The sequence below is a fragment of the Salinisphaera sp. S4-8 genome (assembly GCF_040361235.1).
GTDB lineage: Bacteria > Pseudomonadota > Gammaproteobacteria > Nevskiales > Salinisphaeraceae > Salinisphaera.
In genome coordinates, this window is record NZ_APNF01000018.1 from 1 (window position 1) to 49,207 (window position 49,207).

General features: G+C 62.8%; 44 protein-coding genes. 26 read left to right on the forward strand and 18 right to left on the reverse strand.

The window, feature by feature from the left end; all coding sequences use genetic code 11:
• Positions 1-232 precede the first annotated feature (232 nt).
• The 4 genes from S4A8_RS17970 to ku (S4A8_RS17985) form a co-directional block, all read right to left on the reverse strand.
• The gene (locus S4A8_RS17970) at positions 233-1,144 is read right to left on the reverse strand and encodes an alpha/beta hydrolase (RefSeq protein ID WP_353221193.1); all 912 of its coding nucleotides are present in this window, start codon (positions 1,142-1,144) and stop codon (positions 233-235) included.
• A 172-nt stretch (positions 1,145-1,316) separates the two neighbouring features.
• The gene (locus tag S4A8_RS17975; protein WP_353221194.1) at positions 1,317-2,750 is read right to left on the reverse strand and encodes a sodium/glutamate symporter; all 1,434 of its coding nucleotides are present in this window, start codon (positions 2,748-2,750) and stop codon (positions 1,317-1,319) included.
• A gap of 241 nt (positions 2,751-2,991) precedes the next feature.
• Positions 2,992-4,065 carry a non-homologous end joining protein Ku gene (gene ku / locus S4A8_RS17980; RefSeq protein ID WP_353221195.1) on the reverse strand — a complete coding sequence of 358 codons (1,074 nt, stop codon included), beginning with the start codon at positions 4,063-4,065 and terminating at the stop codon, positions 2,992-2,994.
• Positions 4,058-4,834, reverse strand: a complete 777-nt coding sequence (ku, locus tag S4A8_RS17985; RefSeq protein ID WP_353221196.1) for a non-homologous end joining protein Ku — start codon at positions 4,832-4,834, stop codon at positions 4,058-4,060. The genes ku (S4A8_RS17980) and ku (S4A8_RS17985) overlap by 8 nt, the downstream gene beginning before the upstream one ends.
• Positions 4,835-5,162: 328 nt before the next feature.
• Here ku (S4A8_RS17985) and S4A8_RS17990 point away from each other — a divergent pair, with 328 nt between their 5' ends.
• Positions 5,163-5,840, forward strand: coding sequence for a hypothetical protein (locus tag S4A8_RS17990; protein ID WP_152522776.1), 678 nt, complete (start codon positions 5,163-5,165; stop codon positions 5,838-5,840).
• Positions 5,841-5,915: 75 nt separating this feature from the next.
• Here the strand turns inward: S4A8_RS17990 and S4A8_RS17995 are convergent, their stop codons facing one another.
• From S4A8_RS17995 to ybaK, 4 genes are all read right to left on the reverse strand, one after another.
• A complete protein-coding gene (locus tag S4A8_RS17995; RefSeq protein ID WP_006912674.1) occupies positions 5,916-6,302 on the reverse strand; it encodes a type II toxin-antitoxin system VapC family toxin in 387 nt (128 codons plus the stop codon).
• Positions 6,299-6,544, reverse strand: coding sequence for a type II toxin-antitoxin system Phd/YefM family antitoxin (locus S4A8_RS18000; RefSeq protein ID WP_006912673.1), 246 nt, complete (start codon positions 6,542-6,544; stop codon positions 6,299-6,301). Before S4A8_RS18000 ends, S4A8_RS17995 begins: the two co-directional genes overlap by 4 nt.
• A 301-nt stretch (positions 6,545-6,845) precedes the next feature.
• Positions 6,846-9,386: a DNA ligase D gene (gene ligD, locus S4A8_RS18005; protein ID WP_353221197.1), complete on the reverse strand. Its 2,541-nt coding sequence runs from the start codon at positions 9,384-9,386 to the stop codon at positions 6,846-6,848.
• Between the two features lie 105 nt (positions 9,387-9,491).
• On the reverse strand, positions 9,492-9,965 hold the full coding sequence (ybaK, locus tag S4A8_RS18010) for a Cys-tRNA(Pro) deacylase (RefSeq protein WP_353221198.1): 474 nt from the start codon (positions 9,963-9,965) through the stop codon (positions 9,492-9,494).
• Positions 9,966-10,020: 55 nt separating this feature from the next.
• Here ybaK and S4A8_RS18015 point away from each other — a divergent pair, with 55 nt between their 5' ends.
• Both S4A8_RS18015 and S4A8_RS18020 read left to right on the forward strand, forming a co-directional pair.
• Positions 10,021-10,332 (forward strand): nucleotidyltransferase family protein, encoded by a 312-nt coding sequence (locus tag S4A8_RS18015; protein ID WP_353221199.1) that lies wholly within the window; start codon positions 10,021-10,023, stop codon positions 10,330-10,332.
• Positions 10,316-10,663, forward strand: a complete 348-nt coding sequence (locus S4A8_RS18020) for a HepT-like ribonuclease domain-containing protein (RefSeq protein ID WP_353221200.1) — start codon at positions 10,316-10,318, stop codon at positions 10,661-10,663. Before S4A8_RS18015 ends, S4A8_RS18020 begins: the two co-directional genes overlap by 17 nt.
• Before the next feature lie 55 nt (positions 10,664-10,718).
• On the opposite strand, the gene moaA is transcribed toward S4A8_RS18020, so the two are convergent.
• A complete protein-coding gene (moaA, locus tag S4A8_RS18025; protein WP_353221201.1) occupies positions 10,719-11,777 on the reverse strand; it encodes a GTP 3',8-cyclase MoaA in 1,059 nt (352 codons plus the stop codon).
• A gap of 256 nt (positions 11,778-12,033) precedes the next feature.
• On the opposite strand from moaA, the gene S4A8_RS18030 reads away from it, so the two are divergent.
• From S4A8_RS18030 to S4A8_RS18045, 4 genes are all read left to right on the forward strand, one after another.
• Positions 12,034-13,425 (forward strand): cytochrome ubiquinol oxidase subunit I, encoded by a 1,392-nt coding sequence (locus tag S4A8_RS18030; protein WP_353221202.1) that lies wholly within the window; start codon positions 12,034-12,036, stop codon positions 13,423-13,425.
• Positions 13,422-14,432, forward strand: coding sequence for a cytochrome d ubiquinol oxidase subunit II (gene cydB, locus S4A8_RS18035; protein WP_353221203.1), 1,011 nt, complete (start codon positions 13,422-13,424; stop codon positions 14,430-14,432). Before S4A8_RS18030 ends, cydB begins: the two co-directional genes overlap by 4 nt.
• A gap of 188 nt (positions 14,433-14,620) precedes the next feature.
• Entirely contained in the window at positions 14,621-16,048 is a 1,428-nt protein-coding gene (locus S4A8_RS18040) for a DUF2868 domain-containing protein (RefSeq protein ID WP_353221204.1), read from the forward strand.
• A gap of 1 nt (position 16,049) precedes the next feature.
• Positions 16,050-17,531: a DUF3482 domain-containing protein gene (locus tag S4A8_RS18045; protein ID WP_353175301.1), complete on the forward strand. Its 1,482-nt coding sequence runs from the start codon at positions 16,050-16,052 to the stop codon at positions 17,529-17,531.
• On the opposite strand, the gene S4A8_RS18050 is transcribed toward S4A8_RS18045, so the two are convergent.
• The 3 genes from S4A8_RS18050 to S4A8_RS18060 all read right to left on the reverse strand — a co-directional run bounded on the left by S4A8_RS18050 (position 17,528) and on the right by S4A8_RS18060 (position 20,021).
• Complete coding sequence (locus S4A8_RS18050; RefSeq protein ID WP_353221205.1) at positions 17,528-18,241, reverse strand: DsbA family protein; 714 nt, start codon at positions 18,239-18,241, stop codon at positions 17,528-17,530. The genes S4A8_RS18045 and S4A8_RS18050 overlap by 4 nt on opposite strands.
• Before the next feature lie 194 nt (positions 18,242-18,435).
• Complete coding sequence (locus tag S4A8_RS18055) at positions 18,436-19,023, reverse strand: PRC-barrel domain-containing protein (protein ID WP_353175297.1); 588 nt, start codon at positions 19,021-19,023, stop codon at positions 18,436-18,438.
• A gap of 77 nt (positions 19,024-19,100) precedes the next feature.
• Positions 19,101-20,021 carry a LysR substrate-binding domain-containing protein gene (locus S4A8_RS18060; protein WP_353221206.1) on the reverse strand — a complete coding sequence of 307 codons (921 nt, stop codon included), beginning with the start codon at positions 20,019-20,021 and terminating at the stop codon, positions 19,101-19,103.
• A gap of 173 nt (positions 20,022-20,194) precedes the next feature.
• On the opposite strand from S4A8_RS18060, the gene S4A8_RS18065 reads away from it, so the two are divergent.
• From S4A8_RS18065 to cyoD, 5 genes are all read left to right on the forward strand, one after another.
• Positions 20,195-21,175, forward strand: a complete 981-nt coding sequence (locus S4A8_RS18065) for a YeiH family protein (RefSeq protein WP_353221207.1) — start codon at positions 20,195-20,197, stop codon at positions 21,173-21,175.
• Positions 21,176-21,402: 227 nt separating this feature from the next.
• The gene (cyoA, locus tag S4A8_RS18070) at positions 21,403-22,335 is read left to right on the forward strand and encodes a ubiquinol oxidase subunit II (RefSeq protein WP_353221208.1); all 933 of its coding nucleotides are present in this window, start codon (positions 21,403-21,405) and stop codon (positions 22,333-22,335) included.
• Positions 22,336-22,356: 21 nt separating this feature from the next.
• Positions 22,357-24,432 (forward strand): cbb3-type cytochrome c oxidase subunit I, encoded by a 2,076-nt coding sequence (locus S4A8_RS18075; RefSeq protein WP_353221209.1) that lies wholly within the window; start codon positions 22,357-22,359, stop codon positions 24,430-24,432.
• A 34-nt stretch (positions 24,433-24,466) separates the two neighbouring features.
• Positions 24,467-25,081 carry a cytochrome o ubiquinol oxidase subunit III gene (cyoC, locus tag S4A8_RS18080; protein ID WP_353221210.1) on the forward strand — a complete coding sequence of 205 codons (615 nt, stop codon included), beginning with the start codon at positions 24,467-24,469 and terminating at the stop codon, positions 25,079-25,081.
• Positions 25,081-25,419 carry a cytochrome o ubiquinol oxidase subunit IV gene (gene cyoD, locus S4A8_RS18085; RefSeq protein WP_353175288.1) on the forward strand — a complete coding sequence of 113 codons (339 nt, stop codon included), beginning with the start codon at positions 25,081-25,083 and terminating at the stop codon, positions 25,417-25,419. The genes cyoC and cyoD overlap by 1 nt, the downstream gene beginning before the upstream one ends.
• Before the next feature lie 92 nt (positions 25,420-25,511).
• On the opposite strand, the gene S4A8_RS18090 is transcribed toward cyoD, so the two are convergent.
• Positions 25,512-25,916: a hypothetical protein gene (locus S4A8_RS18090; protein WP_353221211.1), complete on the reverse strand. Its 405-nt coding sequence runs from the start codon at positions 25,914-25,916 to the stop codon at positions 25,512-25,514.
• Between the two features lie 179 nt (positions 25,917-26,095).
• Between S4A8_RS18090 and crcB the strand changes: the two genes are divergently transcribed.
• Positions 26,096-26,491, forward strand: a complete 396-nt coding sequence (gene crcB, locus S4A8_RS18095) for a fluoride efflux transporter CrcB (RefSeq protein ID WP_502950757.1) — start codon at positions 26,096-26,098, stop codon at positions 26,489-26,491.
• A 16-nt stretch (positions 26,492-26,507) separates the two neighbouring features.
• Entirely contained in the window at positions 26,508-26,825 is a 318-nt protein-coding gene (locus S4A8_RS18100; RefSeq protein ID WP_353221212.1) for a DUF190 domain-containing protein, read from the forward strand.
• 59 nt (positions 26,826-26,884) lie between these two features.
• On the opposite strand, the gene S4A8_RS18105 is transcribed toward S4A8_RS18100, so the two are convergent.
• Together S4A8_RS18105 and S4A8_RS18110 are read right to left on the reverse strand one after the other, a co-directional pair.
• Positions 26,885-27,559 carry an HAD-IA family hydrolase gene (locus S4A8_RS18105; RefSeq protein ID WP_353175283.1) on the reverse strand — a complete coding sequence of 225 codons (675 nt, stop codon included), beginning with the start codon at positions 27,557-27,559 and terminating at the stop codon, positions 26,885-26,887.
• Positions 27,560-27,676: 117 nt separating this feature from the next.
• Positions 27,677-28,777, reverse strand: coding sequence for a permease (locus S4A8_RS18110; protein ID WP_353221213.1), 1,101 nt, complete (start codon positions 28,775-28,777; stop codon positions 27,677-27,679).
• A 151-nt stretch (positions 28,778-28,928) separates the two neighbouring features.
• Here S4A8_RS18110 and S4A8_RS18115 point away from each other — a divergent pair, with 151 nt between their 5' ends.
• The 7 genes from S4A8_RS18115 to S4A8_RS18145 all read left to right on the forward strand — a co-directional run bounded on the left by S4A8_RS18115 (position 28,929) and on the right by S4A8_RS18145 (position 39,317).
• Positions 28,929-29,414, forward strand: a complete 486-nt coding sequence (locus S4A8_RS18115; protein ID WP_353221214.1) for a GbsR/MarR family transcriptional regulator — start codon at positions 28,929-28,931, stop codon at positions 29,412-29,414.
• Complete coding sequence (locus tag S4A8_RS18120; RefSeq protein ID WP_353221215.1) at positions 29,411-30,568, forward strand: efflux RND transporter periplasmic adaptor subunit; 1,158 nt, start codon at positions 29,411-29,413, stop codon at positions 30,566-30,568. Before S4A8_RS18115 ends, S4A8_RS18120 begins: the two co-directional genes overlap by 4 nt.
• Positions 30,565-33,690 carry an efflux RND transporter permease subunit gene (locus S4A8_RS18125; protein WP_353221216.1) on the forward strand — a complete coding sequence of 1,042 codons (3,126 nt, stop codon included), beginning with the start codon at positions 30,565-30,567 and terminating at the stop codon, positions 33,688-33,690. Before S4A8_RS18120 ends, S4A8_RS18125 begins: the two co-directional genes overlap by 4 nt.
• Entirely contained in the window at positions 33,687-35,114 is a 1,428-nt protein-coding gene (locus tag S4A8_RS18130) for a TolC family outer membrane protein (protein ID WP_353221217.1), read from the forward strand. Before S4A8_RS18125 ends, S4A8_RS18130 begins: the two co-directional genes overlap by 4 nt.
• Positions 35,115-35,316: 202 nt before the next feature.
• A complete protein-coding gene (locus tag S4A8_RS18135) occupies positions 35,317-36,585 on the forward strand; it encodes a DUF445 domain-containing protein (protein ID WP_353221218.1) in 1,269 nt (422 codons plus the stop codon).
• A 55-nt stretch (positions 36,586-36,640) separates the two neighbouring features.
• Positions 36,641-37,381, forward strand: a complete 741-nt coding sequence (locus S4A8_RS18140) for an Abi-alpha family protein (RefSeq protein ID WP_353175271.1) — start codon at positions 36,641-36,643, stop codon at positions 37,379-37,381.
• Positions 37,382-37,484: 103 nt separating this feature from the next.
• A complete protein-coding gene (locus tag S4A8_RS18145; RefSeq protein ID WP_353221219.1) occupies positions 37,485-39,317 on the forward strand; it encodes a long-chain-acyl-CoA synthetase in 1,833 nt (610 codons plus the stop codon).
• Between the two features lie 620 nt (positions 39,318-39,937).
• On the opposite strand, the gene S4A8_RS18150 is transcribed toward S4A8_RS18145, so the two are convergent.
• Complete coding sequence (locus tag S4A8_RS18150) at positions 39,938-40,648, reverse strand: TetR/AcrR family transcriptional regulator (RefSeq protein WP_353221220.1); 711 nt, start codon at positions 40,646-40,648, stop codon at positions 39,938-39,940.
• A 143-nt stretch (positions 40,649-40,791) separates the two neighbouring features.
• Here S4A8_RS18150 and S4A8_RS18155 point away from each other — a divergent pair, with 143 nt between their 5' ends.
• From S4A8_RS18155 to S4A8_RS18170, 4 genes are read left to right on the forward strand one after another with little or no spacing between them, the layout of a single operon-like run.
• Complete coding sequence (locus tag S4A8_RS18155; protein ID WP_353221221.1) at positions 40,792-43,290, forward strand: acyl-CoA dehydrogenase; 2,499 nt, start codon at positions 40,792-40,794, stop codon at positions 43,288-43,290.
• Positions 43,287-44,546, forward strand: a complete 1,260-nt coding sequence (locus S4A8_RS18160; RefSeq protein WP_353221222.1) for a serine hydrolase domain-containing protein — start codon at positions 43,287-43,289, stop codon at positions 44,544-44,546. Before S4A8_RS18155 ends, S4A8_RS18160 begins: the two co-directional genes overlap by 4 nt.
• A 6-nt stretch (positions 44,547-44,552) precedes the next feature.
• Entirely contained in the window at positions 44,553-45,854 is a 1,302-nt protein-coding gene (locus S4A8_RS18165) for an esterase/lipase family protein (RefSeq protein WP_353221223.1), read from the forward strand.
• A 24-nt stretch (positions 45,855-45,878) separates the two neighbouring features.
• Positions 45,879-46,157: an acyl-CoA-binding protein gene (locus S4A8_RS18170; RefSeq protein ID WP_353175263.1), complete on the forward strand. Its 279-nt coding sequence runs from the start codon at positions 45,879-45,881 to the stop codon at positions 46,155-46,157.
• On the opposite strand, the gene S4A8_RS18175 is transcribed toward S4A8_RS18170, so the two are convergent.
• Positions 46,154-47,272, reverse strand: coding sequence for a hypothetical protein (locus tag S4A8_RS18175; protein ID WP_353221224.1), 1,119 nt, complete (start codon positions 47,270-47,272; stop codon positions 46,154-46,156). The genes S4A8_RS18170 and S4A8_RS18175 overlap by 4 nt on opposite strands.
• The gene (locus S4A8_RS18180; RefSeq protein WP_353175260.1) at positions 47,269-47,484 is read right to left on the reverse strand and encodes a hypothetical protein; all 216 of its coding nucleotides are present in this window, start codon (positions 47,482-47,484) and stop codon (positions 47,269-47,271) included. The genes S4A8_RS18175 and S4A8_RS18180 overlap by 4 nt, the downstream gene beginning before the upstream one ends.
• A gap of 294 nt (positions 47,485-47,778) precedes the next feature.
• On the opposite strand from S4A8_RS18180, the gene S4A8_RS18185 reads away from it, so the two are divergent.
• On the forward strand, positions 47,779-49,143 hold the full coding sequence (locus S4A8_RS18185) for a 3-oxoacyl-ACP reductase (RefSeq protein WP_353221225.1): 1,365 nt from the start codon (positions 47,779-47,781) through the stop codon (positions 49,141-49,143).
• Positions 49,144-49,207 lie beyond the last annotated feature (64 nt).

A 49,207-nucleotide genomic window follows, 5' to 3' on the forward strand; every position in this document is an offset into this window, starting at 1 on the left:
CCCGGCACCCAAGGATGTGCCAACACCGAGGCCGAATATACGGACGCCGCCTGCTCTGTTGATTATCGTGGTTGCTTACCGGAGCGGATCCATATATGGCTTAGGCCGAAGGCCGTAAGCCAACATGGAACGACCTCTCCTGCCGGCTTGGTGCGTCGGCCGGATCAGCCCTGCATGCTGGGTTCTTTGTTGGATTACGCTTCGCTAATCCACCCGCGCAACGCGATAGTTCTCATGTGGTTGCGGTGTCGTTTGTCGAAACCAGCGCCCGCAGGAACTCGAGTTGCAGGCCGATATTGGTGTCGTACCACGGCTGAAGGTAGGGATCGAAGTGGTTGGCGTCGATCGTTTTCACGCTCACCTGATCGGATGCCTGGGATTCGACCTTGCGGCGGTCGAAGGGGGCGACCGTGTCTCGTGTCGCGCCGATGATCAGCGTGGGGATACGGATGGATTTCAGGTACTTGAACGGGCGGTAGAAGCCCATTGTCGCCAGCGAGGCGGCGGAAACGCGATTGTCGTATTCCTCGTCGAGATGTGAGGCGACCCATGCATCGATCCGCGAGGCCCCGTCGCGATCCATCGAGGCATACTCGCCCTTCGGGGCGATCGCCGGGATGTAATGAGTGCGTCCGGGCCTGGCCAGGTCGCGGGCCATATCCCATCCGAAGCGCAGCATGCGTGTGAACGGCACGGCGGTCACTGCGCGTATGCCATCGAGCATGGGCACCTGTGCGATGGCGCCGCAGAGCTCCGGATGCCTGGACGCGATCTTGACCACATGCCCGCCGCCAAATGAGGTGCCCCAGAGCACGATTCGGTTTTCATCGACCTGGTCGAGGGTGCGGGCATGCGCGATCGCGTGCTCGACCACCTGCTCGCGTTTCCAGGGATTGATGGTGTGGCGGGGCGTGCCTTCGCTGTCGCCCCAGCCGGGGTAATCGAAGGTCAGCACCGCGAACCCGGCCGCGTTGAATGCCTCGATGAAATGCGTGACGAGAAGCAGCTGGGTGCCGCCCCAGCCGTGCACCATCACGATCGTGGGGAGGGGTTGGTGATCGCTTTCTTCGGGCAAGTGCAGCGTGGCGGCACAGGTGGTGCCTTGGCTTTCGAACGACACGTTCTGCCTGCCTTGCGAAACCATGCCGGCCTCCCTCGTCGCCTTTTGTCTCGGCTTCGGCGCGACCTGCGCCTAATGGAAAATCATTATTTTCCAAAAATGCGTCGGGCGTCCAGTCCGGATTAGCCGAGCACAGGCGACCACGCCACTACGCGTCGCAGCGCAGTAGCGTGGTCTTGGCAGGTGGGGTGGGGCGCTAGGTTTGTTCCTGCTTCAAGCGCCCGAAGTAGAGCAGGCCGGAGCCGATACCGAGCACCACCAGGGCGAGCATGACGCCGAACAGCGGCCAGGGGCCGAAGTTGTAGATGATGGGCAGGGCCAGGCCGGTGACCAGGCCGCCCCCAAAGAACGGCTCGAATACCATCTGCTTGTAGCCGAAGGCTTCATAGGCCGGGGTGCGGTTATCCGGGTCGGCGATCTTCATGAGGATCAGGCCGGTGGCGGTCACGCCCATGGACTGGCCGATATCGCCGATGCCGCGTTCGAACCAGTATTTGGGAATGATGCGCGGCGCCAGCCACAGGAACATGCCGACGTTCCAGGCGATGCCGGCCAGGCCAAGCAGCACGAAAGCGGCCCAGTGATCGGCGATCACGGTCAGCGACAGGCTGGCGATCGCCGCGGCGATGAGCAGATCCAGCGCAAAGCCCTGGATACGGACCATCAGGTCGCGATCGAGCAGGTTGTGCTTGTCGAAACGGGAGAGCACCTGTTGCACGACCAGCCCGCCTATCATTGCCAGCGGAAACAACGGCACCGCGCTAAGCAGTTCGATGCCGTTTTCGCCGCTGCCCCAGGTCATGCGTTCGACCCAGCTCATGGCCTCGAGAATACCCAGGCCCACCAGAATGGCCATGGCGATGAAGCTGAAATGCAGGGTCAGCGGTTCGATCGACTCCGAGCGCACGGTCATGTTGCCGGCCGGCACGGGGCGTTCGTCGTGGGCGACCAGGCCGCGGCGCTGATGATGCGGGATGTTGTCGACGCTCTTATCCAGTACCGCGCTCTTGCCGGTACGCACGCCCCAGTTGATCAGGATGATGCCGAACACGATGCCCGAGATCACGCCCACGGTGGCCATGCCCACGGCCAGGTCCGCGCCATCGGCAAAGCCGAGTTCGCCGAAGGTGCCCTGCAGGCCGGCGGCCGTGCCGTGTCCGCCCTCGAAGCCGATTTCGATCAGCGCGCCGGCCATCACCGGTACGCCAAAAAACGGCGCCAGAATGAGCACGGCGATGAGGATGCCGATCACATACTGACCGGCGCCGAGCGTCACCCCGAACGCCAGCTGGGGGCCAGCCAGACCCCACACGCGCTTGAAGTTGGGCAACGGCACGCCCAGTAGCAGGGTGGCGAAGACCACATTGATCAACAAGCCGGGCAGGTCGCTCCAGATGGACAGCATCGATTCGGGAATCGCGCCCTGGGCGAGCGGCGCTTCTTCGCCGCCGACCGCGCGCACGATCGCGCCGAGCACGCCGGGGCCGAGCAACAGCCCGATACCGCCGGCCAGAATCGAGGCCGGCAAAAACAGTTTCTGGGCCGGCGCCCAGTGCATGCGAACCCATTTGCCGGCATAGAGCAGCACGGCGAGTATAAGTAGCGAAAAGCCAATCTGGTCGGCAGACATGACAGCCCCCTGGCGGTTGTATTCTGATTCTTGCGAAGTGCGCGGTTCCCGACGGCACATCGCTTGCCGTTGCCATGGCGACCTGTCGTCGCCATACCCCCGGTTCCTACACTAGTCGGATTCGCTCGGGCAGGGAAACGCAGTTTTCGTGCCGTCACGGCATGACTCTGCACAAACGCTTGTGCTGTGCCGATAGATCAAGCGCAAGTTTATGATTATAAAAACCAAGCCTCGGCGCTATTTACGAGCCAGCCTCGATCGCGGCGGCCAGTTCGTCCTTGCTCATGCGGCTGCGGCCCTTGATATCCAAGGCCTGCGCGCGATCATAGAGCTCGGCGCGCGTCATATCGGTGCTTTCATCGACACGGCCGGCCTGTTCGCCCTGCGCCCGGTTGTCTTTCGAGCGCTTGTTGTGCCCCGCCGCCCGACTGCTTTTTTTCGGTGACTTGCCAGCGGATGACGCATCGTTTTTCTGTTCCAGGCTGCGCTTGAGCACAGCCATGAGATCGACCGGCTCTTCGTCGCTGTCGGCATCCTCGATATCGTCGTCTTCGGCCTCGTGGATCACGTCCTCGTCGGCTTCGAGCTTGTCGTCCACGCGCTCGCGAATACGTTCGGAGCGCACATCGGTGAGTGCTGCGCGATCCAGGGTCTTGCGACCGTTCGCCTCGATAGACTTGACCATCTTCTTCGTGAGGTCGTCGTCCGCATCGATCGATTCCGGCAGGCCGATATCGGCCGGGGTGCGCAGCTCCTCGGCAAACCGCAGGATCTCGGCCCGCAGAATGCCCTGGTGCGACAAAATCGCGAGCAGATATTCCTTGCCGCGGATCACGCAGGTGGCAATGCCCGCACGCTCGCTGTCTTCCATGCTCTGAGCCAGCAGTCGGTAGGGCTTGATCGCGCCCTGGTTCGGCGCCAGGAAGTAGGCGCGCTGAAAGAACATCGGGTCGATCTGGTCCACCGGCACGAAACGGCGCAGGTCGATCTCCTGCGATTTCTCCGGGGCAATAGCGTCGAGCTCGTCGTTTTCCACCACCACGAACTGGTCTTTCTCGACCTCGTAGCCGCGTACGATCTCGTCGGATTCGAGTGCGACTTCTTCGGCGGGGCAGAAATAGCGCTTGGCCAGCGGCTCGCCGTCGTGATCAACCATGCGCAGCTTCACGCGCTTGGAACGCGTGGCCACGTACAGACTCACCGGCAGGCTCACCAGCCCGAAGGTGATCGTGCCGGACCAGAACGGCCGCGGGCCATGGTGCTCGGCCTCGTGGTAGTCCTTATCGTCGTCCTTGTCTTCCTTGTTTTTAGGCACTCTTGCGCTCGCGCTTCAGGCTGGCTTCCAGGGCCTCGGCCACGTTGTCCGAGGGCTCGCGCTGTTTGATCGGCGTCAGCTTGACGCTCTCGCCGCGGCGTTTGGTCTCGATGAGGTCGAGAATGCGCTCGCGGTGGCTGTTCTCGTAGTCCGCCGGGTCGAAATCCTCGGCCAGCATGTCGATGAGCTGGGCCGCCATGTCCTGTTCCTTGTCATCGAGCTTGCGCCCGCTCGGCGCCTTCAGCTCGTCGATGGACACGACCTCGCCGTCATGGCGCAATGACACCATCACCGGGTAGCCGTGGTACAGCCGCAGTGCGCCTACATAGGTCTTCTTGCGCATCACCCAGCGCGCCACGCCTTCGCGGCAGGTCTGTTCGAGCGCTTTGATGAGCGCGCCGTAGCTCGCCTCGTCCCCGTCCGGGCCGAGATAGTAGGGGCGCAAATACCAGCGATGGTCGATCACCCCGGCCGGCAGAAAATGCAGGATATCGATCTCGCGTGACGCCTCCGGCTCGATCGCGTCGAAGTCCTCCTCGTCGAGGACCACCCAGTCATGGTCCTCGGTCACGTACGCATACTGCGCCTCGGACTGGGCGACCACATCATCCGTTTCCGGGTTGACCATCGCCTGCTTGACCGGCACCTGGTCCTTCTCGTGCAGCAGCCGAAAATGAACGCTCTTGTCGGCCACCGCCGCATAGAACTTCACCGGCACGCGCATGCCGCCGAAATGAATCGCACCTTTCCACATCGCTCGGGCGGTCATGGGCTCGTCTCGCTGTTGGCCGGGAAGGCTTTCAACTGACTATGACGGAAAACCGGGGAAGACACAGTCCGCAAATGAACGCAGATGGACGCGAATTTATTTGAGACTAGGTTGGGGTGCTGAAGGGACGTTGTGGGGGAGGGGGCGGTGGCGCCCATGAGATGCAGAACTCGCGTTTGTTGGGCTGTATCTGCACGTTAGTATTATTTGTAACCGGGGTCAGCTATGGCGTCGCATGCTATGCGAGACTTGGATTTTCTCCATATTGCGGACTCTTGGAGAGTCGATTGCACCTACGATAGGTGGCAAACTTTTTTGGGGCCAGTTCATGAGCGAGCTTTCCGGCGAAGAACTACAACGCGCGATCTATCCTTTTCTCCAGGCCCTCAACGATGGAGCCGAGTTAACCTCGAGCGAGAAACGCCGACTCTCGAACATTCTCGAGGATAGTTACAACTTCATCGCTGGCGCGCTAGCAAAACCGAACTTGTTCGTCGCCGCAGCTCAAGAGCAATCTCGTATAAAAGCAATAGAGCGTGAACGTGCCGACCAAGCGAAGGAGCGCGAAACAGAACAGCGCAACCTAGATGCACACAAGAAATTTGTTGAACAGACGTTCAAGAATGCAGACCACTATTTCCGCGGTGTTCAGCTTGCGGGCTACGCCGCATTCTTTGGTCTTTGGAACTTGACGACCTCGGCTCATCATGTACTAGCCACGCTTGCTGCACTATCTATGCTTATCTCAGCGGTGGCGTTCATCACATGGGAGTCTGCGCGTGCAACTGCATTGTCGTTCGCATTGAGAAAGCATGCGAAAATGAGTTTTTCGACAGTAGAAGAGTTCGTCGACTCCCGGAAGAGCGGGTGGTTTGAAAGATTCACCAATTCACGTGCGATCGCCAACACACGATTCGGCTTTTGGATAGCCGCAGTGATACCCGGTTCTCTAGGTCTTATCTTGCTTGCTAGTCAACTCGTTAGCGATTTAGCGTCAAGCCTGTGACTTTTCTTGGGACCTAAAGGGGACAGACACTTCTCCCTTCCCTCGAGCAATTGAGCAATTCTCTAATAGGTATGGCTAAAACAGCTCGATACTGCCCGGATAGCTCGTCAAGACACTATCACTGGTACACAGCGTCAGGTCTTCGACCTGCGCCTGTGCCACCAGGATTCGATCGAACGGATCTTTGTGAATATCGGGCAGATTAGCGATGGCGGCGGCATGGCGGCCGCTGATTGGCAGTTCGTCGTAGCCGTTCTCGAACAGGGCGCGGCGGAGCCGTCCAGCGGAAACCTTGAAGTCGGGCCGATTGAGTCCGGCCTTGATCGCTACTTCCCATATGCTGGCAGCGCTGAATAGCAGCTGGTTTGCTTCATCCTGAATGAGGTCGGCCGCTCTTGGCGGTAGCCGGTTAGAACCGGCGGCGGCCCAGAGCAGCAGGTGTGTATCCAGCAGGAAGATCACGATTGGTCGTAGAACGTGTCTTCGATAGCTTCCTTACCCAGCTCGTTGAAGTCATCGGGCACGTCGAACTCGCCGGCCATGAAGCCGATGCGCGAAGGCGTTTTATCGTCGAAGGCTGTTAGGGCGCTGACTTTCACCAGCGGCTTGCCGGCCTTGGCAATAATGAAGGGCTCACCGTTTGCAGCGTCTTCGATAAGGCGTGAGAGATGGGTTTTGGCTTCGTGGATATTGAAGGTGTTCATGCCGTGCTCCGGTTGAACTAAGTTAAGTTAGTTTAATCCCGGGTGGTGCGGTAGACAAGGCGCTGGGAAGTCCGGTAACGGTCTGGTCATCCGTGTTCGGTGGCTCGATTTATCTGTCTCGACGTCGACGGTGCGTTTGGCACCGTCCGATCGTCGCGATACAGATACAGCCTCAGAGTTCGAACCTTGCTACGGAGCCCTTCCGAACGCTGGAACCAATTCGCGTTAATTCGCGTTAATTCGCGTTCATTTGCGGATAATTTCCAGCAAGGACTGGCCGCCGAAGCCGTCGTTAGCCTCTTTAACTGACCGCATCCTGCATCGCTTTGGTGATCCGCTTGCTAGCCTCGCCGAGGTGAAGCCAGGGATCTTTTTCCAGGTTCTGCAGCCGCTGCAGTACGCGCTGAATATCGTAGTGATCCGGGCTGTTTAGGTCGGTCAGCTCGTCCCATCGAATCGGTACGGCAATGGTCGGTGTGGGATGGGCGCGGGGCGAGTAGCTGGCGATGGCGGTGGCGCCGCGGCCGTTGCGCAGGTAGTCGAGGAATATCTTGCCGCGGCGTTTGTGTTTGGCCATGTTCGTGGTCAGGCGTTTGGGTTCGCGGGCGGCGAAGGTTTGGCAGACGGCACGGGCGAAGGCCTTGGCGTCGTCCCAGTTCGTGTGGCGTTCGATGGGGACGACCAGGTGCAGGCCCTTGCCGCCGGTGGTGCGCAGGAAGGCGGTGAGTTCGAGTTCGGCCAGATAGGCACGCAGTTCGCGGGCGATGCGGCAGGTTTCGGCCCATTCGACGTCGGTATGCGGGTCCAGGTCGAAGACGAGCTGGTCGGGGCGTTCGACGTTGTCGATACGCGCGCCCCAGGGGTGGATTTCCAGCACGCCGGCCTGCACGAGCGCGACCAGGTCGGCCGTGTCACGTACATAGACATAATCCTGCGTGTCGTCGGGCGCCTTTTTATCTGCAATGGCGACGGTCGGCAGGCTGTCGGGGAAGGCCGTGCGCGGGTGCTTCTGGAAAAAGCATTCGCCGTTCTGGCCGTCGGGGCAGCGCAGCAGCGACAGTGGCCGGTCGGCGATATGCGGCAGAATCCAGTCGGCGATGGCGACGAAGTAGCGGGCGAGTTCGATCTTGGTGAGCCCGGTTTCCGGGTAGACCACGCGATCCGGGTGGGTCAGGCGGATGCCTTCGAGTTTGACGGCGCGGCGTTTTCGCTTGGCGTTTTCGCTGCGCGGCAGTTTCTTTGGGCCGGTCGATTCGCCGTTGTGCTCGGGTGCTGCGTGCGGGTTCGCGCCGATTGAATCCGCATCGCGATCCTCGCGCAGGCCGCGAAAGCTGGGATGGCGGAGTACGCCGCTGGCCGTGCGTTCGGTAAACGTGACGTCGACCACCAGTTCGGGGCGGACCCAGTGGGCGGTATCGGCGTCCGGCACGGGCTCGGCGAAGGGGCGTTTGGATACGTCGAGTTGGTCGAGCCGTGCGGAAAGGTCTTCGATCTGGCGGTCCGAAAAGCCGGTGCCGACGCGCCCGGCATAGACGAAGCGGCCGTGCTCGTCGTGCCTGCCGAGCAGCAGCGAGCCGAAGCCGGCACGCGAGCCCGAAGGTTCGGTATAGCCGCCGACGACGAAGCTGTCGTCGTGGCTGGTCTTGATCTTGCGCCACTGTTTGCTGCGTCCGCCGCTGTAGGCGCCGTCGGCGCGTTTGCTGATGATGCCTTCCAGCCCGCTCGCACTGGCCTGTTCGAAAAACGCCGGGCCCTGGCCCTGGATATGGTCGGTATAGCGCAGTGCCCGGTTGGCGTCGGCCGCCTTGCAGAGTTTTTGGAGCAGGCGTTTGCGTTCGGCCAGCGCGACCTTTTTAAGATCGTGCTCGCCGGCGTGGAGCAGGTCGAACACCTGGTAGACGAGCCGGTCGGTACGGCGGTTGGCGATGGCATCCTGGAGTGGGCCAAAACGGCTGATGCCGTCGCGATCGAGGGCGACGATTTCGCCATCGAGCAGGGCGCTGTCGATGGGCAGGGCTTCGACGGCGCGGCGCGTGGCGGCAAAGCGGTCGGTCCAGTCCTTGCCGTTACGGGTGAGCAGCGTTGCCTGCCCGTTTTCCAGTCGCGCAAGGATGCGATAGCCGTCGAACTTGATTTCGTGCAGCCAGTCGTCGCCGGCGGGCGCTTTGTCCGACAAGGTGGCCAGCCGCGGTTTGGGCGTGCGGGCGAGCGTGCGTTTACGGGCGCCGTCGAGCGCGCCGGCGTCGAGGTCGAGCGTGGGGGCGGGCGCTTGCGGTTCGTGTTTGGCGGCCGCGCCGTCGGCGATTTCGGCCATGGTGCGGCCGGTGGCCACACTCGTATCGGCCTCGCCGGGTTCGTCGATGGGTTGGTGCTTGTCGCGGCGCTTGATGAGCAGCCAGTTCTTGCCGCCGTCCCCGGCCTTGCCGCCCATCTGGGCAAGCGTCCAGCGCCCGGCCAGTTTTTCACCGGCGAGCTCGAAATCGATGCGGTCTTTCTTGCGTTGGCTGGTTTCGCGCCAGAGGCCGGCGTCCCAGATCATGACCTTGCCGCCGCCGTACTGTTTTTTGGGGATCGTGCCCTCGAAGTCGCCGTAGTCGAGCGGGTGATCCTCGACCGCGACCGCAAGGCGTTTTTCGCCCGGTTTCAGGCTCGGGCCCTTGGGCAGCGCCCAGCTGCGCAGAACGCCGTCTTCTTCCAGGCGCAGGTCGAAATGCAGATGCGAGGCGGCGTGCTTGTGCACGACAAAGCGCGGCCACTCGCTGGCGGGGCTGTTCTGTTCGCCCGCGGGTTCGCGGCTGCGGGTGAAATCGCGCTTGTTGCGGTAGTCGTCGAGCCGGCTCACGCCAGGCCCGCCGGACAGGTTAAACGACAACGCATGGGCAGGCGTCGCGGTCGAAAATTCTGGAGTCGACCATAGCAGGCCGGCAGCTAGCCGCCATGCGGCGGACTACGCAGTATCGGCGATGGCGACAAAGGCCGCGTCGATCGCCTCGGCCAGGGCGAACGGCTCGATCTCGATTTCCAGCCCGCGCCGGCCGCCGCTTATGAAGATCGTGTCGAATGCAATCGCGGATTCGTCGATGAAGCTGGCCAGTGCCTTCTTCTGGCCCATCGGGCTGACGCCGCCAAGCACGTAGCCCGTGGTCTTTTCGACCTTGGCGCGGTCGGCCATGAAGGCTTTCTTGGCGTGCGCGGCGGCCGCGAGGCTTTTCATGTGCAGCCGCCCGGAGACGGGCACGATGGCCACCACGAGCGCGTGGGTGTCGAGCTCGGCCACGAGGGTCTTGAACACCTGCTCGGGGGCGACGCCGAGCTGTTGCGAGGCGTCGATGCCGTAATCGCTATGGGCGGTGGTGTGCTCGTACTGGTGCAGCTGGTAGGGGACGTTGTGTTCGTCCAGAAGTTGAGTCGCGGGTGTCATGGGGTCGACGCGGGTCCGGTATTCTTTTCGAACGGTGCCCTAGTATTCTAAGCCCATGAATATCGTCGATCGACATGCAGACGATGTGGCCCGCATCGCTCGCCGCTATGGCGTGAAGCGGTTGGAGCTTTTTGGCTCCGCTGCCCGTGGGGACTTTGATCCGCAGGCCAGCGATCTCGATTTTCTGGTCGAGTTCGGCCCTGAGCCACCGGGGGGCGTGGCGCATGCGTATTTCGACCTTCTCGATGCGCTGACCGACCTGTTCGGCCGGCGTATTGATCTGGTAAGCAGTCGCGCGATTCGCAATCCTTATTTGCTGGCGAGCATTAACGAAACCCGGCGTGCCGTGTATGACGCACAGGCCTGAGACGTACATTTACGACGCATTGCAGGCCGCCAGTGCCATTGAGGCATTCGTCGCCGGCCAAGGCTATGCGGACTATCAAGAAAGCGCGCTGTTGCGTTCTGCCGTAGAGCGGCAGTTCGAAATTATCGGCGAAGCGTTGAATCGCCTGAAGCAACTCGATGCCGAGATGTTCACTCGCGTTCGAGGCGGCCGTCAGGCCATCGGCCTGCGTAACGTGCTGATACACGGCTATGCGAGCGTGGATGACGCGATCGTATGGGCGACCCTCGAACAGGATTTGCCGTTGATGCAGGCGGATCTTGAAACGCTAATGGGCTCAAGCGACGCGTAATAAGCGCTCGCTCGCGCTCTGTGTTCGAGTAAACCGGGGAGAGAAGCGACGTTCCTCACCCCCCGATATACGACATCTCCACCTTGCCATCGGCATCGCCGCGCCGGTTGGCGGTTTCTTCGCCACGCTGTTCGGAATAGCGGTCGTCGCGGGCAGCCCAGATACCGGATAGCAGGCTGCGCAGCTCGTCATCGCTCGCGCCCGAGCGCAGCGGGGTGCGCAGGTCGCGCCCGTGTACGCCGAACAGGCAGGTATAGAGTTCGCCGATGGCGGACAGGCGCGCCCGGGTGCAGCCGCCGCAGAAGGGCTGGGAGACGGAGGCGATGATGCCGATCTCGCCGGCGCCGTCGTCGTAGACCCAACGGTTGGCGGTTTCGCCGGCCACGTTCGCGGGCAGGCGGCTGATCGCGTGGCGGGTTCGGATGGTTTCCACGATTTCGCGGGCGATTACGACTTCTTCCATGCGCCAGCCGTTGGAGGTGCCCACGTCCATGAATTCGATGAAGCGCAGTACCACGTCCGACTGCCGGAAGTATTCGGCCATCGGCAGGATCTGGTCTTCGTTGACGCCGCGCTGGATTACGCAGTTGACCTTCACCGGGGTCAGCCCGGCGGCCTTGGCGTTGTCGATGGCGGTAAGCACCTTCGAGGCCGGGTAGCCGACATCGTTGATGGCCTTGAAGACATCGTCGTCGATGGCGTCGAGGCTGAGGGTGACGCGGTTAACGCCGGCGGCTTTCAGTTCACGGGCGCGTTGTTCGGTCAGCAGCGAGCCGTTGGTGGTCAGGCAGATATCGTCGATGCCGTCGATGTCGGCCAGCCGCGCGATGAGCACATCGATATCGCGGCGCAGCAGCGGCTCGCCGCCGGTCAAGCGCAGCTTGCTTACGCCCAGACTGGCTGCGATGCGGGCCAGGCGCTCGATCTCTTCGAAATCCAGCAGCTCGCGGCGCGGCAAGAACAGATGCTCGCTGCCAAACAGCTCGCGCGGCATGCAGTAGGTGCAGCGAAAGTTGCAGCGGTCGGTCAGCGAGATACGCAGATCCTGTAGTGGACGCGCGTAGCGGTCGGTGACGGCGGATGCTGCGGGGCTTGCTTTGCTGGAACGGGTCATCACCCGACCATAATCAGGGTTACTTGTCGCCGTCTCAAGCGTTATCTCGCCCGCGGTGGGTTGCCGAACCGGGCTGGCGGCCGGCGAATGGCCTCGATCCGGGGCGGTTGCGGTGGCACCATGCGCCTGCAACGCGGCGAATTGTCACATCGCGTCGGGCTGCAACCAAGTGCATCATACTTTCGTATAGGTGGGCGCAGATCGCGGTACGTGGTGCTGTGGTCCGATCGTCCGTGAGGCGTCGCAGGAGATATCGATGGCACTCGATGCAGAAATCCTGTCGCGGATTCAGTTCGCGTTTGTGGTTTCCTTCCATATTCTGTTCCCGGCTTTCACCATTGGTCTGGCGAGCTGGCTGGCGATGTGTGAAGGCATGCACCTGTTTACCGGCCGCGACGTGTTCCGCCGGCTGTATCAGTTCTGGGTCAAGATCTTTGCCGTATCGTTCGGCATGGGCGTGGTGTCCGGCATCGTGATGAGCTTCCAGTTCGGCACGAACTGGTCGGTATTCGCCGAAGCCACCGCACCGGTGCTCGGGCCGCTGTTGTCCTACGAGGTGCTCACCGCTTTCTTCCTGGAGGCGACGTTCCTCGGCATCATGCTCTTCGGCTGGAACAAGGTCGGGCCGAAGCTGCATTTCTTTGCCACGCTCATGGTGGCCATCGGCACCATGCTCTCGGCGTTCTGGATTCTGTCGGCCAACTCCTGGATGCATACGCCCGCGGGCTACGAGCTGCGCGATGGCGTGTTCTATCCCACGGACTGGTGGGCGATCATCTTCAACCCGTCGTTCCCGTATCGACTGGTACACATGGTGCTGGCGGCCTACCTGACCACGGCGTTTGTCATTCTCGGCGTGGGCGCCTGGTATCGCCTGAAAGGCACGGCCCACGAGGCCGCCCGGGTGATGCTGGTGATGGGCGTGGCGTTCGTTTCCATCGTCACGCCGCTGCAGATCGTGGCCGGCGATTTCCATGGTCTGAACACCCTCGAGCATCAGCCGGCCAAGGTCGCCGCCCTCGAAGCCCACTGGGATACCGAAAAAGGTGCGGCACTGGCGCTGTTCGCCTGGCCGGATGAAGCGGCCGAAACCAATCATTACGAGATTTCCGTGCCGAATCTGGCCAGTCTCATCCTCATGCACGACTGGGATGGCGAACTGGTCGGCCTCAAGGATTTTCCCGCCAGTGAACGCCCGCCCGTGGCGCCGATCTTCTTTTCGTTCCGGCTCATGGTGGGGTTGGGCATTCTCATGCTCATCGCCGGGCTGACCGGTCTTTGGCTGGCGCTTCGCGGCCGGCTGTTCGATGCGCGCGGCTATCACCGCTATCTTGTGGCGATGGCGCCGTCGGGCTTTCTCGCGGTGCTGGCGGGCTGGTTCACTACCGAAATCGGACGCCAGCCGTATACGGTTTATGGCCTGTTGCGCACCGCCGATTCGCTCTCGCCGGTCGCTGCCCCGAGTGTTATCGCCACGTTGACGACCTTCGTGATTGTCTACGGCATCGTGTTCGGCGGCGGGCTCTACTACATCCTGCGCGTGATTCGCACCGGCCCCGAGAAGGCGCCTGAACACCCGGTGCCGGACCCGTATGCCACGCCGGCCCGGCCGCTATCGTACCCGAATGAGCCGGTGGGAGAAAAATGATGGATAGCGTCGACATCCTGCCGCTGATCTGGTTTGCCGTCATTGCCTTTGGCGTGTTCATGTACGTGCTGCTCGACGGCTTCGTGCTCGGCATCGGCATTCTCTGCGGCCTGGCCTATGGCGAAGCCGAGCGCGACATCATGATGAATTCGGTCGCGCCGATCTGGGACGGCAACGAAACCTGGCTGGTGCTGGGCGGCGTGGCCTTGCTGGCGGCGTTTCCGCCGGCCTATACGGTGCTGCTGCCCGCGCTCTATCTGCCGTTGAGCGGCATGCTCATCGCGCTGATCTTTCGCGGGGTGGCGTTCGAGTTTCGCTTCAAGGCGCGGCGCAAATTGGGCTGGAATCTGGCCTTCGTGCTCGGTTCACTGGTGGCCACGTTCTTTCAGGGCGTGACCCTGGGCGCTATCGTGCAGGGTATCGACGCCGAAGGCGCCCAGTACGTGGGCGGCGCGTTCGACTGGTTCTCCGGCTTTACGATGCTTACCGGCTTCGCCCTGGTAGCCGGCTATGCCCTGCTGGGCGCGACCTGGGTGGTGATGAAGACCACCGGGCTGTTGCAGGACCGCGCCTATCGCTGGTCGCGGGTACTGCTGACCGCGGTGATCGTATTCATGGCGCTGGTGAGCGTGTATGTGCCGTTTCTCGACGGCAACTATGCCGAGCGCTGGTTCGGCTTTCCGCATGCGCTGTTGCTCGTGCCGTTTCCGCTGGCCGGCATCGCCGTGTCGTATTTTCTGTATCGCAGCGTGGCCGAACGGCGTGAATACTGGCCGTTTCTGTTGTCGCTGGGCATGTTCGCGGTGGGCTACGGCGGGCTGGCGGCCAGCTTCTGGCCGCATATCATTCCGCCGCATCTGACCATTTGGAATGCCGCGTCGCCGCCCGAAACCCAGGCCTTTTTAATCGTGGGTCTGGCGATTCTGTTGCCGTTCATCCTGTTCTATACCGGCTGGTCGTACTGGATCTTTCGCGGCAAGGTCGGTCGCGATATGGGCTATCACTAGGCCCGCGAGGAGCCGTCATGGGTGAAACATCGCGTCGTCTTCTGTGGTTCGTCGGTCTGGGCCTGGCCAGTCTGCTGGCCTGGGGCGCGGTGGCGTTCGTGTTTCGCGAAGTCATCTTCTTCGTGCTCGAACATTAGCCGTGCGTGCCGAGCGCGCGCGGTACGCGTGTGCGATGTTCTAATACCGGCATGAATGCTGCCCATGCCGCGGGCCGGCGTTGGACGCTGGCCGATCTCATCGATTTCGAAACCGTGCTGACCGGCGTGGACGAGGCAACGCTCGAACACGACCGGCTGATATTCAATCGCGATATTCGTCCTGCATTGCCTGCGGGCGATGAGCGCGGGCGCCGGCGTGCCGGTTTGCGTGCCTGGCTGGCGTATCGACGCGAGGCCGATACGCTGGAAACTGGCCGGCTCTGGCGTCACGGTCTGGGCCTGATCCGGCTTACGCTGTTGATCGGCATGGGCATCGCCGGTTTTGCGCTGATGATCGGGCTCTGTGCGAGCGCGAATCCGGGCGTTCATGTGATTCTGTTTCTTGGCGTGACGCTGGGGTTGCCCTGGCTGATGTTCATGCTCGTACTGATCGCCGGGCTGCTGGGCGGGCGTTCCTCGGCGCTGCTGGCTGGCTGGGCGGGCCGCGTGCTGGCAATCGCCACGCGTTCGCATAGCGCAGATCAGCGCCAGCGTTTTCGTGCCCTGCGCGAGCGGCTCACCGATACGGCCGCGCCCCGGCGTGCGCTGCGCGCGGCCCTTGCGCGTACGCTGCAAATCGGCGCGGTCGGTTTCAATACCGGCCTGGTGCTGGCGTTCGCGGGGTCATTGCTGGTCTTCGATGTGCGCTTCTATTGGGAAGCCACCCCGCAGACGAGCGGCCTGGTCGCCTCGGCAACACAGATCGTGGCCGCACCCTGGCGCGGCGTGTGGCCGGCGGCGGTGCCGAGTACCACGCAGATCGAAAACAGCCGGGCGCGCTTTGTCGACGGTCGCCGGCGGGTGCCCGATGTGCCCGCGAGCACGGCGGCGTGGTGGCGTTTTCTGCTCATGGCGTTGCTGGTGTGGGGGCTGTTGCCACGCCTGCTGCTCGTGCTGGCCTACGCCGCGATCGAGCGGCGTGCGTTGTCTCGTGTGGATTTTCAGTCGCCGCGCCATCGCAGTCTGTGGCGGGCGCTTACCCGTATCGAACGCGGCGCGGTTGCCGCGCCCGCGGCCGATAGCGCGCTGGTGCTCGATGTCGGCGGCAGTGGGTTGTCGGTCGCTTCGATCCGGGGCTTTCTGTTGCGCGCCCTGCGTGTGAATCCGCACGCCCATGCGCGAATCGGTGTGCTCGACGAAGCGGACGAAGCCGCGGCCGATGAAGCGCTTGCGGTGGGACCGGACCATGTCGTACTTGTCGCCGAAGACTGGGGCCTGTCGCCGCGTCAGGCCGCGGCACTGCATGCCCGGGTACGCCGGGGCGTGGGCGCGCAGACGCCGGTGACCTGGCTGATCTTCGCTCGTGACGCGCGCGGGCCGGGCGCGCCGGATGCGGCGCACTTGCAGCGCTGGACACGATTCATCGACGGCCTGCGCGATCCGGCCACCGAAATCGTGGCCTACGACCCCGGGCTATGAGATGACGATACGTACGCAAACGCCAGCCGAGTGGGTCAGCGCCGATGTTCCCTGTTTTGCCGTGGTCGGCAAGGTCAATATGGGCAAGTCGGCGGTGCTGGCAACGCTGCTGGAAGAAGACGACGATCGCATCATCCGGATTTCGCCCGAACCGGGGGAAACCACGCGCTGCCAGCGCCTGTCGCTGGTACTCGATGGGGCGGAGCGGCTGCGCTTTATCGATACGCCCGGTTTTCAGCAGCCCATCGAGGCACTGCGCGCGATCCGGGCGGTGCACGGCGAGGGCAATGGCACGCCCGGGCGGGCCGCGTTACAGGCGTTCGTGGACCAATATCGCGATCGCGGCGAGTTCGAGGACGAATGCCGTCTGCTCGAGCCCTTGTTGCAGGGGGCGGGCATTCTGTATGTAGTCGACCCGGGCGTGGCGGTCTACGACAGCTTTCTGGCCGAGATCGAAATCCTGCGTTTTTCCGGGCGCGCGCGACTGGCGCTGCTCAACCAGCGCGGCGAACAGGCCGGCACGTACGAAGCCGAATGGCGGGAACATCTGGGCAAGGCATTCAATCTGGTGCGCGTGTTCGATGCGCATCGCGCGCGCTTTGCCAGCCGGCGCGATCTGCTCGCCGCGCTCAACCAGATCGACGAACGCGATCGCGAGCATCTGCAAACCACCACGGCTTTGCTCGATGCCGAATGGCAACAGCGCCGCGAAGAGGCCGCCGAACGCATTCAGGCCTTTCTACGCAGCGCGCTCGAGCTACGCGAGCACGGTCACTATGCCGACGATGTGCCGGCGGCCGAAACCGCGAAACGCGAAGCCGTGAAACAGGCCAGTCTGCGCTATTTCGAGCGCATCGCCGCCCTCGAGCGTGAAACCGCCAACGACCTGCTGCGTGTGTATCGGCATACCGCCGTTCAGGCCGAGGCGATGCAGGGTTTCAGCGACGATCTGGATCTGGCCAGCGATGAAACATGGCGCCGGCTCGGGCTCACTCGACAGCAACTCACGGTTGTGGGCGCGGCCGTGGGCGCGAGTGCCGGTATTGGCGTCGATGCGGCGACCTTCGGCCATTCATTCGGTCTGGGTGCGCTCATCGGTGGGCTGGGCGGCGGGGCGCTTGCCTTTTTCAAGGGCGATGCGCTGCCCACGCTGCGCCTGGATCTGGCCCGTGTTGGCCCGCTCGGCGGGCAGCGCATCACCGTCGGCCCGCCGCGTAACCCGAACTTCGCCTGGGTGCTGCTGGATTCGATTCTGATCCGCTACCGCCAGATTCTGTCGCGAGCCCATGCAAGACGCGGCGACGCGATGCTCGAAGGCCAGGCCGCAGACGGCAGCATTGCCCGCGCGTTGGATGCTTCCCAGCAGAAAACGCTCGCGCGCTGGTTTCGCTCGGTCACACGCCAGCGCGATGCGCGCGAGCAGGACAGCGCGGCTTACGACGCGCTGGTCGCGGTGCTGGAATCGATCGAGCGCTCGCTCTAGTTGTCTGTCTGCTCGGCAATCGCCTGCTGGATACGGTCGTAGCTGACCACGCCGGAAAACATCTGGTCGCCCACGAGTACCGTGGGCGTGGCGCGTAGGCCGATCGCCTTGCCGGCTTCCTGGCTGCGTGCAATCACGTCGTCCGGACCGCCCTGGGTCATGCAGGCTTCCAGGCGCTGGGCATTGATGCCGGTTTCGACCGCCATGTCGAGAAACATCGAGCTCGGGTCGTCGCGTTGTGACCAGTCGCGCTGGGTTTCGAACAGGCGGTCGTGGTAGGGCCAGAACTTGTCCTGGCGTGCGGCACAGCGGGCCGCTACCGCGGCTTGCTGGGCGTGGGCATGCATCGGCAACGGGAAGTCGAAGAATATGAAACGCGCCTTGCCGGATTCCACCAGTTCGTCACGGATCCGGCGCGCGGTAGGCGCGAACGCGCCACAGGCCGGGCACTGATAATCGGCGAATTCGCGAATGGTGATCGGCGCATCCGCGCTGCCGACGGCCTCGCCGAGGGCATCGTATTCGTTGTCGAACGCGGTCATCGTGTCGGCGGACAGCGTGCGTACGTTGTCGTTGCCCGCGCCCGACGGGCCGTCGCCGCCACGAAAGCTGATCACCAGAATCGCCAGGATGATCAGTACGCCCAGAATCAGGGCAGGAACGAACAGGGCGCCAAACAGGCTGGAACGGCCGGTGTTCTGTGGGCTCATACGACGACTCCTTGGGCCGACAGGTGGGCGACAAGCCCCGGATCATACCGTGTGCGTCGCGACAGGTCAGGCACGTGATGCATCGCGGTGCAGGTTCGGCCGCGTGTCGGGCGGGCAGCCCGTGCATAAAACCCGCGCACAAAAAAGGAGGGGCGAATCGCCCCTCCTTTCACGCGGATTGCGTTCGTCAGCCGTTAGTTGCTGGCGTTATCGGCCGCTTCTTCGGTCTTGTCAGCCGTGTTTTCGGCGGCATCGCCGGTTTCGTCAGCCGCGCCGTCGAAGGCATCACGGGTATCGTCGATCAGGTCGGTGGTGCCGTCCTTGATCCGCGTCCAGGCGCTGCTGGCGGATTGCTTGGTCTGTTCCCAGGCATCGGCGGCCTGGCTCTGGGTGTTGTTCCACCAGGAGTCGTTATAGACCGGATAGCTGCTGAGCGTCTGGCCATCGGCCATCAGATTGATGCGGTACTGCGGCTCGGTGGCCTTGTCGCCCTGCATGGTTTGCACGCTGAGCTGATCGGGCGCCACGACATAGGATTTGCCGTCCAGACCGAAATCGCTCTCGGTTTCGACGATGAACGACTTGATCGTCATGTTGTTGTCGAGGATGACGTCCTCGATCTCGCCGACCTGCTTGTCGGAGCCCTGGGCATAGACTTCGGCGTCGAGCAGCTGGTCGGCCGAATACAGACCTTCGGGTTTTTGCTGGGCCAGTGCGAAGGTACTGGTGGCGGCCAGCGTGATACCGGTCAGCGCAATGGCACTCGTTTTACGTACTGCCATGGGATGTCCTCGATTACTGATAAATATCGGTTGCGATGGTAGGCCGTGTGGCTGAACGAGAACTGAAAATCCGTATTTCATTTTCGTGCTGCGTCGAGTGCGGCGTTCAGCTCGGCTTCGAAGCGGTGCAGTAACGGGGCCTGGCTTGCCATCGCCATGCGTCGAACACGCCAGAGCGGCCGGGCCAGGGACAGCCCGTCGAGTACGACGAACTCGATCGGATGCGCCGCACTGGCCTGCTCGGCGGCGAGGCGGCTCACGCACGCCAGGCCCGCGCCATGGGCGACCGCGCGTACGATCGCGCCGCTATCGTCGATCTGCAGCTGGGCCGCGGGCGCGGTATAGCCGGCCAGGGCCAGGTTTTGTTCGAACACCGCGCGGGTGCCCGAGCCGGGCTCGCGTGCGACCCAGTGGTGCCGATCCAGATGCGCGAGTTCGATCGTGTCGGTGGCATAGCCGGGCGGTGCGATGACCTGCAGCGTGTCCGTACGCCAGTGGGCGATATCGAGATCGTCGCGTTGCGGCGGGCCTTCGATGAGGCCGATGTCGGCCTCGAGATTGGCCACGCGCGCTTCGGCGCGGGCGCTGTTGCCGGAAAATACCTGAATCTGCAGTTGCGGGTGGCGGCTACGCAGCGTCGCTAACGCGACCGGTAGCACGTAGCGCGCGATCGTGCTCGAGGCGGCCAGGCGGATACTGCCCGTCAACGCCGCCGCGCCATCGGCGCCAGGCGCGAGATGTTCGGGCAAGGCGGCGAGGGCGTTCATGGGGGCGGCGCTCAGTGCCAGCAGCTGACGGGCGGCGGGCGTGGGCACGATCTGACGACCGTGGCGTTCGAACAGGGTGACGCCCAGGGCTTCGGCCAGTTCCGAGATAGCCTGGCTCACCGCCGCCTGGCTCAAATACAGCGTATCGGCAGCGCGGCGGACCTGTCCGGTGCGGGCGACCGCAGAGAATATCTCCAGTTGCCGCAGGGTAAAGCGTAGGCGTGTAGTCATTACAAATTATTCGGTAAAGCCGAATGGTAATTTAATTTTAATTAGATTTTATTGAATGAAAAGCAGGCGCAGGATTTCTTCCATGGTTTTCGTTCGGAGTTTTGCGGATGCGCTTGTCGAATGCGGTGTGGGCACGGCTGCCGGTTCCTCAGAGCGCAGGCCGGATCGCGCCCGTGCTGCCAGGCCTACTGCTATGCCTGGGCTTGGCGGCGCTGTCCTATGTGATCGCCGCCTGGCCGGCGCTCAACACGGTGGTGCCACTGAGCGCGTTGACGGTCGGTATTCTCGTCGGCGTGGTTGTGCGCCTGTGCGTGCCGTTGCCGACAGCCTGCGAGCCGGGCGTGCGCTGGACGCTGCATTATCTATTGCGCGCCGGCATCGTATTGCTGGGGTTTCGCGTCGTGGCCCAGGATTTGCTGTCGGTGGGTATGGCCGGGCTGGCGCTGGTGGCGGTCGCGGTGACGAGCACCATCGTGTTGTCGGTCGTGCTCGGGCGGCTGCTTAAACTGCCCGATACGCTGAGTGTGCTGGTCGGTTGCGGGACCGGTATCTGCGGCGCCTCGGCCGTGGTGGCGGTCGATGGCGTGATTCGTGCGCGCGAACAGGATGTGGCCTGCGCGATTGCCATGGTTACGGTTTTTGGCACGGCCGCCATGTTTGCCTATCCTAGCCTCGCCGCGCATATGGGATTGAGCGAGTCGGCCTATTCCGCCTGGGCGGGCAGTTCCATTCACGAAGTTGCCCAGGCGCTGGCGGCCGGTTTCGCGTTCGATCCGGCGGCGGGTGTACAGGCCAGCCTGTACAAGCTTTCACGCGTCGCCCTGCTGGTGCCGGTATGTGCCGTACTGGCGCTGTGGTGGCGTCGGCGCGCGCAGGAAGGCGATCGCGACTTTCGCAGCGCGCCCTTTCCGTGGTTCGTGGTGGGTTTCGTGCTCATGGTGGTGCTCAATTCGGCAACGCCCATGCCGAGTGCGCTGCATGACGGGCTCATACGCCTGGATGCTGCCCTGCTGAGCGCCGCGATGGTCGCGATGGGCTTGCAGACCCGGCTGGCGTCGGTGCTCGGTCTGGGTTGGCGTGCGCTTGCGCTCGGGCTGGCGCTCGCGGTCTGGATCAGCGCGGTCGCGCTGGGTGGGGCGCTTTTGATCGGCTAGGCCAGAATCGGCCGCTTGTATCCGAATTCGTCGCGGTCGGGGCTAACAATAGCCGTTGCGTTTACTGTCGTTTTGGCGGGGAAGGCGTTACCATTAGTTGCACTGCACAATGACCGTGGGTTTCATCCCATTGTGTGCAACGAATCTGGTGGAACTGACGTAGCAAAAATCGTAGCGTGGGCTATGGTTGGCTACGTCAAGCGCGATCACCCGTTGGAATGCCTGTAATGTCTATCAAAACACTTGCAAGAACGATGCGTGGCCTGCGGGTTCCGTTGATCGTCGCGCTCCCCTTGTTGCTAAGCGGCTGCGGCGCGCAGTGGTTCGTCGATACCTTCTACCTCAACGAGCTGGTGACGTTCTTCACGGCGGGCCCGGTGGCCGCCTACGAGCGCAACGTCATGCTGTTCACCTTCACGGTGATGCTGTTCGTGCTCGTGCCGGTGGTGGGCTTTACGCTCTGGTTCGCGTGGCACTATCGCGCGTCGAACCGCAAAAACACCTATACCGCCGACTGGTATCACTCGACGTTGCTTGAAGGGTTTCTCTGGGGCGGGCCGGCCGTGATCATCGTGATTCTGGCGGTGCTGACCTGGGTGAGTACGCATGATCTGGATCCGTACAAGCCGTTGGAGTCCGACAAGCCGCCGATCGAAGTTCAGGCCATCGCCATGGACTGGAAATGGCTGTTCATCTACCCCGACTACAACATCGCGGTGGTCAACGAACTGGCCATGCCGCTGGATACGCCGGTGCAGATTGACCTGACCTCGGCCAGTGTCATGAATGCCTTCATGATCCCGCGGCTGGGTAGCCAGATCATGGCGATGTCGGGCATGCGTACGCGCCTGCATCTGATGGCCGATCAGCAAGGCGAATACTTCGGCAAGAATTATCAGTACAGCGGCGACGGTTTCGCCAACATGAACTTCCAGGTTCATGCGGTGAAGCCGGCGGAGTTCGAGCAGTGGGTCGCCAAGGCCCGGTCCGCGTCGAAACCGCTCGATCTGGCAGCCTACCGCGAACTGGTGCAGCCCAGTAAAAAGGTCGAGCCGACCTATTACTCGTCGGTTTACGACGGCCTGTTCGACTATGTCATCAAGCGCTTTCAGGAAGGCGATGGGTCGGTGCCGCCGCCCGAGCGCCTGACGGATCGCTAGCTTCAGCGCATCGAGGACACGATGTTCGGAAAACTCACTCTAGACGCGTTCACTCATTCGAGCCTGATCATCGTTTTCGCGAACGTGATCATGGTCGGAACCGGTGTGCTGGTTGTCGCCCTGCTGACGTATTACCGCAAGTGGGGCTATCTCTACCGCGAGTGGTTCACCACGGTGGATCACAAGAAGATCGGGATCATGTACATCACGATCGCGCTGATCTTCCTGTTACGTGGCTTTATCGATGCGTCCATGGTGCGCGCGCAACAGGCCACCGCCGGTTCGGGCGGGGCGGGCTATCTGGAGCCGCACCACTTCGCCGAGCTGTTTACCGGCCACGGCACGATGATGATCTTCTTCATGGCCATGCCGTTTCTGGTGGGCTTGATGAATATCGCCATCCCGCTGCAGATCGGCGCGCGCGACGTGTCCTATCCGTTGCTCAACGCTATCAGCCTGTGGCTGACTGCAGCGGCTGGTGCGCTGGTGATGATCTCGCTGCTGATCGGCCAGTTTTCGGAAGCCGGCTGGTCCGGGTATACGCCGTTCTCCGGATTGGATCACAGTCCGAGCTCCGGCGTGGACTACTGGATATGGGCATTACAGATATCCGGTATCAGTACCACGCTGACCGGGGTCAACTTCCTGGTGACCATTCTCAAAAAGCGTGCGCCGGGCATGACCTTCATGCACATGCCGATGTTCACCTGGACAACGCTGTGCACCACCATTCTGATCGTGCTGTCGTTTCCGGCGCTGACCGTCGCCCTGGCGCTGCTGGCGCTGGATCGCTCCGTGGGGACCCATTTCTTCACCAGCACCATGGGCGGCGACCAGATGATGTACATCAACATGTTCTGGGTCTGGGGCCATCCCGAGGTGTATATCCTCGTGTTGCCGGCGTTCGGTGTCTTCTCGGAAGTGGTCACCACCTATTGCAACAAACGCCTGTTCGGCTACACGTCGATGGTATGGGCGACGATGGCGATCGCATTCCTGTCGTTCACGGTGTGGGTGCACCACTTTTTCACCATGGGCCAGGACCCGTTGCGTAACGCCGCATTCGGGATCGCCACCATGATTATCGCTATTCCCACGGGCGTGAAGATCTACGACTGGATCTGGACCATGTTCCGTGGGCGGATCGAGTTCAAGCTGCCGATGCTGTGGACGCTGGGCTTCATCATCACCTTCACCATGGGTGGCATGAGTGGTGTGCTGTTGGCCATTCCCGGCGCCGACTACAAGATGCACAACAGCCTGTTCCTGGTCGCGCATTTTCATAACGTGCTGATTCCGGGCACGATGTTCGGGCTGCTCGCCGGTTTCTACTACTGGTTCCCCAAATCCTTCGGCTTCAAACTCGACGAGAAATGGGGTCGGCATTCGTTCTGGGGTTGGCTCGTGGGCTTCTATGTGGCCTTCGTGCCCCTGTACATGCTCGGCATGATGGGCATGCCCCGGCGCATGGTCACCTATGACAACCCGGTCTGGCATTTCTGGCTGGTGATCGCCGCCATCGGCGCGATCATCGTTGCCTACGGCATCTTCTCGATGTTCATGCAGATCTATGTCAGCTTTCGGGATCGCGAGAAGAACCGCGATCTGTCGGGCGACCCCTGGGGCGGCCGTACGCTGGAATGGTCGATTGCGTCACCGCCGCCGGAATACAACTTCGCGGTGATTCCGACGGTCGAGGATCGCGACGCCTTCATGCACAAGAAGGTGCACAACACGGCCTATGAGCGTCCCGAACGCTACGAAGACATTCATATGCCCAAGTCCACCCCGGTGGCGATCTTCATCGCGGCGATGGCCTTCTTCTTCGGCTTTGCCTACGTCTGGCATATCTGGTGGCTGGCCGCGCTGTGCCTGATGGGTATCGTGGGCGCGGTGATCGCGCGCAGCTTCAACCCGGAGCCGGAATTCGTCATCCCGGCCGAAGAGGTCGAGCGTATCGAAAACGCCTTCCATGCCAATCTCGAAAAGGATGGCGCCTTCGAGCGCATGAAGCATATCGAGTCGTATGGCGACGAGCGGTCGGAATATGCCGATACCGCCGAGCCGGCGACCACCGAGAAGGGCCGGCCGTTATGACAATCGACTTGCAAGCACAACCGAGGCCGTGCCCATGACGTCTAGCGCCAACGATCTCAACAGCGTTCGCGCCGCCGCTCGCGCCGATACCGAAGTCAACTTCGGTTTCTGGATCTATTTGATGAGCGACGTGATCATCTTCTCGATGCTGTTTTTGATGTACGTCGACCTGTCCCAGCGTTTTGCGGGCGGGCCGACGGCATCGGAAGTATTCGAGTTGCGCGGCGTGTTCCTCGAAACCATGGCGCTGTTGCTGTCGAGTCTGACCTTCGGCATGGCGATGGTGAATCTGCATCAGGGCCAGAAGAGCCGGGTGATGATGTGGCTCGGCGCGACCTTCGTGCTCGGCGCCTTCTTTCTGGGGCACGAGCTCAGCGAGTTCGTGCATCTGATCAACGAAGGCGCGTCGTTCACGCGTAGCGGTTTCCTGTCGGCCTTCTTCGGGCTGGTGGGCACGCACGGTGCCCACGTGTTCTTCGGTCTGGTGTGGCTTACGGTCATGGTGGTCCAGCTACAGATCTACGGTCTTACCGCGCCGGTGGCCTCGCGCCTGGCACGGCTGAGCCTGTTCTGGCATTTCCTGGATCTGGTCTGGATCTGTGTGTTCTCGACGGTCTATCTGCCCGGTATCTTGCAAGGAGGCGCGTAATGAGTCATTCCACCGACGCGACCCCCGGCCACGCGCCGACCGCGCGCGGCTATATCACCGGCTTCGTGCTGGCGCTCGTACTCACCCTGATCCCCTTCGGTCTGGTCGCCTTCGGGCTTCTGTCGCAGGGGGCGACGCTGATCGTGATTGCGATCGCGGCCGTGCTGCAGCTGGGTGTGCATCTACGCTGGTTTTTGCATCTGGACATGTCCAACGAGCAACGCTGGAACACGATTTCCATCCTGTTTTCGTTGTTGATCATGGTGGTGATGGTCGGCGGCACCATGTGGCTGTTCTACAGCCTGTATGTCCGCCACATGATGGTTGGTCACGGCTAGGTTCTAGCTGTTTCGCCGGCCCGCTTGCGGCCATAAAAAACCCCGCGTCGGTGTCCCGACGCGGGGTTTTTTTTGCGTAATCGGCCGGTGATTTATTCGTCGCCGACCTTGCCATTGGCTTCGCCCTGGGCATTGGCATCGACATCGGCGGCGGTGTCCGAGCTCATGCCCGTATCCATATCCGTGTCGGTATCCACGCTCGATTCGCTATCGCTGTTCATACCGCCCTGGGCGTTGCTATCGACATCCGCCGAGGTATCGAGATCGGCTTCGGTGTCGGTATTGAGTGCGCTTTGACTATTGGCGCGGTTCTCGGCGGTATCAGTGCCGGCATCGGCGCCAGCCGACGTACCCACGTCCGCGTTCACACCGAGCCCGGTGTCCACGCCCGCGTTGGCATCGGCGGCGGCATTGGTGTCGGCGTTTGTCGCGGCGATTGCGCCACCGCTGGCCATGGCGATGGCGGTAGCCGCAGCGATCGTTAGATGTTTGTACATTGATATCTCCTCGGTCAGTGAAGTTCGCAGACGCTCATCGCCTTGCGTGAAGACACTGTCAGCCGGGGCGACTGAATCGGCGGTTAATGCCACGGCCTTGCATTTGGCCGGCAGGCCCGGGACAGGGCATGGTTCCTGCTTGTACTCTTGGACGCTCGATTCATGCTGTAAAACAACGGATGTCCATTCTCGTCTCGGTTCTGGCCATTGCGGTCGGCGCGGCCTGCGGGGCCAATCTGCGTTGGTTGCTCGGCCTGGGGCTTAACGCGCTATTCCCGGCCCTTCCGCCCGGCACGCTCGTGGCCAATCTGCTCGGCGCGGGCTTGATCGGCATGGCCATCGCCACTTTTGCGGCTCTGCCCGAACTGTCGCCGTTCTGGAAACTGGCGATCGTGACCGGCTTTCTCGGGGCGTTGACCACCTTTTCCACCTTCTCGGCGGAAATCGTTACCCAGCTTCAGGCCGGGCGATTGGGCTGGGCGTTTCTGGGCATTGCGGCGCATGTCGTCGGTTCGCTGGTCATGACCGGCCTGGGCATGGGCGCGGTAGCGCTGCTACGCCAGATGGGACGCTGAACAGGAGCGAATGATTATGAAAGGCTTCGAGCTAATATTCATGGCGCCACGATCGCGTCGCCACCAGGGCAAGCCGGTACTGGACGTGGTCGCCCGTCTGGCCAGGGAACAGGGCATCGAACGCAGCACCCGGCGGGTGGATGCCGAAGGCACGGGCGTGAGCGGGCATACCCACTCCGTGCATTTCTTCGAGCAGGCCGACGAGCCCGAAGAGCTGATGTTCGTACTCGATGGCGGCCAGGCCGATGCGCTGGTTCGCAGCGTGGACGAACAGGCCGTGCCGGTGTTCTGTGTGCGCCGGGCGATCGAATACTGGCAGTTCGGCGAGGATTGATCGCGCGACCCGGCCGGGCCGATCGCGCTTGAATGCGCCGCGCGCGCTCAGCCGGGCTGTCAGCCGCTACGGCGCTGGTCGATCAGCGCCGGTAGCTGGTCGAAGTGGGTGAAACGGGTGATGGCGATGTCCGGGTGTGCGCCGATGGCGCCCTGCGGGTCGTAACCGAAGACCTGCATGCCGGCGCGGTGGCCGGCCAGTACCCCGGCGTCGCTGTCTTCGATGACCGCGCAGTTTCGCGGGGCCACATCGAGCGCGGCCGCCGCGGTCAGAAACAAATCCGGTTCGGGTTTCCACACGCCGATGGTGTAGGCGCTGAATACGTAATCGCCGAAATAACGAGCCAGGTCGGTCGCGTCGAGCGCGGCGGCCAGTTTCTTCTCGGGCCCGCTCGAGGCCACGCAACGCGGCAGGTCGATGGCCTCGATCGCCGCGGCGACGCCGGGCATGGGCTGTAGTTCGCGATAGAACAGGTCGATCATCTGTTGGCGATAGCGCGGCGTGAAATCATCGGCCAGGGTCACGCCATAGCGTTCGGCCAGCGTATCGATCATCTGCTCGAACTGGCCGCCGCGAAATTCCGACTCGATCGCGCGGGCATCGAGTTCGATGCCATGATCGGTGGCGAACATTTCGGCCACGCCCTTGGCGTTGAGCAGTTCGCTATCCACGAGCGTGCCGTCGCAATCGTAGATCACGGCCTCGATCGGGGGCTTGGCGGCGGAATCATTCATCGACAGACCTCGGTTACGGGGTGCCTGCGATTGCAGGCGACGCCCGCTCGACGATGGGGACGAAGTGCGCTGCTAAAACCCGCCGATCGAAAATCGGGGCCAGGCCCTGTGCCGCGGCTAGTGATGATGGCAGCAGTGCGCGGGCGCGGCGGCCTGTTTCGACAATCGCCATAGGCCCAGGCCCACCACGATGAACACCAGGTTCAGCCAGAAGGTGTAATCAAGCTTGAAAAACTCCATCGCGCCGACCGCGGTGGCCGTGGCCTCGGGCGTCAACCCGGATGCGGTGAACACGACGTCGATGACAAACCCGGTCAGCGCCATGGCGATATACAGAATCAGGCCGAGTTGCAGCGCGAGTTTGGTGCCGTAGTACTGGCGATAGACCAGCAGCATCGGAATCACGATCAAATCGCCATAGATGAACGCCAGCGCGCCGCCAAAGGAAATACCACCATTGAACAGGGCTGCCGCCATGGGCACGTTGCCCACCGAGCATACAAAGCTGAACACGGCCACCAGCGGGCCGACCAGGGCGTTTTCGATCATCTGCAGCCAGCTCACCGTATCGCCGGACGACAGGAATACCGTCTGCCAGAAACTTTGTGGCACCCACACCACGACCGTACCGGCGACCACGATACCGATGACGATATCCTTCCAGATCATCGACCAGTCCATGGCGAAGCGCGAAGCGGCCATGCGCCAGCCGTCCAGGCTGAAAAGACTGGGCACGTTGTCGTCACCGTCCGCGGCGTTTTCGGATTCCGCCTCGCGCACGCGCTCGAACGCCGCGATCGGGCCGAAGGCCTTCATCAGTACCGCCACGATCGCGATCAACAATACGCCGCCGGCGAATTCGGCGACCACGAACTGCCAGCCCATGAGCGACCAGAGAACGAAGCCCAGTTCGATCACCAGATTGGTGGCCGCGATCATGAACGCCACGGCTGCGGTGATATGCGCGCCGCGCAGGAATACGCTGCGGCTCATCGCGGCCGCCGCATAGGAGCAGGACGAGCTGATGGCGCCGAAAAAGCCGGCACGGGCCAGCGAGGCCGGCCCGTCGTCGCCCATGACCCGGGCCATGCGCCGTTTGGGCACGAATGCCTGTACCGCGCCGGATATGGCGAAGCCCAACACCAGTGCCCAGAGCATCTTCCAGCCCATGCCAGCGATCGTGTACAGCGTTTCGCCGAGCATCGAAAGCCAATTCATAAACAATCCCTCGTTTGCGCCGCGTTCGCCGCGGTGCGCGTCGAATGCGGCTCACGTTAGCCCCGTAGTCGGGTACGGCTGCAAGTGTGTTCGCAGTATTTTGTTTGTTCAGTATTGATTGAATGATTCGAAAGCCGTAGGCTTTGTGGCTATGAGCGACGCACAACAGGCGGTCAGCGCCTTCATCGAACGCATGGGCCTGGCCGCGCAAAGCGACGGCATGCCGCGCATCGCCGGGCGCATGCTGGGCTATTTCATCATTCATGGCGGGCCCGCGAGTCTGGCCGAACTGGCGCAATCGCTGCAGGTGTCACGGGCCAGCGTCAGCACCAATGCCCGTATTCTGCGTAATCTCGGCGTGCTCGAAGCCACCGCCATGCCCGGTGATCGCCAGGATTATTATCAGCTGGTCGAGCGCCATTATCTGCGCCTGCTCGAAGGCCATGTCGAGCGCATGGGCACGATGAGCGCCTCGCTCGCGCAGGCCGAACGCGAGCTGCCTGCCGACTGGGCGGGTGCGCAGGCGCGGCTGGCCGATATGCACCACTTCATCGATACCGCACGCGACAATACGCGCAAGCTCATCGAACGCCTGGCCCGGCGTGGCGATAAGGCCTCGACCAAGGGCCGCTCATGAGCCGGCTGCCAACGATTCGCCCGATCTGGATCGTGCTGGTCATCGTGGTCGCGCTCGCGGCCTGGTTGGCGTCCGGCATGGTAGGCGGTCACGACAAGCCGGCGGCCGAGGCTGCGCCCAAGGCCGAGCAGGCCGAGCCGGTGAGCGTGGCCGTGCGTACATCACAGGCACAAACGGTGTGGCGCGAGGTCGAACTCAACGGCCGTACCGCGCCCGACCGTGCGGTGACCCTGCGCGCCCAGACGGCCGGGCGAATCCAGTCGGTCCAGGCCCGGCGCGGCGCGCGCGTAGAGGCCAACGAGGTGATCGCGCGCATCGCTATCGACGATCGCAGCGCATCGCGCAACGAAGCCCGCGCGGTGGTCGAACAGCGCCGTCTGCAGTATGAGGCGGTGCGCAAGATGTCGGAAAAGGGCTACCAGACGCGTACCGATCTGGCCCAGGCGAAATCCGACCTCGAAGCCGCCCAGGCGCAGCTCGCCGAGATCCAGCAGGATATCGATAACACGGTCATTCGTGCGCCGTTTGCCGGGGTGCTGGAAACCCGCCCGGTCGAGGTGGGCGACTATGTCGGCGTGGGCGACGAAATCGCGCGCGTCATCCAGCAGAACCCGTTCGTGGTGGCCGGCGACCTGGCAGAAAAGGATGTGGCCTTGGTCGAACCGGGCCAGACAGGCCGTGCGCGCCTGATCGACGGGCGCACGGTCGACGGCACGGTGCGCTATGTGGCGACCGAAGCCGACGAGGCCACGCGCACCTATCCGGTGGAACTGGAAGTCGACAATCCGGGCGGGCGGCTTGTCGCCGGGGCCTCGGCCAAGTTGATCCTGCCGCTGGAAAAGGTCCAGGCGCATGAGGTGGCCGCCGATCTGCTCACCCTCGATGAAGCCGGCGACATGGGCATCAAGACGATCGGCGACGATGGCCGTGTGGCCTTTCATCGCGCCGATATCGTCAAAAGCAACGACGAGCGGCTCTGGCTGGGTGGACTGCCGGCGCGCGTGCGGCTGATCACGACCGGCCAGGGTTTCGTGCGCGCGGGTGATCCGGTGCGGGTGGTCGAGGATAGCGATGACGCGGCCGGTGGCGCCCAGGCGAGCACCGCCGAGCGCGCGCAAGAGGCCGGCGTAAACGAAGCCGACGATCGTTCATGAATGCCCTGATCGCTGCCGCTTTTTCGCGGCCGCGCACGGTGGTGCTCGGTCTGATCGTGATTCTGATCGCCGGCAGCGTCGCCTATCGCGATATTCCCAAGGAATCGTCGCCGGATATCACCATTCCCACGATTTATGTGTCGATGACGCATCAGGGCATTTCGCCCGAAGATGCCGAGCGGTTGCTGGTCAAGCCCATGGAGCAGGAACTGCGCTCCATCGAAGGCCTCAAGGAAATGAGTGCGACCGCCTCGGAAGGCCATGCCAGCGTGATTCTCGAGTTCGAGGCCGGTTTCGACCCGGATGACGCGCTCGACGACGTACGCAACCAGGTGGATATCGCCAAGGCCGATCTGCCCGACGAAACCGATGAGCCGACCGTCAACGAGGTCAATGTCGCGCTGTTTCCGGTGCTGGTGGTCAATCTCTATGGCGATGTCTCCGAGCGCGTGCTGGTGGCCCTGGCCGAGGACGTGCAGGACGAGGTGGAGTCCATCCCCGGCGTGCTCGAGGCCGATATTGCCGGCGATCGCGAAGAGCAGATCGAAATCAATATCGACCCGCTCAAGCTGGAGTCCTACGGGCTGTCGTTGCAGGAGGTGTTCGACTCGGTTCAGCAGAACAACCAGCTGGTGCCGGCCGGGGCGTTGGAATCCGGCAGTGGCCGGTTTTCGATCAAGGTGCCGGGCGTGATCGACAATCTCGACGCGCTGCGCAATACCGCGGTCAAGCGCGCCGACGATCAGGTGGTCACCGTGGCCGATGTGGCCAGCGTGCGGCGCGCGTTTGCCGATCGTGAAAGCTTTGCCCGCCTCAATGGTCAGCCCACGCTGGCGCTGGAAATCACCAAGCGTATCGGTGCCAACATCATCGATACCAATCAGGCGGTACGGGCGGTCGTCGAACGCATGCAGCGGGACTGGCCGGCGGCGATCAAGGTCAATTTCTCGCAGGATGAATCCGAAGACGTCACCCAGCTGCTGGGCGACCTGCAGAACAACGTGGTCAGCGGCATCCTGCTGGTGATGATCGTGATCGTGGGTATTCTCGGTCTGCGGGCCGGCACGCTGGTGGGCGTGTCCATTCCCGGTTCGTTTCTGCTGGGCATTCTCACCCTGGCCGCGCTCGGGCTGTCGGTGAATATCGTCGTGCTGTTCGCGCTCATCCTCGCGCTCGGGCTGCTGGTGGACGGGGCGATCGTGGTGGTCGAGCTGGCGGATCGCTTTCTGGCCGAGGGCGAGACCCGCACGTCGGCCTATATGCATGCCGCCCAGCGCATGGCCTGGCCGATCATCTCCTCGACCGCGACCACGCTGGCGGCCTTTGCGCCGTTGCTGTTCTGGCCGGGCGTGGTGGGCGAGTTCATGCGCTATATGCCGATCACCTTGATCGCGGTGCTGAGTGCCTCGCTTTTGATGGCACTGATTTTCGTGCCCACGCTCGGCGCGGTTATCGGCGGCTCCGCGCCCGGTGGTGCCGAGGCGGTCTGGCAGCCCGGCCAGAAGCTGCGCGGTGCCACCGGCGCCTATGTGGCCACGTTGTCGTTTTTCGCCCGGCATGCCGGCAAGACCGTGCTCGGCGCGGTGCTGCTGTTCTTCGTGGCCGTATTTGCCTATGCCAGCTTTGGCAAGGGCGTGGAGTTCTTTCCCGATATCGCGCCCGACAATGCCGTGATCCAGATTCATGCCCGGGGCCAGCAGTCGGTCGCCGAGGCCGATCGACTGGTACGCCAGGTCGAGGATCGGGTGCTGGCCATGCCCGGTTTCGAGTCGGTCTATACGCGCACGGGTGCAGGCCAGCAATCGTTTCGCCAGGGCACGGCCGACGACGTGATCGGCCAGATCCAGCTCGAGTTGGAGCCCTGGGGCGTACGTCGGCCGGCCGACCAGATCATGGCCGATGTGCGCAAGCGTATCGCCGGCATTCCCGGGATTCGTACCGAGGTCCAGGAGCAGGCCCAGGGACCGACCCAGGCCAAGCCGATCGAGCTGCAGATTTCCGGGCCGGACATGGCCGCGCTCGATAAGGCCACCGATTTCGTGCGCCGCGGCATGGCCAAAGTCGGCGGGTTTACCGATATTCAGGACACGCGCTCGACCCAGGGCCTGGAATGGCGCATCGACGTGGATCGCGCCGAGGCCAGCCGTTACGGCGCGAACGTGGCGTCGATCGGCCAGGCAATCCAGCTGGTCACTCAGGGCATCAAGGTGGGCGAATACCGCCCCGACGATGCCACCGACGAAATCGATATTCGCGTACGGTTTCCGGAAGACGCCCGTAATCTGGAAGCGTTGGACAATCTGCGTCTGAAAACCAGCGATGGCCAGGTGCCGGTTTCCAATTTCGTGACCCGCGTGGCCGCGCCCAAGGTCGAGAATATCGAGCGTACCGACAGCCAGCGCACGGTCACCGTCGAGTCCGGCGTGGCCGAGGGCCGACTCGTGGCCGATCAGCTGCGTGCGTTGCGCGACTGGATCGGCGCGCATGTGGCCGAGGCCGGTCTCAATCCCCGGGTGGATATCGCCTTCAAGGGCGAGGATGAAGACCTGCGCGACGCCGAGGCGTTTCTGTCCAAGGCCTTTGGCGTGGCCATCGCGCTCATCGGCGTGATTCTGTTGACCCAGTTCAACAGCTTCTATCAGTCGTTTCTGATTCTCTCGGCCGTGATGTTTTCCACCATCGGTGTGTTGCTGGGCCTGCTGATTGCCGGTCAGCCGTTCGGCGTGGTGATGAGCGGTATCGGCGTGATCGCGCTCGCGGGTATCGTGGTCAATAACAATATCGTGCTCATCGACACCTACAACGTGAACCGCGCGGCCGGGCTCAATGGCTGGGACGCGGTCATTCAGACCGGCGCCGAACGCCTGCGTCCGGTGGTATTGACCACGGTGACTACCATTCTCGGCCTGTTGCCGATGGTGTTACAGATGAACGTCGATATCATCGGCCGATCGATCACCTTCGGTGCACCCTCGACCCAGTGGTGGACCCAGCTGGCTACCGCGATCGTGGGTGGGCTGCTGTTTTCGACCCTGCTGACGCTGGTGCTCACGCCCTGCCTGCTCGTGCTCGGCGCGCGGGTGGCCGAGCGCCGCGAACGATTGCGCGGAGGTGATGCATGATACGACGCCTATGCCCGCTGCGGCGGCCGCTCGCGGTCGTCGTGCTAAGCGTGCTGACACTGCCGGCCTGGGCCGGCCAGAACCTGCTCGATACCTACGATCAGGCGCTGCGTAACGATACCGAACTGTTGACTGCCCGGGCCGAGTCCGGCGCGGCCGATGCACGCTATCGCCAGGCGCGTGGCCAGCTGCTGCCCTCGCTGTCAGCCAGTGCGAGCTATACGCGCGTCGAGCAGGAGCAGACCTTCGAATCCCCCGACAACGGCGATGGCGCCGGCGGCGGGCTGGGTTTTTTCGGCGGCAATGACGGCGCGACCAGTTCCGATCAGCAATCCTACTCGCTCGATCTGACCCAGCCGCTGTTCAACTGGGCCGCCTGGCAGAACAAGAATGCGGCCGATGCCCGCCGCGATCAGGCGGTGTTGTCGTTATCCGATGCCGAGCAGGGACTGATCGTGCGGGTGACCGAGGCCTATTTCGATGTGCTGGCCGCGCGCGATGCACTGAATGCGGCGCGCGAACAGCAACGCTCGATCCAGCGCCAGCTCGATCGCGCCGAAGCGGCATTCGAGGCCGGGCTGGACCCGGTCACCGATCAGCAGGAGGCGCAGTCGAGCCTGGATAGTGCGATGGTCGATGCCATCGATGCCGAAAACCAGCTCGCCAGCGCGCGCGATGCGTTGATCGCGCTGACCGGACGCGCGCCCCGGGACCTCTCGGGCATCGCGGTCGACGAGCCGATGCCCGCCAGCGCGGTCGATGGCGCCGCGCGCGATCACGACGCCTGGCTGGCGCTTGCGCTCGAACGTTCGCCCCAGGTGGCGGCCTCGGAGGCCGCCTGGCGGGCCGCGCGCCAGGATGTCGGGGCCGAACGGGGCGGGCATTTGCCGACGGTCGATCTGGTCGGGCGCGTGGGGCGTCAGGAACAGTTGTTTCCGATCAGTGCGGGCGGGCAGGCCAATCTCATCGACGAAACCCGTTCCATCGGCGTCGAACTCAAGATGCCGCTGTTTTCCGCTGGCGCGACCAGCGCGGCGGTATCGGAGGCCGAATATAACGCCGAGCAGGCGCGTCTGGATGCGATTTCCGCGCGCCGCCAGTTGCTCATCGACATCAACGACGCCTATCGCAATGTCGAAACCAGCCAGCGCCGGCTGGCCGCGCTCGATCGGGCGATCACCTCGGGCGAAACCGCGCTCGAGGCCGCACAGGCCGGCTATCGGCTGGGTAATCGCACCATCCTCGATGTCATCGAGGCCCAAATCACGCTGGTCAACCGGCGTGCCGATCGCAAACAGGCCTGGTATGACCACGCGCTGGCGCGTCTGCGCCTGCGCAAAGCCGCCGGCGTGCTCGATTTCGATGAGCTGGCCCGTATCAATGCCCGGCTACGCGGTGCGCCCGAGGCCGGGACGCCCGGTTGAGGCCGGGCCGTTATTTGTCTGCAGCGGTTGCCGGTGCCAAGGTGTGCGGCTGCTATCATCGACATCGCTCGATGTTAGCGGCGACTGATACGCTGGCGCGATAGGCGCATTACCACCGTGCGCCAAACAACGACGATAAATACAACGACGGCAAGTACGAGGAGCATGGCGGCCTTTCCCGTGACAGGCGCCGCAGCGATGCATGGACGGCAGTTTTCTCTATTTGAGTCTGGATACATGGAAATATATTTCCATGCCGGTGATCAGCGCGGCGGTCGGCTATGTGACCAACGTCGTCGCGATCAAGATGATGTTCCACCCCATCGAGTTCGTCGGCCTGTATAAACCCTGGCTCGGCTGGCAGGGCATCGTGCCGCGCAAGGCGTCGAAAATGACCGGCATTTCGGTGGACACGATCACCGAGTCGCTGATTACCGAAGCCGAGATCTTCGGCCGGCTCGATCCCGATCGCGTTGCCGATGAGCTCGAAGGTCCGATGATCGAGCTCACCGACGAAATCACCGATACGGTCATGCACCGGCATCACCCCACGCTCTGGGAGGCGATGCCGCTGGTGGTACGCAGCCAGATCAAGCGCCGCGTGCGCTCGCAGGCGCCCACCATCATCCGCGAGTTGATGAACGACGTGCGTACCAACGTGCGTTACATGTTCGACCTCAAGGGCATGATTACGCGCGTACTGGTGCGCGAGAAGAATCTGCTCAACCGGATCTTTCTGGAAACCGGGCGCAACGAGTTCATCTTCATCGGCCGCTCCGGCGCCTATTTCGGCTTCGCCTTCGGCCTGGTGCAGATGCTCATCTGGGTGTTCTTCCAGGCCTGGTGGTTGTTGCCGCTGTTCGGCCTGCTGGTGGGCTGGGCGACCAACTGGCTGGCGTTGAAGATGATCTTCAACCCGAAACGTCCGTACCGGATTGCCGGCATCACCATTCAGGGGCTGTTCTTCAAGCGCCAGCAGGAGGTCGCGGCCGACTACGGCAGTCTGGTGGCGACCCAGATCCTCACGCCGGCCAATATCCTCGAAGAAATTCTCAGCGGCCCCTATGCCGACAAGCTGTTCGCGCTGGTCCAGACCGAGGTGCAGCGAGCGATCGATTCCAGCGCCAGTGTGGCCCGCCCGTTCGTGAGCTGGACCCTGGGCAGTCAGGAATACGAACAGATCAAGGTCGATGCGGTCGCCGAAGTGGTGGCGCGCATGCCGGAAACACTGTCGCACATGACCGATTACGCCGAGGATGCGATGGCCATTCAGCATACGCTGGTCACCCGCCTGCAGAACCTCACCCCGCATCAGTTCGAAGGCATGCTGCGCCCGGCCTTCGAGGAAGACGAATGGATATTGATCGCAGTCGGCGCCGCGCTCGGGCTGGCCGTGGGCTGGTTCCAGTTGATCGCGCTGTTCTCAAGCGTTTTCATGGAGCGTTTCGGCGGCATTCCCGGTTTGAGCTGACAGCGGTAATGGCCTGCGCACATTGGTGCGGGCGACTCGATTTGGAGAAAAGACGATGGCCGGCAAGAAAAACCTGACTGTACGAACCCCGCGGGCGTTCCAGTTTCTACGCCAGGCCGCGCGCGCGGCCGAAGAGTGGCCGGTGGCCGGTTCGGCGGTGCGCCGCTTCCAGGATGCCGAAACCTGGGCCATGGCCGAACTCAAGCAACGTCTGGATGCCATGTCCGACGAGCCGCCCGAGCGCGGCCGGCGCCGCGCCGAGCCCGTGGACGGTCCGGCGCCGCGCGAGATGATGGCGCGCTTGATCGTGCAGTCGCGCGGCGTGGATCCCGAGGCCGCACGCACCTGGCTGTATCGCCAGACGCTTTCGCGTCTCGTGCCCGACCAGGTGGCAATGATGGCCCTGCTGGCCGATCGTGAGATCGCGCCGCTGTGCCATGTCGCCGCCGGGCGCCTGCCGGCGGGGCCGGTGAGCGTGGTGGTATTGTCCAATGCCAGCTCGCTGGGACGTGATGCCGGGGTGCTGCTGCGCGACTACGTCCCCCAGTACATGAGCGAACTACTTGCGCTGGGTGTGTTCGAGGCGGGCCCGGAAGACGATCGTCTGGCGGATCAGTACGAACTGCTCATGGCTGACACCCAACTACGCAAGACCATGGATCGCGTGCGCCGCGAAATGAAGCTTTATCCGCGGCTTCAGCGCTTTAGCGTCCATATGAGCGATTACGGCAAGGCCCTCTGGCAGGACTGCCGGCCGGTCGACGGCGCAGCCGGTACGGTGATCGAAGGGGGCTAATGCGCCGGGGTCTGCCCGAGTGCGTATCAGGCTGTTAAGCTAAAAAAGCCGAAAAGGCATCGTTTCGCTATACAGAAATCATACGGCACGAGGAGACCGGCCAATGAGTGAATCCGAGCGCGACACCCTGAATGTCTGGGACGTATTGAAACCCACCGCCGACAAGCTCAGCGGCGTCGACCGGGTGCTCAAGGGCGCGGGCATCCTGCTCAAGTCGCGCTTTCGCGACAACATCACGATCGCGACCCTGATCGAAGACCATGCCGGGCGTCGTCCCCAGCACGATGCGATCACCTACGAAAACCAGCGTTATACCTACGCCCAGCTCAACGCCAATGCCAATCGCTATGCGCGCGTGCTCAAGGCTGGCGGGATCGAAAAAGGCGATGTGGTGGGTGTGCTGCTGGGCAACCGCCCGGAAACGCTGTTCATCGTGGCCGCGCTTGCCAAGCTCGGTGCGGCCGCGGCGATGTGCAATACCAAACAGCGCGGCGACGTCCTTGCGCACAGCCTGGGCACGGTCAAGCCCAAGGCCATGCTTGTAGGCGACGAACTGTTCGATGCCTTCGAAGAGATTCGCGGCGAGTCCGGCATCGCCGATCTGAACCCGCTCTGGCTGGTGCCCGACAGCAGCCGTGCCGCGGCCGCCCCGGCGCCCGACGGCTGGACCGATTTCCTGGCCGAGGCGGCCAATGAGCCGACCGGCAACCTCGACGACGCGGCTGACGTGTCGTCCAAGGACACCTGCTTCTATATCTTCACCTCGGGCACCACGGGCATGCCGAAGGCATCGCGCATGAGCCATGTGCGATGGCTGCGCGGCGGGGCCGGTCTGGGCATGGCCGGGTTGCGCCTGACGCCGGAAGATCGTTTTTATTGCCCGTTGCCGCTGTATCACAACAACGCCCTGACGGTGTCGTGGTCGTCGGTACTGTGTGCCGGGGCCACGTTCGCGCTCGCGCCCAAGTTCAGTGTGAGTGGTTTCTGGCCGGATGTGCGCCATCACAAGGCCACGGTGTTCTGCTATATCGGCGAGTTGTGTCGTTATCTGCTGCAGGCCGATCCCGACGAAAACGATCGCAACCATCATGTGCGTGCGGTGATCGGCAACGGTCTGCGCCCGGATATCTGGGACGAGTTCAAGGACCGTTTCGGCATCGATCGCATTTGCGAGTTCTATGGCGCCAGCGAAGGTAATCTCATCTTCGTCAACGGCTTCAACATGGATCGTACCGCCGGTTTCTGCCCGTTGCCGTTCGCGGTGGTCGAATACGATCCGGAAACCGAGGAGCCGGTGACCGACGACAAGGGGCGGATGAAAGAGGTCGCCAAGGGGGAAGTCGGCCTGTTGCTCAACAAGGTGACCGATTTCGCGCCCTTCGAAGGCTATACCGACCCGGAAGCCAGCGAGAAGAAGCTCTTTCGCGGCGTGTTCAAGAAAGACGATTGCTATTTCAATACCGGCGATCTCGTACGCCGACAGGGCATGCGCCATATCGCCTTTGTCGACCGGTTGGGCGATACCTTCCGCTGGAAAGGCGAAAACGTGGCGACCACGCAGGTGGAGAACGCACTCAACGCCTTCAGCCAGATCGAAGAATCGGTGGTCTACGGGGTGGAGGTCCCCCACAGCGACGGCCGCGCCGGTATGGCCGCGATTACGCCGGTGCGCGACCTGGAGGATATCGACTGGGGCGCGCTGGTCAGCCATCTGCGTGACGAACTGCCCGACTATGCCGTGCCGGTGTTCATTCGCCTGCGCCCCGAGCAGGAAGTCACCGGCACGATGAAATACCGCAAGGTCGATCTCAAGAAGCAGGGCTATAGCCCTGAAGGCGACGAACCCGTCTATATGCTCAAATCAGGTGCCGATCGTTACGAGCCGATCGACGACGAAACGCGCGAGGCGCTCGCCGACGGCGATATCCAGCTGTAGCGCCAGACCGTCGCGGCCGGGAAAACCCCGGCCAGCGCCGGGCTGCGCAAGACTGAATCGAGCCGGGCGGTGTGTTGACACCGCCCGGCTCAAGCCCTCTTTGGATTATGTACAGAGTTCAGCACGCGGCGTGAACATCAGGCCATCTGGCCTTCGCTTGTCTTCGCGTTCAATGGCGGGCCCCCTGCCTGGTGAGCGACGCCAACCGCGTTTCATGCCTAATCAAGACTCACGCGCCGTTTGGGTGGTACCGCTCCGAGGGGCAGGGGTTCACGCCACGGGCTGCGTTTGCAAAGCAGTGTCCGCCGATCGACGCCGATCCACGCAGATGAAAAGTGGCTGCCGCGAACACGTTGCGCCCAGACATCCGGTCGAGATCTTTTTTGATCTGTGTCGATCTGCGGACAATCATTGTCGAATGCCGTACCACGGACGCACGGAGTCGCGCTGTAATCTGCGGATAACCGTATGTACGAAGTTCAGCACGCGGCGTGAGCATTGGCCCGCTAGGCTTCGCGCGATCGGCGTCTTGCCTTATTCGCGCGTCTTCGCGTTCATTGGCGGATAACCCGCGTGCCTGAGCGCAGCCAAGTGCGTCTCGTACACAATCAAGCGGCCCCTTATTCCGAGGCCGCCTTGTCCAGCGGGTCTTCATCGGATTCGGTGGCTTCGTAATGCTGGGCGCCAAAGATCATGGCGCGGAACATGATCTTGGCTTCGCGCGCCATTTCGGCCGCGGTCAGGCCGGTGTCTTCGGTCAACCACTCGGCGATGAGTTCGTTGAACATGCCCACCAGTGCGACCGAGGGCAGGTGGTAGTCACGCGCGGGCAGCACACCGTTTTCGGCCATGAGTTCGGCATAGCGGCGGATGATTTCGGCCAGCTGGTGTGTGGTCTCGCGGCGCTTTTTCTCCATGACCTCGGATACGCCCACCGCCTCGATACACAGAATGCGCCCGCGGCGCGGATCATCGAGCAGGAAATAGACAGCGGCTTCGATGGTGTCGGCGACACGCTGGGTGAGCGGCGTCTGCGTTTCGCCAAGTGAGGCGCGCACGATCTGATCCATACGCTCGACGAGTTCGGCGTGTACGGCATGCAGGATCGATTCGCGGCCTTCGAACTGCTCGTAGAAATGACGCGTCGAAACCTTGGCATGCGAACACACGGCCTCGATGGGCGTCGCGGCATAGCCGCGTTCGCCGAACAACTCGGTGCCGGCAGCGATAAGCCTTTGATAGCGCTGCGTTCTAAGTTGCTCGGCGCTGAGTCCACGATAGCCGCGCCGACGCGGCTTGCGGTTGGATGACTTCGGATCTGTTTCTTTCACGTGCTTATGCCTGCTTGACGAGCGGTTTCGTCTTGCTATTATCTGAAAACCATTCTTTTTCGAAAACGGGGAGCGTCGTAACGCCCACGTAATATGAGGGCGCCGATGGCGATGACAACCCGTTCCAGAGGGAAGCTATAGTCATGACAGCAGTTATTGTCGCATTGGTGCTGGTCGGTCTGTATTGGACATTGCTCTATCGTGGCGTGTCGCTGCCCGTATTCACCGGGGTGACGGTCGCGGTAGTGGCCGCGCTCTGGGCGATCGGCATGCTCGGGCCGATCGGCGTGGCCGTGGCTGCGGTATTGATCGGCGTGCCGCTGGCCGTCTTCAATATCGTGCCGGTGCGGCGCGCTCTGCTGACCAAGCGTCTGTATGGCGTGTTCCGCCAGATTCTTCCCGAAATGGGCCCGACCGAGAAGGAAGCCCTGGAAGCCGGCGATGTGTGGTGGGAAGCCGAGATGTTTCGCGGTCGCCCGGACTGGAAGCAGCTGCACGATTTCAAGCTCACCCAGCTGACCGCCGAAGAGCAGTCGTTTCTCGATAATGAAACCGAACAGCTGTGTTCGATGATCGACGACTGGCAGGTCAACTTCGAACTCAAGGATCTGCCGGAAGACGTCTGGGACTACATCCGTAATAACGGCTTTTTCGCCATGCTCATTCCCAAGGAGCATGGCGGGCTGGGCTTCTCCGCCTATGGCCAGTCCTGTGTGGTGGCCAAGATCGCCACGCGCTCGCTGACCGCGGCGGTCACGGTGATGGTGCCGAACTCCCTGGGGCCGGGCGAACTGCTCACCCACTACGGCACCAAGGAACAACAGGAAAAATGGCTGCCGGGTCTGGCCTCGGGCAAGGAGTTGCCCTGTTTCGCGCTCACCGGCGTGGAAGTCGGCTCGGATGCCACCAAGATGCCCGATACCGGCATCGTGTGTAAGCGCACGATCGACGGCGAGGAAGTGCTGGGTCTGTCGCTGAACTTCAACAAGCGCTATATCACGCTCGCGCCGGTCGCGACGATGATGGGGCTGGCCTTCAAGCTCAAGGACCCGGATGGCCTGCTCGGCGACCCGGATACGGTTGACTACGGTATTACCTGTGCGCTGCTGGCCACCGACACGCCCGGCGTGAAGATCGGTCGTCGCCACTTCCCGGGTGCGACGTTCATGAACGGCCCGATCCAGGGCGAGGACGTGTTCGTGCCGATCGATGCGATCATCGGCGGCCCCGACAAGGCCGGCAAGGGTTGGCGCATGCTGGTGGAATGCCTGTCGGCCGGGCGCGGTATTTCGCTGCCGGCGCTGTCCACGGCCACCGGCAAGGGCATGTACGGTATCACCGCGGCCTATTCGCGTATCCGTCGTCAGTTCGGTACCGAAATCGGCAACTTCGAAGGCGTTCAGGAAGGCCTGGGCGTGATCGGCGGCTATGCCTATATTCTCGAGAACGTGCGTAACCTCACCGCCTCGGGCGTGGATCACTGCACGCCGAGTGTGGTCACGGCAATGATCAAGTACCACGCCACCGAGATGATGCGTACGGTCATCACTCATTCGATGGATATTCATTCCGGGCGCGGCATCATCATGGGCCCGCGCAACTATCTGGCCGCGGCCTATCAGGCCCTGCCCGTTGCGATTACCGTCGAAGGCGCGAATATCATGACGCGCAGCCTGATGGTGTTCGGCCAGGGCGCGATTCGCTGCCATCCTTATGTCTATAGCGAGATGGAAGCCGCGCACAATCCGGATTTCAACGCCGGCCTGCAGGAGTTCGACCGTCTGCTGTTCTCGCATATCGGCTATTCGGTGAACCGGGCGGTGCGCGCGTTCACGCTGGGTATTACCGGTGCGCGCCTGGCCAAGGCGCCGCTCGACAACGCCATGTCCGGCTATTACCAGCACCTGGAGCGCTTCTCGGCGGCGTTGGCATTCTGTGCCGATCTGTCGATGGGCACGCTCGGTGGTGCGCTCAAGCTCAAGGAGTCGACGTCCGCGCGTCTGGGTGATGTGCTGAGTCACTTGTATATGGCCTCGGCCACGCTCAAGGGCTTCGAAGTCAACGGCGGCACCGACGAAGACAAGGTGCATGCCACCTGGGCGCTGGAGTATCACCTGCACGCGATCGAAAACGCCTTTCACGAGTTCGTGCGCAACTACCCGGTCAAGGCGGCGCGTCCGGTGCTCAAGCTCATCGCGCTGCCACGCGGGCGTCGTTTCTCGGGCCCGAGCGATCGCCAGAACGCCGCCGTTTGCGACATGATGCTGGGTATGAAACTGGATTCGGAGTTCGGCAAGCGCATGAGCTACGACCTCTATATCGGTCGCGGCGAGAACGACCCCACCGGTCGTCTGATGAACGCCTTCGAAAAACTCCAGCAGGTGGATAGCTTCTACAGCGATTTCCTGCGTGGCGTGAAGCATGGCGAGATCGAAGGCGAAACCGTGGAAGATCAACTGCAGGACGCGTTGTCCAAGCAGTTGCTCAGCGCCGACCAGGCCGATCAGATTCGCGAGTACGATCGGCTGCGCTACGACGTGCTGCTGACCGACGACTTCAGCAAGGAATATCTGGTCAATCCGCTGTCGGAGGAGGCACGTCGCGCTGAAGGCCGGCCCGCGGATCTGCGAATCGCGTCATGACCCGGAACCTGCTCGGCGCACGACTGGTCGACGTTGGTGACGGCAACCTCGCCGGAATTACCGGCGTGGATGCCGCTGCGGAGGCGTCGCCACACGAGGCCGGGCTGACCGCGGGCGCGGTCGACTCGATCTGGTCGAGTGTGGAGGCGCTCTATCGTACGGGCGCCTATCCGGCGGTTACGTTCTGCCTGCGTCGACGCGGGCAGATCGTGCTCAATCGCTCGATCGGCTATGCCCATGGCGGCGGCCCGGGCGAAAGTCGCGGCGCGCATGCGCGTCTGGCCGAGCCGGATACGCCGATATGCCTGTTTTCGGCGAGCAAGGCGATTACCGCCATGCTGGTGCACAAGCTCGCCGAAGAGGGCGGGATCGACCTGGATAATCGGGTCTCCCATTACTTGCCGGAGTTCACCGGCGGCGGCAAGGATCGCACCACCATCGCCCAGGTGCTGTCGCATCAGGGTGGTTTTCCCATGTTCGATGTCGATGCGGCCGACGGGCCGGAAACGCTGCTCGACTGGGATCGCTGTATCGAGCTGATTTGTGCTGCGCCGGCGGAGAAAGGCGGCAAGCGGCTGGCCTATCATGCGATCACCGGCGGGTTCATTCTTGCCGAGGTGATCCGGCGTGTGACCGGCATGGCGTTCACCGATTATCTCGATAGTCGGTTTCGCCAGCCGCTGGGCATGCGTTATTTCACGTTCGGTTTGGAAAAAAACCAGCGAGCGCGCGTAGCCACCAATTATGTGGCCGGTCAGCCGGTGCGTTTTCCGATTTCGCTGCTCGCCAAACAGGCGTTGTCGGCCGGTTTTTCCGAAGTGGTCGATGTATCCAATCGCGACTATTTCATGAATGCCGTGGTGCCGGCCGGCAATCTGTATGCCACCGCCGAGGAATTGTCGCGCTTCTATCAGATGATGCTCGACGGCGGCGTCTACGACGGCCGCCAGGTGCTGGCGCCCGCGACCATTCGGCGTGCGGTGCGACCGGCGGTACGGCTGCGCTACGACCATACGCTCAAGATCCCCATGCGCTATAGCGAAGGTCTGATGCTGGGCGTGAACCCGTTCGGCCTGTACGGGCCGATGACCGGACAGGCCTATGGGCATCTGGGCTTCATGAATATTCTCGGCTGGGCCGATCCCGACCGCGATATCGCCGCGTCGCTAATGGTGACCGGCAAGGCGATTCTCGGCGGGCATTTGCTCGCCCTGGGTCAGTTGTTGAGTACGCTGTCCTGGCAATGTCGAAGCTGAATCGTTATGTCTGATTCCAGAACAACGTCTGCCGACAAGTCGTCGCATGCACTCGTGCCAAGATCGCAGGCCACACCCACGGTCGCCGACCGCGGCGTGTGGTTGCGCGGCGGCCTATCCATGGCCGCCGACGCGTTCGTGGGCTCGGTGAATATCGTCAACGGCATCCACCAGGCGGTTACCCGCACGGTCGGGCGTCTTGCGCCGCCCGCGCGCCCGATCGGGCGCGGTAGCGATTTCGTCTACGGGCGGGTGTGCGATATCGGCCGTTTGAGCTTTTTCGGCGTTCGTCAGGCCGCGGGCCTGGCGGAAACGCTGGTGCCCGAACGCAAGCGCGATATGCCGCAGCGGCTGGCGCTGGGCGTTCATAGCGCGCTCAACGGCGCATTCGGCGACTATCTCGAGCGCAGCGACAACGAGCTCGCCTTGCCCATGACCCTTGTGGATGAGGCCGGGCGCGCGCTCGATACCCGTGCCGACGGCCTGCGCGATGCGCTGGCCAGTCCGAGTTCGCGGGTGGTGATACTCATCCACGGTCTGGGGATGAACGACCAGCAATGGCGCCAGTCGGATCGCGCCGACTTTGGTCAACGTCTGGCGCGCGACTTCGGCTATACGCCGTTACGCCTGCGCTACAACAGTGGTCGGCATATTTCTCAGAATGGACGGGATCTCGCCGCCCTGTTGCAGACGCTTTATACGAATTACCCGGTCGCGATCGAACGCCTGACGCTGGTTGGCCACAGCATGGGCGGGCTGGTGGCGCGAAGCGCGTGTCACTACGGCGAACAGGCGGGCCAGGACTGGCTGCGCGCGCTGTCGGACATGGTGCTGCTGGGCTCGCCGCATCTGGGCGCGCCGCTGGAACGCCTGGGGCGCCAGGTCACGCATATGCTCACGCGCCTGTCCTATACGCAGCCGCTGTCCGCGATCGGCGAAATACGCAGCGCCGGGGTCAAGGATCTCAGTCACGGTCACCTGCGCGATGAGGATTGGCAGCAGGATACCGGCGTGAAACCCACGCCGGCCGAGGCGCTCGCCAGCCCCCACCATGTCGGCCATTTTCTGGTGGCAGCCACGCTCGGGCGCCGCGGCGACGACCCAATCGGCCGCTTGTTCGGCGATCTGCTGGTGCCCGTGACCAGCGCGGTGGGCCATGCCGACACGCCGGCTCGGCGTCTGCGCGCGCGCGATCAGGACGGCCGCATCTTCTATGGCATGAATCATTTTGCGCTCGTGCACCACGACGATGTGTATGCCGCAATCGCCGAATGGCTGGCGCCGCGACTGACGTCAGCCGCTCATTAACCACCGACACGGGAGTCTTTGGCTATGTCCGATCTGGAAAGCCGTTTTCAGGAAGCGGTCGAAAAAGTTCGTAACGCGCCCGAGGACGGCGGTTTCAAACCGTCCAATGAATACAAGCTCAAGATGTACGCGCTCTATCGTCAGGCCGTCGACGGGGATGTACAGGGCAAAAAGCCCGGCATGCTCAACCCGATCGCGCGCTACAAATGGCAGGCCTGGGCCGATATGAAGGGCAAGAGCAGCGAAGATGCGATGCAGGAATACATCGCCGAGGTAGACAAGGTCGAAGCCGAGTACGGCTAGGCGGCCAGCGTGTCAGCGAGCAGGCCACCGGCGCATGCCTGTTGTGCGCGCAGGCGCACATCGGGCGCAAGCTGGTCGCTGGCTTCGCGTAGCACCGCCAGATCGCTGTCCTGTTCCTGCAAACGGCGATCGAGTTCCCAGAGGAACGGTTTGCGTTGCTCGGCGGCGACTTCCAGCACGCGTGCAACCTGGGCGGCGCCCATCGACGGTGTCTGGTTGCGAAAGCGCGCCCACAGGTCGTTGGCGATGACCGAGTCGATCACGCTGCGTATCACCGCCGCGTCGGCAAAAGCCGGCTCCTGGGCCAATGTGCCGATCATGCTGCCGGGCATCTCGTCGGCGATCTGTAGCAGTGCCGGCCAGAGGTCGTCCTCGGTCGCGGCCTGGATGAGCGAATCCAGTATGGTCGCGTCCTGGGCCATGGCCAGTTCGGCCATGGCCAGACGCGATGCCTTGCCGATACGCAGCAGCATGGCGATCACTTCCGGCCATAACCCTTCGGCGGCGGCAGCCGCCACGATGGCCTTGCGTCGCTCGGTATCCAGATGCTCGATCACCGTGTCGAGCTGGTCGCTGCTCTCGACGAAGAAACCGATTTCCAGCAGATCGCTTTCCTGCTCGATGGCATCGGTGGCCGCCAGCAGCGTTTGTCGCGGCAGCACGTCCACGAAGCGGCCCATGGTGATCATCTCGCCGCGTGCCAGCAGCAGGCGCGTAATCGCGATCGCGCGCTCGACCGGAAAGCCGGCGATGATCGGTTTGGCCCGTACCGGGTCGATATGCAGGCAGGTATCGGCAAGGAAGTCATCCGACAATCGTGCCGACAGATCGATCGCCTTGCGCGGCGGCATTTCGCCGGCGATACGGCCCGAAAGCGTCGGCCCGAGCACGCGTTCGGAGATGCGCGCGCTCAGCGCCAGCGGCAAAATCGAAGACAGTCGCGCAAAACCTGTGAATGAAGCACGAAATTTTTCGAAAAGCGCTTCGGTGATGCCTTCACGCATGGCGCGCAGGCGCTCGGCTTCGAGGTAGTCCAGATGTTCGAGTTCGGCTACCTCGGTCTGGAGCACGCGTGCGAGCTTGACCAGCTCCGCCTGAATCGCCGGATGCCTCATGCCGAACCCAGGAACAGTTTTTGTACGCGTTTTCTCAGGGGCGCCGGCACCATGCTCACCGCCTCGTCGAGCGCGGTTTCGAGCATGCTGCGTTGATGGCGAGCCGCCTTTTTCATCAAGCCGTGCAGGTGTTCGCGTTCGTCCGGCGGCAGGCCGTCGATCACGGCCTGGGTTCGCGAATCCAGGGGCAGGTGATCCTCGTCACGTGTCATGTCGTTATTGCCTCCTACGCCGTGCGCCAGCGCCTTGCGAAAGCCAGTCTGGCGTTTGAAAACACCTTGTTCGCATGATGCTACAGCAAGGCGCGCGGGCCCGCAGGCCACATCAGATACTGCTCCGATACAGCCTGTCATGCGCGCAGACAAGCAGTTCGGTTTAAAGATATTTGCCAAAAATAGGGCGTTACGAGCCTTGCTTTGACAAGGCGCTACTCTAAACTTAATCATGTTGCAGTGCACGATGAGCGGTCGCAGGCCGACTCGCTGCCATTCAATCGAGGAGTTCACATGAGTGATTATCTAGTCCGGGCATCGTCGAATTCGACGGTTCGCAATGTCATCAAGACGCTGGGTCTGCCGACCCCGACCGAACTCGCCCGCGATGAGGGCGCCTATCAGGAGCGCTTTCTCGACGACGAAAAGATTCTGATCGGCGCGAGCGCCAATGCGAGCGTGATCGCGAATATCGGTACCACACTCGAAGCGGCGGGTGCGAACGTGCAGCGTGCAGACAAACCCACGCCTGCCGACGACGAAAAATTCGACGCGCTGGTTTTCGATGCCACCAATATGGCCGATGTCGGCGAGCTCGATAGCCTCTACGACTTCTTTCACCCGGTAGCGCGCAAGCTCACCCGCAACGCGCGGATCGTGGTGCTGTCGAGCCTGCCCTCGGCTATGGAAACCGTATCCGCGGCGGCCGCGGCGCGCGCTGTGGAAGGCTTCGTGCGTTCGCTGGCCAAGGAAATCGGCCAGCTGGGTTCGACCGCCAACATGCTCTACGTCGAGCCAGGCGCCGAAGAGCGCGTGACCGCGCCGCTGCGTTTTCTGTTGTCCGATTACAGCACCTTCGTCGATGGTCAGCCGTTGACCGTCACCAAGGCCGGCAACATCCCGGAAACGCTGCCGGCGACCCAGCCGCTCAAGGACAAGGTGGCCCTGGTCACCGGTGGCGCACGCGGCATCGGTGCCGCCACGGCGGAGCGACTGGCTCGCGAAGGCGCCACCGTGGTGTGTCTGGATATTCCCCAGGATCAGGACACCCTGGAGGAAACGGTGGCCGGTTTCGGCGGCACCGCGTTACCGCTGGATATCACGGCCGACGACGCGCCGCGCCAGATCGCGGATTTCTTCAAGGACAAGTTCGGCGGTGTGGATATCGTTGTTCATAACGCCGGCGTGACCCGCGACAAGACGCTGGCCAACATGCCCGATCATTACTGGGACATGGTGATGAGCATCAACCTCAAGGCGATCATCCAGGTCGACGAGGTGCTCGATAGCGAGAACATCATCAATGAGCACGGCCGTGTGATCTGTCTGTGTTCGATCGGCGGTATCGCCGGCAACCGCGGCCAGACCAACTACGGCGCCACCAAGGCCGGGCTGATCGGGTTTGTCGAACGCCGTGGTACCAGCGATCGCGAGCGTGGGGTGACCGTCAACGCGGTCGCGCCGGGCTTCATCGAAACCCGTATGACCGCGGAAATGCCGTTTGGCGTACGCGAGGGCGGTCGCCGGCTGTCGTCGCTGTCACAGGGCGGTACGCCGCGCGATGTGGCCGAGGCGATCACCTTCCTCTCGACCCCGGGCGCAGGCGGTATCTCCGGCAATGTACTGCGTGTGTGCGGCCAGTCGCTGATTGGCGCCTAGGTGTGATCTTTCAGTAGGTTGTTCATCCGGGCCACTGACCTTGAAGCTGATGGGTGTCGAATCC

Coding starts and splice junctions, on each gene's coding strand:
- S4A8_RS18100 (WP_353221212.1), top strand. CDS start 26,508: ATGAAAGGCTTCGAGCTAATATTCATGGCGCCACGATCGCGTCGCCAC.
- cyoC (WP_353221210.1), top strand. CDS start 24,467: ATGACGTCTAGCGCCAACGATCTCAACAGCGTTCGCGCCGCCGCTCGC.
- S4A8_RS18115 (WP_353221214.1), top strand. CDS start 28,929: ATGAGCGACGCACAACAGGCGGTCAGCGCCTTCATCGAACGCATGGGC.
- S4A8_RS18020 (WP_353221200.1), top strand. CDS start 10,316: ATGACGCACAGGCCTGAGACGTACATTTACGACGCATTGCAGGCCGCC.
- S4A8_RS17990 (WP_152522776.1), top strand. CDS start 5,163: ATGAGCGAGCTTTCCGGCGAAGAACTACAACGCGCGATCTATCCTTTT.
- S4A8_RS17970 (WP_353221193.1), bottom strand. CDS start 1,144: ATGGTTTCGCAAGGCAGGCAGAACGTGTCGTTCGAAAGCCAAGGCACC.
- S4A8_RS18090 (WP_353221211.1), bottom strand. CDS start 25,916: ATGTACAAACATCTAACGATCGCTGCGGCTACCGCCATCGCCATGGCC.
- S4A8_RS18040 (WP_353221204.1), top strand. CDS start 14,621: ATGAATGCTGCCCATGCCGCGGGCCGGCGTTGGACGCTGGCCGATCTC.
- S4A8_RS18180 (WP_353175260.1), bottom strand. CDS start 47,484: ATGACACGTGACGAGGATCACCTGCCCCTGGATTCGCGAACCCAGGCC.
- S4A8_RS18175 (WP_353221224.1), bottom strand. CDS start 47,272: ATGAGGCATCCGGCGATTCAGGCGGAGCTGGTCAAGCTCGCACGCGTG.
- crcB (WP_502950757.1), top strand. CDS start 26,096: ATGTCCATTCTCGTCTCGGTTCTGGCCATTGCGGTCGGCGCGGCCTGC.
- S4A8_RS18140 (WP_353175271.1), top strand. CDS start 36,641: ATGGCCGGCAAGAAAAACCTGACTGTACGAACCCCGCGGGCGTTCCAG.
- S4A8_RS18120 (WP_353221215.1), top strand. CDS start 29,411: ATGAGCCGGCTGCCAACGATTCGCCCGATCTGGATCGTGCTGGTCATC.
- S4A8_RS18160 (WP_353221222.1), top strand. CDS start 43,287: ATGACCCGGAACCTGCTCGGCGCACGACTGGTCGACGTTGGTGACGGC.
- ku (WP_353221196.1), bottom strand. CDS start 4,834: ATGACCGCCCGAGCGATGTGGAAAGGTGCGATTCATTTCGGCGGCATG.
- S4A8_RS18075 (WP_353221209.1), top strand. CDS start 22,357: ATGTTCGGAAAACTCACTCTAGACGCGTTCACTCATTCGAGCCTGATC.
- cyoA (WP_353221208.1), top strand. CDS start 21,403: ATGTCTATCAAAACACTTGCAAGAACGATGCGTGGCCTGCGGGTTCCG.
- S4A8_RS18000 (WP_006912673.1), bottom strand. CDS start 6,544: ATGAACACCTTCAATATCCACGAAGCCAAAACCCATCTCTCACGCCTT.
- ybaK (WP_353221198.1), bottom strand. CDS start 9,965: ATGACACCCGCGACTCAACTTCTGGACGAACACAACGTCCCCTACCAG.
- S4A8_RS18030 (WP_353221202.1), top strand. CDS start 12,034: ATGGCACTCGATGCAGAAATCCTGTCGCGGATTCAGTTCGCGTTTGTG.
- S4A8_RS18055 (WP_353175297.1), bottom strand. CDS start 19,023: ATGGCAGTACGTAAAACGAGTGCCATTGCGCTGACCGGTATCACGCTG.
- S4A8_RS18135 (WP_353221218.1), top strand. CDS start 35,317: ATGGACGGCAGTTTTCTCTATTTGAGTCTGGATACATGGAAATATATT.
- S4A8_RS18170 (WP_353175263.1), top strand. CDS start 45,879: ATGTCCGATCTGGAAAGCCGTTTTCAGGAAGCGGTCGAAAAAGTTCGT.
- S4A8_RS18155 (WP_353221221.1), top strand. CDS start 40,792: ATGACAGCAGTTATTGTCGCATTGGTGCTGGTCGGTCTGTATTGGACA.
- S4A8_RS18060 (WP_353221206.1), bottom strand. CDS start 20,021: ATGACTACACGCCTACGCTTTACCCTGCGGCAACTGGAGATATTCTCT.
- S4A8_RS18145 (WP_353221219.1), top strand. CDS start 37,485: ATGAGTGAATCCGAGCGCGACACCCTGAATGTCTGGGACGTATTGAAA.
- S4A8_RS18110 (WP_353221213.1), bottom strand. CDS start 28,777: ATGAATTGGCTTTCGATGCTCGGCGAAACGCTGTACACGATCGCTGGC.
- S4A8_RS17975 (WP_353221194.1), bottom strand. CDS start 2,750: ATGTCTGCCGACCAGATTGGCTTTTCGCTACTTATACTCGCCGTGCTG.
- cyoD (WP_353175288.1), top strand. CDS start 25,081: ATGAGTCATTCCACCGACGCGACCCCCGGCCACGCGCCGACCGCGCGC.
- S4A8_RS18045 (WP_353175301.1), top strand. CDS start 16,050: ATGACGATACGTACGCAAACGCCAGCCGAGTGGGTCAGCGCCGATGTT.
- S4A8_RS18130 (WP_353221217.1), top strand. CDS start 33,687: ATGATACGACGCCTATGCCCGCTGCGGCGGCCGCTCGCGGTCGTCGTG.
- S4A8_RS18050 (WP_353221205.1), bottom strand. CDS start 18,241: ATGAGCCCACAGAACACCGGCCGTTCCAGCCTGTTTGGCGCCCTGTTC.
- S4A8_RS18015 (WP_353221199.1), top strand. CDS start 10,021: ATGAATATCGTCGATCGACATGCAGACGATGTGGCCCGCATCGCTCGC.
- S4A8_RS18105 (WP_353175283.1), bottom strand. CDS start 27,559: ATGAATGATTCCGCCGCCAAGCCCCCGATCGAGGCCGTGATCTACGAT.
- S4A8_RS18185 (WP_353221225.1), top strand. CDS start 47,779: ATGAGTGATTATCTAGTCCGGGCATCGTCGAATTCGACGGTTCGCAAT.
- S4A8_RS18125 (WP_353221216.1), top strand. CDS start 30,565: ATGAATGCCCTGATCGCTGCCGCTTTTTCGCGGCCGCGCACGGTGGTG.
- cydB (WP_353221203.1), top strand. CDS start 13,422: ATGATGGATAGCGTCGACATCCTGCCGCTGATCTGGTTTGCCGTCATT.
- S4A8_RS18165 (WP_353221223.1), top strand. CDS start 44,553: ATGTCTGATTCCAGAACAACGTCTGCCGACAAGTCGTCGCATGCACTC.
- moaA (WP_353221201.1), bottom strand. CDS start 11,777: ATGACCCGTTCCAGCAAAGCAAGCCCCGCAGCATCCGCCGTCACCGAC.